Source organism: Roseateles depolymerans (assembly GCF_003387155.1).
GTDB lineage: Bacteria > Pseudomonadota > Gammaproteobacteria > Burkholderiales > Burkholderiaceae_C > Roseateles > Roseateles depolymerans.
Genome location: NZ_QUMT01000001.1, coordinates 1,105,786 through 1,162,285, shown reverse-complemented (window position 1 = coordinate 1,162,285; position 56,500 = coordinate 1,105,786). Strand labels below are relative to the sequence as shown.

Annotated in this window: 52 protein-coding genes and 4 tRNA genes (2 of these 56 running past the window's edge); 13 read left to right on the top strand and 43 right to left on the bottom strand. The window is 66.9% G+C overall.

Going from position 1 to position 56,500, the window contains the following annotated elements:
• The 12 genes from paaZ to DES44_RS05060 form a co-directional block, all read right to left on the bottom strand.
• A protein-coding gene (gene paaZ, locus DES44_RS05115; RefSeq protein WP_058935931.1) for a phenylacetic acid degradation bifunctional protein PaaZ crosses the window boundary here: on the bottom strand, positions 1–1,872 show its 5' portion. Its footprint begins 186 nt before the window's first position; 1,872 of the gene's 2,058 nt are visible here — the first part of the coding sequence; its start codon is at positions 1,870–1,872; its stop codon lies beyond the left edge, outside the window.
• Positions 1,869–3,026, bottom strand: coding sequence for an ABC transporter substrate-binding protein (locus DES44_RS05110; protein WP_058935932.1), 1,158 nt, complete (start codon positions 3,024–3,026; stop codon positions 1,869–1,871). The genes paaZ and DES44_RS05110 overlap by 4 nt, the downstream gene beginning before the upstream one ends.
• Positions 3,027–3,080: 54 nt before the next feature.
• Entirely contained in the window at positions 3,081–3,716 is a 636-nt protein-coding gene (locus DES44_RS05105) for a TetR/AcrR family transcriptional regulator (RefSeq protein WP_058935933.1), read from the bottom strand.
• A 55-nt stretch (positions 3,717–3,771) separates the two neighbouring features.
• Positions 3,772–4,851: a 1,2-phenylacetyl-CoA epoxidase subunit PaaE gene (paaE, locus tag DES44_RS05100; RefSeq protein ID WP_058935934.1), complete on the bottom strand. Its 1,080-nt coding sequence runs from the start codon at positions 4,849–4,851 to the stop codon at positions 3,772–3,774.
• An 11-nt stretch (positions 4,852–4,862) separates the two neighbouring features.
• Positions 4,863–5,411, bottom strand: a complete 549-nt coding sequence (paaD, locus tag DES44_RS05095; RefSeq protein WP_058937508.1) for a 1,2-phenylacetyl-CoA epoxidase subunit PaaD — start codon at positions 5,409–5,411, stop codon at positions 4,863–4,865.
• 5 nt (positions 5,412–5,416) lie between these two features.
• Positions 5,417–6,214 (bottom strand): 1,2-phenylacetyl-CoA epoxidase subunit PaaC, encoded by a 798-nt coding sequence (paaC, locus tag DES44_RS05090; protein ID WP_116001409.1) that lies wholly within the window; start codon positions 6,212–6,214, stop codon positions 5,417–5,419.
• Between the two features lie 51 nt (positions 6,215–6,265).
• Positions 6,266–6,571 (bottom strand): 1,2-phenylacetyl-CoA epoxidase subunit PaaB, encoded by a 306-nt coding sequence (gene paaB / locus DES44_RS05085; RefSeq protein WP_058935936.1) that lies wholly within the window; start codon positions 6,569–6,571, stop codon positions 6,266–6,268.
• A 40-nt stretch (positions 6,572–6,611) separates the two neighbouring features.
• Positions 6,612–7,613, bottom strand: a complete 1,002-nt coding sequence (gene paaA / locus DES44_RS05080; RefSeq protein ID WP_058935937.1) for a 1,2-phenylacetyl-CoA epoxidase subunit PaaA — start codon at positions 7,611–7,613, stop codon at positions 6,612–6,614.
• A gap of 28 nt (positions 7,614–7,641) precedes the next feature.
• Complete coding sequence (gene paaK / locus DES44_RS05075) at positions 7,642–8,952, bottom strand: phenylacetate--CoA ligase PaaK (protein ID WP_058935938.1); 1,311 nt, start codon at positions 8,950–8,952, stop codon at positions 7,642–7,644.
• Complete coding sequence (paaI, locus tag DES44_RS05070) at positions 8,943–9,443, bottom strand: hydroxyphenylacetyl-CoA thioesterase PaaI (RefSeq protein WP_058935939.1); 501 nt, start codon at positions 9,441–9,443, stop codon at positions 8,943–8,945. Before paaI ends, paaK begins: the two co-directional genes overlap by 10 nt.
• Positions 9,443–10,375, bottom strand: a complete 933-nt coding sequence (locus DES44_RS05065) for an enoyl-CoA hydratase-related protein (protein ID WP_083525732.1) — start codon at positions 10,373–10,375, stop codon at positions 9,443–9,445. The genes paaI and DES44_RS05065 overlap by 1 nt, the downstream gene beginning before the upstream one ends.
• A gap of 161 nt (positions 10,376–10,536) precedes the next feature.
• Positions 10,537–11,508, bottom strand: coding sequence for a PfkB family carbohydrate kinase (locus tag DES44_RS05060; RefSeq protein WP_058935940.1), 972 nt, complete (start codon positions 11,506–11,508; stop codon positions 10,537–10,539).
• A 126-nt stretch (positions 11,509–11,634) separates the two neighbouring features.
• On the opposite strand from DES44_RS05060, the gene moaA reads away from it, so the two are divergent.
• The 3 genes from moaA (at position 11,635) to DES44_RS05045 (ending at position 14,130) form a co-directional block, all read left to right on the top strand.
• On the top strand, positions 11,635–12,774 hold the full coding sequence (gene moaA, locus DES44_RS05055; protein WP_058935941.1) for a GTP 3',8-cyclase MoaA: 1,140 nt from the start codon (positions 11,635–11,637) through the stop codon (positions 12,772–12,774).
• Between the two features lie 92 nt (positions 12,775–12,866).
• The gene (mobA, locus tag DES44_RS05050) at positions 12,867–13,595 is read left to right on the top strand and encodes a molybdenum cofactor guanylyltransferase (protein ID WP_058935942.1); all 729 of its coding nucleotides are present in this window, start codon (positions 12,867–12,869) and stop codon (positions 13,593–13,595) included.
• A complete protein-coding gene (locus DES44_RS05045) occupies positions 13,570–14,130 on the top strand; it encodes a GNAT family N-acetyltransferase (RefSeq protein ID WP_058935943.1) in 561 nt (186 codons plus the stop codon). The genes mobA and DES44_RS05045 overlap by 26 nt, the downstream gene beginning before the upstream one ends.
• 496 nt (positions 14,131–14,626) lie before the next feature.
• Here the strand turns inward: DES44_RS05045 and DES44_RS25245 are convergent, their stop codons facing one another.
• A complete protein-coding gene (locus tag DES44_RS25245; protein ID WP_147306957.1) occupies positions 14,627–15,118 on the bottom strand; it encodes a YceI family protein in 492 nt (163 codons plus the stop codon).
• Between the two features lie 546 nt (positions 15,119–15,664).
• Here DES44_RS25245 and DES44_RS05030 point away from each other — a divergent pair.
• Positions 15,665–16,195, top strand: a complete 531-nt coding sequence (locus DES44_RS05030) for an Mpo1 family 2-hydroxy fatty acid dioxygenase (protein WP_058935946.1) — start codon at positions 15,665–15,667, stop codon at positions 16,193–16,195.
• Positions 16,196–16,603: 408 nt separating this feature from the next.
• The gene (locus DES44_RS05025) at positions 16,604–17,032 is read left to right on the top strand and encodes a CBS domain-containing protein (RefSeq protein ID WP_058935947.1); all 429 of its coding nucleotides are present in this window, start codon (positions 16,604–16,606) and stop codon (positions 17,030–17,032) included.
• An 83-nt stretch (positions 17,033–17,115) separates the two neighbouring features.
• Here the strand turns inward: DES44_RS05025 and DES44_RS05020 are convergent, their stop codons facing one another.
• Entirely contained in the window at positions 17,116–17,649 is a 534-nt protein-coding gene (locus DES44_RS05020; protein ID WP_058935948.1) for a DUF2695 domain-containing protein, read from the bottom strand.
• 43 nt (positions 17,650–17,692) lie between these two features.
• Positions 17,693–18,082 (bottom strand): hypothetical protein, encoded by a 390-nt coding sequence (locus DES44_RS05015; protein WP_147306956.1) that lies wholly within the window; start codon positions 18,080–18,082, stop codon positions 17,693–17,695.
• Between the two features lie 626 nt (positions 18,083–18,708).
• Between DES44_RS05015 and DES44_RS05010 the strand changes: the two genes are divergently transcribed.
• Together DES44_RS05010 and DES44_RS05005 are read left to right on the top strand one after the other, a co-directional pair.
• Complete coding sequence (locus tag DES44_RS05010; RefSeq protein WP_157592975.1) at positions 18,709–19,137, top strand: DUF6624 domain-containing protein; 429 nt, start codon at positions 18,709–18,711, stop codon at positions 19,135–19,137.
• 133 nt (positions 19,138–19,270) lie between these two features.
• Positions 19,271–19,945, top strand: coding sequence for a type 1 glutamine amidotransferase domain-containing protein (locus tag DES44_RS05005; protein WP_058935951.1), 675 nt, complete (start codon positions 19,271–19,273; stop codon positions 19,943–19,945).
• Between the two features lie 133 nt (positions 19,946–20,078).
• Here DES44_RS05005 and DES44_RS05000 read toward each other — a convergent pair whose 3' ends face one another.
• The 19 genes from DES44_RS05000 to tolB form a co-directional block, all read right to left on the bottom strand.
• Complete coding sequence (locus DES44_RS05000) at positions 20,079–20,669, bottom strand: nitroreductase family protein (protein WP_058937510.1); 591 nt, start codon at positions 20,667–20,669, stop codon at positions 20,079–20,081.
• 47 nt (positions 20,670–20,716) lie between these two features.
• The gene (phnE, locus tag DES44_RS04995; RefSeq protein WP_058935952.1) at positions 20,717–22,357 is read right to left on the bottom strand and encodes a phosphonate ABC transporter, permease protein PhnE; all 1,641 of its coding nucleotides are present in this window, start codon (positions 22,355–22,357) and stop codon (positions 20,717–20,719) included.
• On the bottom strand, positions 22,354–23,295 hold the full coding sequence (locus tag DES44_RS04990) for a phosphonate ABC transporter ATP-binding protein (protein ID WP_083525734.1): 942 nt from the start codon (positions 23,293–23,295) through the stop codon (positions 22,354–22,356). The genes phnE and DES44_RS04990 overlap by 4 nt, the downstream gene beginning before the upstream one ends.
• A 5-nt stretch (positions 23,296–23,300) precedes the next feature.
• On the bottom strand, positions 23,301–24,158 hold the full coding sequence (locus DES44_RS04985) for a putative selenate ABC transporter substrate-binding protein (RefSeq protein ID WP_058935953.1): 858 nt from the start codon (positions 24,156–24,158) through the stop codon (positions 23,301–23,303).
• Between the two features lie 351 nt (positions 24,159–24,509).
• Positions 24,510–24,602: transfer RNA gene (locus DES44_RS24965), tRNA-Sec, on the bottom strand.
• 22 nt (positions 24,603–24,624) lie between these two features.
• Positions 24,625–26,664 carry a selenocysteine-specific translation elongation factor gene (gene selB / locus DES44_RS04980; protein ID WP_083525735.1) on the bottom strand — a complete coding sequence of 680 codons (2,040 nt, stop codon included), beginning with the start codon at positions 26,662–26,664 and terminating at the stop codon, positions 24,625–24,627.
• Positions 26,661–28,148, bottom strand: a complete 1,488-nt coding sequence (gene selA / locus DES44_RS04975) for an L-seryl-tRNA(Sec) selenium transferase (protein WP_083525736.1) — start codon at positions 28,146–28,148, stop codon at positions 26,661–26,663. Before selA ends, selB begins: the two co-directional genes overlap by 4 nt.
• Positions 28,149–28,150: 2 nt before the next feature.
• A complete protein-coding gene (fdhE, locus tag DES44_RS04970) occupies positions 28,151–29,272 on the bottom strand; it encodes a formate dehydrogenase accessory protein FdhE (protein WP_058935954.1) in 1,122 nt (373 codons plus the stop codon).
• Positions 29,269–29,883 carry a formate dehydrogenase subunit gamma gene (locus DES44_RS04965; protein ID WP_058935955.1) on the bottom strand — a complete coding sequence of 205 codons (615 nt, stop codon included), beginning with the start codon at positions 29,881–29,883 and terminating at the stop codon, positions 29,269–29,271. The genes fdhE and DES44_RS04965 overlap by 4 nt, the downstream gene beginning before the upstream one ends.
• Before the next feature lie 14 nt (positions 29,884–29,897).
• The gene (fdxH, locus tag DES44_RS04960; protein WP_058935956.1) at positions 29,898–30,860 is read right to left on the bottom strand and encodes a formate dehydrogenase subunit beta; all 963 of its coding nucleotides are present in this window, start codon (positions 30,858–30,860) and stop codon (positions 29,898–29,900) included.
• A gap of 2 nt (positions 30,861–30,862) precedes the next feature.
• A complete protein-coding gene (gene fdnG, locus DES44_RS04955; RefSeq protein WP_147307018.1) occupies positions 30,863–33,934 on the bottom strand; it encodes a formate dehydrogenase-N subunit alpha in 3,072 nt (1,023 codons plus the stop codon).
• A 422-nt stretch (positions 33,935–34,356) separates the two neighbouring features.
• Positions 34,357–35,451 (bottom strand): iron-sulfur cluster carrier protein ApbC, encoded by a 1,095-nt coding sequence (gene apbC / locus DES44_RS04945; protein ID WP_058935958.1) that lies wholly within the window; start codon positions 35,449–35,451, stop codon positions 34,357–34,359.
• Positions 35,452–35,617: 166 nt separating this feature from the next.
• Positions 35,618–35,693: transfer RNA gene (locus DES44_RS04940), tRNA-Lys, on the bottom strand.
• A 54-nt stretch (positions 35,694–35,747) separates the two neighbouring features.
• Positions 35,748–35,823 (bottom strand) — tRNA-Lys (locus tag DES44_RS04935).
• A 189-nt stretch (positions 35,824–36,012) separates the two neighbouring features.
• A tRNA-Lys gene (locus DES44_RS04930) sits at positions 36,013–36,088 on the bottom strand.
• 64 nt (positions 36,089–36,152) lie between these two features.
• On the bottom strand, positions 36,153–37,034 hold the full coding sequence (locus tag DES44_RS04925) for a tRNA threonylcarbamoyladenosine dehydratase (protein ID WP_083526085.1): 882 nt from the start codon (positions 37,032–37,034) through the stop codon (positions 36,153–36,155).
• Positions 37,035–37,117: 83 nt separating this feature from the next.
• Positions 37,118–37,894: a tol-pal system protein YbgF gene (gene ybgF / locus DES44_RS04920; RefSeq protein ID WP_058935959.1), complete on the bottom strand. Its 777-nt coding sequence runs from the start codon at positions 37,892–37,894 to the stop codon at positions 37,118–37,120.
• Positions 37,895–37,912: 18 nt separating this feature from the next.
• A complete protein-coding gene (gene pal, locus DES44_RS04915) occupies positions 37,913–38,440 on the bottom strand; it encodes a peptidoglycan-associated lipoprotein Pal (protein ID WP_058935960.1) in 528 nt (175 codons plus the stop codon).
• A gap of 274 nt (positions 38,441–38,714) precedes the next feature.
• On the bottom strand, positions 38,715–40,031 hold the full coding sequence (gene tolB, locus DES44_RS04910) for a Tol-Pal system beta propeller repeat protein TolB (RefSeq protein ID WP_058935961.1): 1,317 nt from the start codon (positions 40,029–40,031) through the stop codon (positions 38,715–38,717).
• A gap of 832 nt (positions 40,032–40,863) precedes the next feature.
• On the opposite strand from tolB, the gene DES44_RS04900 reads away from it, so the two are divergent.
• A complete protein-coding gene (locus DES44_RS04900; RefSeq protein WP_058935962.1) occupies positions 40,864–41,535 on the top strand; it encodes a type 2 periplasmic-binding domain-containing protein in 672 nt (223 codons plus the stop codon).
• Positions 41,536–41,606: 71 nt separating this feature from the next.
• Here the strand turns inward: DES44_RS04900 and rng are convergent, their stop codons facing one another.
• From rng to DES44_RS04855, 9 genes are all read right to left on the bottom strand, one after another.
• Positions 41,607–43,091 (bottom strand): ribonuclease G, encoded by a 1,485-nt coding sequence (rng, locus tag DES44_RS04895; protein WP_058935963.1) that lies wholly within the window; start codon positions 43,089–43,091, stop codon positions 41,607–41,609.
• A gap of 129 nt (positions 43,092–43,220) precedes the next feature.
• A complete protein-coding gene (locus DES44_RS04890; RefSeq protein WP_058937514.1) occupies positions 43,221–43,826 on the bottom strand; it encodes a Maf family protein in 606 nt (201 codons plus the stop codon).
• Between the two features lie 19 nt (positions 43,827–43,845).
• Positions 43,846–44,316, bottom strand: a complete 471-nt coding sequence (gene rlmH, locus DES44_RS04885) for a 23S rRNA (pseudouridine(1915)-N(3))-methyltransferase RlmH (protein ID WP_058935964.1) — start codon at positions 44,314–44,316, stop codon at positions 43,846–43,848.
• A gap of 4 nt (positions 44,317–44,320) precedes the next feature.
• Positions 44,321–45,244: a ribosome silencing factor gene (rsfS, locus tag DES44_RS04880; protein WP_058935965.1), complete on the bottom strand. Its 924-nt coding sequence runs from the start codon at positions 45,242–45,244 to the stop codon at positions 44,321–44,323.
• Complete coding sequence (gene nadD, locus DES44_RS04875) at positions 45,245–45,916, bottom strand: nicotinate (nicotinamide) nucleotide adenylyltransferase (RefSeq protein WP_232309810.1); 672 nt, start codon at positions 45,914–45,916, stop codon at positions 45,245–45,247. It abuts the gene before it with no gap.
• Positions 45,907–46,842: an oxygen-dependent coproporphyrinogen oxidase gene (gene hemF, locus DES44_RS04870; protein ID WP_058935966.1), complete on the bottom strand. Its 936-nt coding sequence runs from the start codon at positions 46,840–46,842 to the stop codon at positions 45,907–45,909. The genes nadD and hemF overlap by 10 nt, the downstream gene beginning before the upstream one ends.
• A 121-nt stretch (positions 46,843–46,963) precedes the next feature.
• Positions 46,964–47,551, bottom strand: a complete 588-nt coding sequence (locus DES44_RS04865) for a 1-acyl-sn-glycerol-3-phosphate acyltransferase (protein ID WP_058935967.1) — start codon at positions 47,549–47,551, stop codon at positions 46,964–46,966.
• A gap of 259 nt (positions 47,552–47,810) precedes the next feature.
• Entirely contained in the window at positions 47,811–49,094 is a 1,284-nt protein-coding gene (gene purD, locus DES44_RS04860; RefSeq protein ID WP_058935968.1) for a phosphoribosylamine--glycine ligase, read from the bottom strand.
• Between the two features lie 24 nt (positions 49,095–49,118).
• Complete coding sequence (locus DES44_RS04855; RefSeq protein WP_058935969.1) at positions 49,119–49,844, bottom strand: YebC/PmpR family DNA-binding transcriptional regulator; 726 nt, start codon at positions 49,842–49,844, stop codon at positions 49,119–49,121.
• A gap of 140 nt (positions 49,845–49,984) precedes the next feature.
• Here DES44_RS04855 and DES44_RS04850 point away from each other — a divergent pair, with 140 nt between their 5' ends.
• The 5 genes from DES44_RS04850 to DES44_RS04825 form a co-directional block, all read left to right on the top strand.
• Positions 49,985–51,637: a helicase HerA-like domain-containing protein gene (locus DES44_RS04850; RefSeq protein WP_058935970.1), complete on the top strand. Its 1,653-nt coding sequence runs from the start codon at positions 49,985–49,987 to the stop codon at positions 51,635–51,637.
• Between the two features lie 227 nt (positions 51,638–51,864).
• Complete coding sequence (locus DES44_RS04845; RefSeq protein ID WP_058935971.1) at positions 51,865–52,413, top strand: DUF6622 family protein; 549 nt, start codon at positions 51,865–51,867, stop codon at positions 52,411–52,413.
• 256 nt (positions 52,414–52,669) lie between these two features.
• Positions 52,670–53,884: a sensor histidine kinase gene (locus DES44_RS04840; RefSeq protein ID WP_232309811.1), complete on the top strand. Its 1,215-nt coding sequence runs from the start codon at positions 52,670–52,672 to the stop codon at positions 53,882–53,884.
• A 233-nt stretch (positions 53,885–54,117) separates the two neighbouring features.
• Positions 54,118–55,071, top strand: a complete 954-nt coding sequence (locus tag DES44_RS04830) for a LytR/AlgR family response regulator transcription factor (protein ID WP_058935973.1) — start codon at positions 54,118–54,120, stop codon at positions 55,069–55,071.
• 76 nt (positions 55,072–55,147) lie between these two features.
• On the top strand, positions 55,148–56,500 hold the 5' portion of the coding sequence (locus DES44_RS04825; RefSeq protein ID WP_058935974.1) for a glutamine--tRNA ligase/YqeY domain fusion protein. It continues 483 nt past the right edge of the window; only the first 1,353 of its 1,836 coding nucleotides appear in the window; the start codon lies at positions 55,148–55,150; the stop codon falls past the right edge of the window.

The following is a 56,500-nucleotide window of genomic DNA, read 5'->3' as shown; positions in this document are numbered from 1 at the left end:
ATTGACGAAGCGCAGCGTGTCCAGCCCGTAGTTGGCCAGCACCGGCCCCGGCGCGGGCGACACGAACAAACCGGCCGCCGCCGACAGCACGAAGTAGCCATGCGCGATGCGCTTGCCGAATTGCGTGTCCTTGGCGGCCACCTCGTCGAAGTGCATGTAGAAGTAGTCGCCGGAGATGCCGCCGAAATTCACGATGTCCGCCTCGGACACGGTGCGTCGGTGGGTCAGCAGGGAGTCGCCGACCTGGATCTCCTCGAAATACTTGCGGAACGGATGCACCGCCTCCTCGCGCACCGCGCCGCCCCGCACGTATTCACCGGTGATGGCGGTGAGCATGGTGGGCGAGCCTTGCACCGCGCAGCGCTGCAGGTAGTGCTTCACCGCACGGATGCCCCCCAGTTCTTCGCCGCCACCGGCGCGGCCCGGGCCGCCGTGCTTGAGCATCGGCAGCGGGGAGCCGTGACCGGTGGATTCGGGCGCGGCTTCGCGGTCCAGCACCAGCAGGCGACCGTGGAAGGCGGCCGCATGCAGCACGGCCTGGGCCGCCAGCGCCGGCGTGTGGGTGACGACCGAGCCGACCAGGGAGCCGCGCCCCTTGGCCGCCAGGGCCAGCGCTTCGTCGAAATCGGTGTAGGTCATCAGCGTGGACACCGGCCCGAAGGCCTCGACGCTGTGCACCGCCTCGTTGTGCAGGGCATCGCGGCACAGCAGCAGGGTCGGCGCGAAGAAGGCCCCGTCGCCGACGCCTTCGCCCACCGGCGCAAAACCGTCGCGCTCACCGAAGAGGATCTCGTTCCCACGCGCCAGCTGCGCCAGCCGTTCGGCCACATCGGCCTGCTGCGCCTTGGAAGCCAGGGCGCCCATGCGCACGCCCTCGATGGCGGGGTCGCCCACCTTGGTTTTGGCCAGCCGCTCGCGCAGGGCCGAGGCCACCGCATCCACCAGAGACGCCGGCACGATGGCGCGCCGGATGGCGGTGCACTTCTGGCCGGCCTTGGCGCTCATCTCGCGGTGGACCTCCTTCACGAAGAGGTCGAACTCGGGGTCGCCGGGCTGCACGTCAGGCGCCAGGATGGCGCAGTTCAGGCTGTCCGCTTCCGCATTGAAGGGCACGCTGCGACGCACCAGGTTGGCATTGACCCGCAGTTGCGCGGCCGTGTCCGCCGACCCGGTGAAGGTCACCACGTCGGTCTCCAGCAAACGGTCCAGCAGGTCCCCCGAGGCGCCGATCACCAGCTGCAAGGCGCCGGCCGGCAGCAGGCCGGACTCTTCGATCAAACGCACGCACGCCTCGGCCACATAGCTGGTGGCCGTGGCCGGCTTGACGATGCAGGGCATGCCCGCCACGAAGCTGGGGGCGAACTTCTCCAGCATCCCCCACATCGGGAAATTGAAGGCATTGATGTGGACCGCTACACCTCGGCGCGGCACCAGCACATGGGTGCCCATGAACTGGCCCTGCTTGCCCAGCGGCGTGGCCGGGCCTTCATGCACCACATTGCTGGAGGGCAGTTCGCGCCGCCCCATCGAGGCGTAGGCGAACAAGGTGCCGATGCCGCCTTCGATGTCGATCCAGGAATCGGCCCGCGTGGCGCCGGTGTGCGCGGAGATGGCGTAGAGGGCCTCCTTGCGCTCCATCAGGTAGGTGGCCAGCGCCTTGAGCAAGGCGGCCCGCTGTTGATAGTCCAGCGCCAGCAGCGACGGCAGCGCCTGGCGCCGCGCGAAGTCCAGGCTTTCGCCGAAGTCGATCTCTTCCGCATGGGTCTGGGCCACCAGCCGGCCGTTGACCGCGCTGTGCAGGCCGCGTGCAGCGGTGCTGCCGACCCAGCGGCCGGCGATGAGACTTTGCAGGACGGGAGAAGAGATGCTCATGGCTGATACTTCCAGGTGCCGTTGTCGATCTTGACCATCACGCGGGCGCGCTGGTCCAGGCCCAGATGGTCGTTGGGCGACATGGTGAACACACCGTGCGCGCCCGGCAGTTCCTTGACGCCCTCCAGCGCGTCCCGCAAGGCGGCGCGGAACTGGGGCGTGCCCGGCTGCGCCTTCTTCAGGGCCACCGGAATGGCCGCCTGCAGCAGCAGGCCCGCATCCCAGGCATGACCGCCGAAGGTGGACACGCTGCCTTTGCCGAAGGCGGCTTCATATTTGGTCACGTACTCCTTGGCGCTCTTGCGGGCCGGATGGTCCGCCGGCAGCTGGTCCACCACCAGCACCGGGCCGGCCGGCAGGAAGGTGCCTTCCACGTCCTTGCCGCCGATACGCAGGAAGTCGTTGTTGGCCACGCCATGGGTCTGATAGAACTTGCCGGCGTAGCCGCGTTCCTTCAGCGTCTTTTGTGGCAGCGCCGCCGGCGTGCCACTGCCGCCCACCAGCACCGCATCCGGGCGGGCCGCCATGATCTTGAGCACCTGCCCGGTCACTGACGTGTCGGTGCGGTTGTAGCGCTCATTGGCCACCACGCTCAGGCCCTTGCTGGCGGCCACCTTGTTGAATTCCCCATACCAGCCTTCGCCATACGCATCCGCAAAGCCGATGTAGGCGACCGTCTTCACCCCTTGCGCCTGCATGTGGCTGGCAATGGCCAGGGCCATCATGATGTCGTTCTGCGGCGTCTTGAAGACCCACTTGCGCTTGGCATCCATCGGCTCGACGATGCGGGCCGACGCGGCCATCGAGATCATCGGCACCTGGGCTTCGGACACTGCATCGATCATCGCCAGCGAATTGGGCGTGACGGTGGAGCCGACCACCACATCCACCTTGTGCTCGGTGATGAGCTTGCGGGTGTTGGCCACCGCCGTGGTGGTGTCGGACGCGTCGTCCAGGATGATGTAGTTGACCTTCTGCCCGCCGATGCTGGTGGGCATCAGGCTGAAGGTGTTCTTCTCCGGAATGCCGAGCGAGGCGGCCGGGCCCGTGGCCGACACGCTCACCCCGACATTGATGTCGGCCTGCGCCGTGCCGCCCCACCCGAGCAGGGCAGCGCCGGCCAGCGCCAGCAGGGTCTTCTCGATGCGTTTCATGTTGTCTCCTTGGAATGGGTTTTGGGAACGCAAGGGAAAAAAGATCAGGGTCCGTCAGGAAAGGGGGACCGCGGCCTGGCCCTGGGCCGCTTCCTCGGCCTTCACCGCGCCCAGGCCGCCGAAGAACAGGTCGGCCACCATCGGCGCCATGGCCTCATAAGTCAGCGCACCGTCGGGCCGCAGCCAGGTGAAGGTCCAGTTGATCATGCCGAACAGCAGCATGGTCAAGGGTTTGTGCAGATGGACGTCCCGCAACTCCGGCCGCAGGGTCGCCACCGCTTCGGCAAACCGCGACACCACCTGCCGTTCCACCTCGATCAGGGGCGCGCGGTGAGCCTCGTCCAGGAACTTCATGTCCTCGGTCAGCACCCGGTGCTGGAACTGGGCCTCGCCGTAGGCCCGCACGAAGCTCAGGATCAGCGCCCGCAGATGCTCCTGCGGCGACAACTGCCGGGACGAGACCTCCTCCACCAGATCCGCCAGATGCTGCAGGTGGGTCTGGCAGATCAGGGCCAGCAGCTCATGCTTGTCCCGCACGTAGTGGTAGAGCGTGGGCTTGGAGACCGCACAGGCCTCGGCCACCTGGTTCATCGAGGTGGCGGCAAAGCCGTGGGTGGCAAACAGCCGTGCAGCCTGGGCGAGGATCTCCTCGCGGCTGGCATCAAATCCGGGGGCGCGTCCGCGGGCCATCGTGGTGCTTTGAGTTCAGAAAGTCCGCAAGCCTAGCAGCGCGCGCGGCGCCGGTTCAGCGCTCATCAAAGGAGATCACCACCCGCGGCGTCAGCGCATGGGCCTGGCAGCTGAGGATGAAACCGGCGGCCACCTCGTGCTTCTCCAGGGCGAAGTTCTTGACCATGCGCACTTCGCCTTCCAGCAGCTTGCAGCGGCAGGTGGAGCAGACGCCGGACTTGCAGGAATACGGCACGTCCATGCCAGCGCGGGCGGCGGCATCCAGCAGGCTGGGGTCGCTGCGGCGGAAGTCGATCTCGCGGGAGACACCGTCGCGGATGACCACCACCCGGGCCGCTTCCGCATCCTGCTCCAGCACCGCGTGGGGCGCGGGCCGGCCCTGCTGCATCTCGGGGGTGCCGAAGCGTTCAATGTGGATGCGCGCTTCCGGCACACCCGCCTCGCGCAGCGCGGCCTCCGCCTGCTCGTTCATCTCGAACGGGCCGCAGATGAAGACCTGGTCAATGCCGGCAGCCGGCACCGGGCCGCGCAGGAAGTCGGCCAGCTTGGCCTGGTCCAGCCGGCCCTGCATCAGCGGCGAATCCACATGCTCGCGGGAGAACACATGGTGCAGCGACACGCGGGTCAGGTAGCGGTTCTTCAGGTCTTCCAGTTCTTCCTTGAACATGGCGCTGGCCGGGCGGCGGTTGCCATAGATCAGGGTGAAGCGGCTGTGCGGCTCCTGGGCCAGCACCGTTTTCATGATGGACAGGATGGGCGTGATGCCGGAGCCCGCCGCAATGCCCAGGTAGTGACGCTGCAGCGACGGGTCCACCGGCACGAAGAAACGGCCCTGCGGCGGGAACACCTGCACGGTGTCGCCGGGCTGCAGCCGGTCATGCACCCAGCTGGAGAAAGCCCCGCCGGCGACATGCCGCACGCCCACCCGCAGCTCCCCATCGTCCACACCGGCGCAGATGGAGTAGGAGCGGCGCAGGTCCTGCCCGTCCACCTCACTGCGCAGGGTCAGGTACTGGCCCTGGGTGAAGCGGAAGGTGTCGCGCAGGGACTCGGGCACCTCGAAGGACAGCACCACCGCATCGTCGGTGTCCTGGTGCTTGGCGCGCAGGCGCAGGGGGTGGAAGTGCAGGCTCATGATGGACAGGGCTACAGCGGCTTGAAGAATTCGAAGGGCTCGCGGCAGGCGAGACAGCGGTAGAGGGACTTGCAGGCGGTGCTGCCAAAGGCGGAGAGGCGCTCGGTGTGGGCACTGCCGCAGCGCGGGCAGGCGACCGGGTCGGCCACCGCCGCGCTCGGGCGACGCACCAGGCGGATGGGGACGGCCTGGACCCCATCCCCGGCTTCCCCGCCTTCGCGGTGCACACGTCCGGGCGGTGCGATGCCGTACGCCCGCAGCTTCTCGCGGCCTTCCGGGGTGATCCAGTCCGTGGTCCAGGCAGGTGCGCGGCGCAGGGTCACCGTCACCGTGCCAAAGCGCGACAGCGACTCGCGCACCTGCTGCTCGATGGCTTCAGTGGCCGGGCAGCCGGAGTAGGTCGGCGTCAGCACCACCTCCACACCATCGGCAGTCTCGAGCAGATCACGCACGATGCCCAGCTCCACCAGCGAGATGGCGGGCACTTCCGGGTCCGGCACCTGGGCCAGCACCTCCCACGCCGCGGAGAGGCGGCCACAGCCCTGGTCGTGCGCCTGCATCGCGTTCACCACACGCCGCCGGGATAAGTGCGCTGCAGATGCTGCATGGTGGCCAGCATGTGGCCCATGTGCTCGCTGTGCACGCCCTGACGACCGGCGTAGACATGGGGCGTGTCCTGCGGGCGCGGCAGTCCGGCGTCGGCCAGCACGGCGGCCATGGCGGCGTCCCAGTCGTCCCGCAGCTCGGACCAGGCGGGGCCCAAGCCCGACGCCACCGCAGCGGCATCCACCGCATCCGAGGCGAACAGCTCGCCGACATACGGCCACAGCTGGGTCAGCGCCGCCTGCATCCGGCGGGTCGATTCCTCGGTGCCGTCGCCCAGTCGCACCACCCAGTCGGCTGCATGCTGCTGGTGGTATTGCACTTCCTTGACCGCCTTGGCGGCGATGGCGGCGACTTCCGCATCGCTGGAGTCGCGCAGCCGGTCCCACAGCGACAGCAGCCAGCAGGCGGCCATCAGGTTGCGCAGCTGGGTGAAGGCAAAGTCGCCGCGCGGCAGCTCCATCAGCACCGGGTTGAGGAAGTGGCGCTCTTCCCGCAGGTAGGCCAGTTGGTCTTCATCCGCCGCCTGGCGGTGCCCTGGGGCCTGCGCTTCAGACGCGGCCTGCAACTGCCCCGCCCGGGTCAGCAGCGCACGGGCCTGGCCCAGCAGGTCCAGCGCGATGTTGCCCAGCGCCAGGTCCTCTTCCAGCATCGGCGCGTGGCCACACCATTCCGACAGCCGGTGCGACAGCACCAGACAGGCGTCCCCGATGCGCAGCACATACTGCGCACCGGCATCCGTCACCACGGGAGCAAGCATCTTCACCTCGGCATTCATGACTTCTGGCGTTCTGGGTGCGGCCTCAGGCCGTCACATGTGGTCGAGTTCCTTGGGCAACTCGTAGAAGGTGGGATGGCGGTAGACCTTGTCCTCCATCGGATCGAAGTACATCGACTTCTCCCCGGGGTCGGACGCCACGATGGCGGACGACGGCACCACCCAGATGCTCACGCCTTCCTGGCGGCGGGTGTAGACATCGCGCGCCATCTGCAGCGCCATGGCCGAATCGGGCGCATGCAGGCTGCCGCAGTGCTTGTGGTCCAGGCCCGCCTTGCTGCGGACAAACACTTCCCACAGCGGCCATTCCTGGGCGCCGGTCTGTTGGTTGAGGCTCATGATGAGGTTCCGGAGGTGAAGAGGGAGGCCGCGTTCGTCGTCAGGCCGCGGCTGCCTGCGTGGCGCGCTTGCGGGCATGGGCCAGGGCGGCTTCGCGCACCCAGGCGCCCTCGTCCCAGGCCTTGACCCGGGCATTCAGACGCTCACGGTTGCAGGGGCCGTCGCCGCCGACCACGCGCCAGAATTCGGTCCAGTCGATGGGGCCGAAGTCGTAGTGCTCGCGCTCGGCATTCCAGGCCAGTTGCGGATCGGGCAGCGTCACGCCGAGGATGTCGGCCTGCGGCACGGTGGCGTCGACGAACTTCTGGCGCAGCTCGTCATTGCTCAGCCGCTTGATGCCCCAGCGCATCGATTGCTCGGAGTTGGGCGAGTCCTTGTCCGCCGGCCCGAACATCATCAGCGACGGCCACCACCAGCGGTTGACCGCGTCCTGCACCATGGCCTTCTGGGCGTCGGTGCCGTCGCGCATCATGGTCAGCAGGCTCTCGTAGCCCTGGCGCTGGTGGAAGCTTTCCTCGCGGCAGATGCGGATCATGGCGCGGGCATAGGGCCCATAGGAGCAGCGGCACAGCGGCACCTGGTTCATGATGGCCGCGCCGTCCACCAGCCAGCCGATGACGCCGATGTCGGCCCAGGTGAGCGTGGGGTAGTTGAAGATGGAGCTGTACTTGGCCTTGCCGGTGTGCAGCGCGTCCAGCATCTGGTCGCGGCTGGTGCCCAGCGTTTCGGCGGCGGAGTAGAGATACAGCCCGTGGCCGCCTTCGTCCTGCACCTTGGCCAGCAGGATGGCCTTGCGCTTGAGCGTCGGCGCACGGGTGATCCAGTTGCCCTCGGGCAGCATGCCGACGATTTCGGAATGCGCATGCTGGCTGATCTGACGCACCAGCGTCTTGCGGTAGTGGTCCGGCATCCAGTCCTTGGCTTCGATGAAGTCGCCGTCATCGATGCGCTGCTCGAAGGCGGCATTGCGCGCCTGGTCCTCCGCAGTCTGCAGCCGGCGGGCTTCATCCTGCGGTCCGATGCTCATGGCCTGGGTATACATCGCTCTCTCCTCAACCTGTGTCGCGCCGTCAGCCGCGCGGACGCTTGTCCACCACACGGCGGGCCTTGCCCACCAGGGTGCGTTCGATCGAATCCGGCGCGCCCACCGTCACACGGGTGGACACGCCGACCAAGGTCTTGATGCGGTGCTGCAGCGCCCGCGACACCGCCTGCGGGTCGATGCCCGCCGCAGTGGTGGAGAGCTCGCAGCGCACTTCCACTTCGTCCAGCGAGCCTTCCCGCGACACCACCAGCTGGTACTGACCCGACAGTCCTTCCTGGGCCAGCACCAGTTCCTCGATCTGCGTTGGAAACAGGTTCACGCCGCGGATGATCAGCATGTCGTCGCTGCGGCCCACGATCTTGCCCATGCGGCGCATGCTGCGCGAGGTGGGCGGCAGCAGCCGGGTGAGGTCGCGGGTGCGGTAGCGGATGACCGGCAGCGCTTCCTTGGTCAGCGAGGTGAACACCAGTTCCCCTTCCGAGCCTTCGGGCAGCACCTCGCCGGTGTCCGGGTCGATGATCTCGGGATAGAAATGGTCTTCCCAGATCACCGGGCCGTCCTTGCTTTCGATGCATTCGCTGGCCACGCCCGGGCCCATCACCTCGGAGAGGCCGTAGATGTCCACCGCATCCAGGCCGCCGCGCGTCTCGATCTCGCGGCGCATCGCTTCGGTCCAGGGCTCGGCGCCGAAGATGCCAACCTGGATCGAGCTGTCCCGCGCATCCAGGCCCTGGCGGGCGAATTCCTCGATGATCACCTGCATGTAGCTGGGCGTGACCATGATGACGTCGGGCTGGAAATCGCGGATCAGCTGCACCTGCTTTTCGGTCTGGCCGCCGGACATCGGAATGACCGTGCAGCCCAGCCGCTCGGCGCCGTAGTGCGCGCCCAGGCCGCCGGTGAACAGGCCATAGCCGTAGGCCACATGCACGATGTCTCCGGCGCGGGTGCCGGCGGCGCGCAGCGAGCGGGCGACCAGGTCGGCCCAGGTGTCGATGTCGCGACGGGTGTAGCCCACGACCGTCGGCTTGCCGGTCGTGCCGGAGGACGCATGGATGCGCACCACCTCCTGCCGCGGCACGGCAAAGAGGCCAAACGGGTAATGGTCCCGCAGGTCCTGCTTGGTGGTGAACGGGAAATGCCGCAGGTCGGACAGGTCCTTCAGGTCGTTCGGGTGAATGCCTTTGGCGTCAAAAGCTTGCCGGTAATGCGGCACATGCTCGTAGGCGCGGGTCAGGGTCTCGCGCAGGCGCCGCAGTTGCAGCGCACGCAGTTCATCCTGGCTGGCCCGCTCGATCGGCTCCAGGTCGTCTGGGGTGGGGTGCTTCACCGGCATGGGGCTTCGTCTCCGGACGCTTCCGCCACCAGTCCCGGCACCACGGGCTTGCCCTTGATGCGATAGGAGCGGCCACGGAAGACGGCGATCAATTCGTCGCGCTGGTTGGTGATGGTGATGTCGTAGACCCCGGTCCGGCCCGCCAGCGAGGTTTCGGCGGCGACCGCGGTCAGTACATCGCCCAACCGGGACGGCGCGACGATGTCGATCGCGAAGCCCGAGGCCACCGTCATCTCGTTGTGCGAGTTGCAGGCGAAGGCGAAGGTGGAATCCGCCAGGGTGGTCACAAAACCGCCGTGGCAGATGTCGAATCCGTTGAGCATGTCGGCACGCACCGTCATGCGAAGCGTGGCCGTTCCAGGGGCGATGGCCACGATCTCGATGCCCAGGCCCCGCGAGGCGCGGTCGTTGGCGAACATCGTGTCGCGCACGGCTTCGGCCAATGTCTGGCGGGACACCTGGCGTGCCGCTTCCTGAGGGAGCTGAGCCATCAGCGGTCCTTGAAGTGCGGGGCGCGCTTGTCGAGGAAGGCGGCGGCGCCTTCCAGGTAGTCGTGCGCGTAGCCGAGCTGGCTCTGCAGCCGCGCTTCCATGCGCAGTGCGTCTTCCAGGCCAAGGTCCATGGCGTCGTCCAGGGCGGCGCGGGTCTGCATCAGGGCCTTGGTCGGCATGCCGGCCAGTTGCTGGGCGGTGGCCATGGCGACGCTGGCCAGTTCCTCGTCCGCCACGCATTTGGCAATCAGGCCCCATTGCTGGGCCTGCTCGGCCGGCAGCTTCTCGCCCAGCAGCGTGAGTTGCAGCGCCCGGGCACGGCCCACCAGGCGGGTCAGCAGCCAGGTGCCACCGCAGTCCGGCACGAGGCCGATGCGGGAGAAGGCCTGGATGAAGGAGGCTGAACGACCGGCGATGACCAGGTCACAGCCCAGCGCGAAATTCGCGCCCGCACCGGCCGCCACGCCATTGACGGCGCACAAGGTGGGCACCGGCATGGTTCGAAGGCGCAGGACCAAGGGGATGTAGTAATGGTCCAGCAGGTGGCCAATGTCCTTGGGCTTGGGGCGGCGGTGGGCCTGCCCGCCCGCGGCTTCTGCAGTGCTCGCAGCATGGGCGGCGGCATCGGACGCCTCGGGTTCGGCGAATTCGGGCTTGATGGAGGGGTCGTTCAGATCCTGGCCGGCGCAGAAGGCACGGCCGGCACCGGTGATCAGCACCGCCCGCACGGCAGGGTCCTGCGCGGCGTCTTCCAGCGCATGGCGCAACTGGCCGAGCATCGCGGTGGTGAAGGCATTGAGCGCTTGCGGACGGTTGAGCGTCAGCACCCGCACCGCGCCTTCGGTGGACACCAGCAGGACCGGATCGGCGCCATGCGTGGAAGCTGGCGCGTCTCCGGTCCCTTGGCTTGCAGAACGCGTGTCGGTTGTCATATCGGGTTTGTCTCCTCGGCTGCCTCGTGATGAATCCAGCCAGGGGCTTGATTCACCGGGTTCAGTTGATTGACCGACCGGTCGGTAGAGCATAGGACGGACGGTCCCGCTCTGCAAGCCGAAAAACTCAGGGTATCTACGGAGATGACCGGGGGCGCCGGTCAGGCCAGTTCTGCGGGGGCAACCTGAATCTGCAGCGCCAGCGCCTCCACGCGTCGGTGGGTCAGGCCGTGCACGCCATGCTCGTCCGCCGCGGCGGCGCCGGCTGCCACCGCCCAGCGCAGGTGGTCGTCCGGGCTGCCGTCGGGCGAGCGGATCAGGCTGAATAGCAGGCCGGCCGTGGTCGCATCGGCCACATCCAGGCGGTGGAAGGGGTCGGTGACCGCTTCCAGCGTGGAGCCGCAGACACTGACGTCGCCTTTGGGGTGGAAGAGCTGCGCGCCGCGGTCCCGCAAGGTCAGCAGCACGATGGCCTTGGGATTCCACGCGGCCAGCTGGCCCAGGCCGAGGTGATAGTCCCGGCAGCGGAACAGGCCGCACAGATCATCTTCCGACACCCGGATGACGTCAGCGATGCGGCACATCCGCTCCAGCGTGCGGTCGTAGCGGGAGTCCATGCTGAGCCGGTAGTGGGGGTCGTAGCTGATCCGCGCGCCTTCGTCCTTGAGCGATTCGGCCAGCGCCACCAGGCGGGCGGCCAGCGGCTCGCGCGTCAAACTGATGGAGCCGAAATGCGCCCAGCGCAGCGCATGTCGCCATCCCGCTGGCAAGGCATGGGGCCGGAAATGCAGGTCGGCGCTGTCGTCCCCCACATACAGGAAGGACGGCGGCACCGGCTCGTGCAGGAAGGACAGTAGCGGGGAGCGGGCAAACTGCTGGATGAAACGCAGGTCCAGCGAGGCGTCCACGCTGCGCTGCCACAGCTCCTGGCCGAAGGCGTCCTTGCTGATGCCGCCGGCAAAGGCGCTGAGCTGGCCCAGGCGGGACGCGGCGATCGCCACCTTCCACGGCGACCCACCGCAATGGCTGCGCCACTCGGTAGGGCCGACCCGGCGCATGTCCGTCAGCGCTTCACCGAACGAGACAAAGCTGGCGAGGTCGGCATGCAGGACAGGCGTGGAAGCGAACGTCATGGTCGGCATTCAATCGACCTTCTGCGCGTCGCGCAAGTGACAAGTCCTACAGGGTGACGAGAGTCATGGGATTGTCGGGCAGCCCCCGGCGCCATGAGGTTGCTCCAGGAACGGCACAATCCGGCCATGACCGACGCCGTCATTCCATTGCTGGATCTGAGACAGGCGGGACGCATTCCCGCCATTCCGTCCCCCCTTCCCGCCCCTTCCCCTGCCGGCCAGAGCCCGCTGGACGCGCGCGGCCGGCCGCTGCGTGATCTGCGCATCTCGGTCACGGACCGCTGCAACTTCCGCTGCAGCTACTGCATGCCCAAGGAGGTCTTCGACAAGCACTACCAGTTTCTCCCTCACCGAGAGTTGCTGAGCTTCGAGGAGATCACCCGGTTGGCCGGGGTGTTTGCCGGGCTGGGGGTACAGAAGCTGCGCATCACCGGCGGCGAGCCGCTGCTGCGGCGCAACATCGAGGCGTTGATCGGCCAGTTGGCCCAATTGCGCACGCCGCAAGGCCAGCCGCTGGACCTCACGCTGACCACCAATGGATCGCTGCTCGCCCGCAAGGCGCAGGCCCTGAAGGATGCCGGGCTGCAGCGGGTGACCGTGAGCCTGGATGCGCTGGACGACGCGATCTTCCGGCGGATGAACGATGTGGACTTCCCGGTGGCCGATGTGCTGCATGGCATCGACACGGCCCTGGCGGTGGGGCTGGCGCCGGTGAAGGTGAACATGGTGGTCAAGCGCGGCACGAATGACGACCAGATCCTGCCGATGGCGCGGCACTTCCGGGGTACCGGGGTGACGCTGCGCTTCATCGAGTTCATGGACGTGGGCATGAGCAACGGCTGGAACATGGACGAGGTGCTGCCGTCTTCCGAGGTGCTGGCGCGCTTGCGGTCCGAGGTGGATCTGGTGCCGCTGGCCCCGACGGCGGAAGGCGAGACGGCCACGCGCTGGGGTTATGCCGACGGCAGTGGCGAGATCGGGCTGATCTCCAGCGTGACCCAGGCGTTCTGCGGAGACTGCAACCGGGCGCGGCTGTCGACCGAGGGGCAGCTCTACACCTGTCTGTTTGCCTCGCAGGGGCACGATCTGCGGGCGCTGCTGCGGGGTCAGGGCGAGTTGCCGGCGCGCAGTGATGCGGAAATCAGCGCGGCGGTGGGGGCCTTGTGGGGGCGTCGGTCGGACCGGTATTCGGAGCTGCGGGCGTCGCTGCCGCCGGGTGAGTCGGGCGGGGCGCGGCGGGTGGAAATGCATTACATCGGCGGGTGATGGCGGCGATGGGGCCGGGGACACCGGGTGGGTCGGGGGACGCAGACAGCAAGAGCGTGTCGAGCGGTGCTGGCCCTGGTGGGGTCCGGGCGATGCGGGTCACCGCGCTGGTGCTGTGCGGCGGACGCGGCAGCCGGATGGGCGGGGTGGACAAGCCGCTGGAGCTCTTCCAGGGGCGGCCGCTGGTGCACCATGTGCTGGAGCGCATTGCGCCGCAGGTGCAGGGTCGGGTGGTGATCAGCGCGAATCGGCATCAGGCGGTGTATGAGCGCTTGGGGTATCCGGTGCTGGCGGACAGCCTCTCTGACTTTCAGGGACCGCTGGCGGGGCTGCTGGCGGGGATGACGTTTCTGCGGACTTCACAGGCGCACGCCGGTGGCACGGCGGCTGTGGGGGGCGATGAGTGGGTGCTGTGCGTGAGTGGCGACAGTCCCTGGCTTCCGGTGGATCTGTTGCAGCGGCTGGCTGCGGCGCTGGGGGTCGGCAGCAGCGCGATGCTGGGGAGTGGCGCTTGGGGCGGCCACGCTTTGAGTGGAAGCCCTGCTTCGGGCGGAGCGCGAGACACTTCCTCGGACAGCGCCATGGCCTGGGGGCGCGAAGCGCCTGGGGCGCCGCTGCGGAGTCAGCCGCTGGCCAGCTTGATCCATACTCGGCATCTGCCGGCGTTGTCGGACGCTCTGGCACGCGGCGAGCGACGGGTCGAAGCTTGGCTGCGCACGCTGCCATTGGCCGAGGTCCCGTTCGACCGGCCGCAGGACGACCACGCCTTTGCCAACATCAATGACCGGAGTCAGCTTGAGCGCCCTCACCCCGCCCCGTGATGCGTCCCCCGTCAGTCTGACCCTGCGGTTGCTGACCGAGTCTGATTTAACGGCCTACAAGTCGCTGCGGGACGCGATGTTGTCCGCCCATGAAGCGGCCTTCACCTCGGATGCCGCGTCGGAGCTTCCCCGTGAAGCATCCAGCTACCGACATCGGCTGCATCCCCAGGCCGGCGGGCGGGCGCTGTTCACGCTGGGGGCGTGGATCGGTGACGAACTGGTCGGCGTCCTCACCTGCGAGCATGAAGGCCGGCTGAAGGTGCGGCATGTGGCGCATCTGGTGGGGATGATGGTGGCCGACGCCCATCAGGGACGCGGGGTGGGGAGAGCGCTCATGGGGCACGCACTGACGCTGCTGCGTCGGGAGCCGCTGCTCGAAATCGTGACGCTGAGCGTGAGCGCGGGGAATGCGCCAGCCATGGCCCTCTATCGGAGCTTCGGCTTCACCCGGTATGGGCATCTGCCCAGGGCGCTGCGGCTCAGTGACGGACGGTATGTGGCGAAGGATTTGATGAGCCTGGAATTGCAGCGCTGAGCGGGGACGCATTCGGGGTCGGGGTCAGGGTCGCAGCGGTGAGGCCTCTGCATTCGAGTACTGCCACGGAATGGGCAGGGCCGGGCACCTTTTGCTCCATGTCCCCCGTCGCCTTCGGCTCCTCCTCCTTGACTTCCGCAAAAGGCACCCGGCCCTGCCCATTCCGCCACCGAGGACTTCAACCAGGCGCGCTAAACCCACATTGAGCCCGATCAAACTGCTGCATCACGCCACCGATGTCAGCCTGGGGCGCAGCACCCACATCGAGCGCCATCATCCCCATCAAGACCAAAAGGCCTCGCGAAGTGACGCTGCGGTTGATCACGAAGCAAGCCCAGCGCCCATGCCAGACAGCCACCTTAGCCATGCGCACAGGCCGTCAACACGACAGGCCCCCATCAAGACCAAGCAACCTCGGAAGTACTCAGCACCCCTCCAATGCTCGGCCCTGGCAGGCAACAAGATCGACGGCTTCGATCGCCCACCCGTTCCCGCGTCAAGCAGACGGCATCGGCTGACAGCTCGCAGCGGGACGAGCCGTTAAATCGAGTTCCACCACCAGGGGATCCTGAATGGCTAAAAGTCCGCCCAGCACCGTGAATGGCTGGATTCCAAAGTCCGTCTGTCGCAGCACCAGACGGCCCCGTGCCCTCAACGGTTGATCCCCCTCCGGTCTGGAGGATTCGACGGGAAGGTCCAAAGTGCGCGTCTGTCCGTGCAGGGTGATGTCCAGCTTCAAGACCGGTCGCGGCCAGCCGCCTTCCACCGTACGCGTCACCGCCGTGACCACCGGAAACTGCGCCGCGTCCAATGCCTTGAGCATGTTGGCGCGGGTGCCGGCAATGTCCGCTTCCGACAATATCTTGGCAAAGTCGCCCCCCATCGCCGTGCGCCACGCCGGCGCATCCAGCACCAATTGATCCAGACGGAAGCCCAGCTCCGCGCCCGCATTGGCCAAGCCGTCCTTGGGCAGATAGATCTGGCCCACGGCATGCTGCTCTGCAGCAATCACGTGGTTGTGCCCCAGCGACGCCAGGCGACCGCCTCGGTAAACCAGGATGCGCAGCGTCGTCTGCGCCCCATCCAGTCCGTAGAGTCGGCCCTCCCCCGCTTGTTGCAGGCGCAGCCACTGTCCGCAGGCCGCCGAGGCGGCCGCTTTCGCCGTTGTGGCGGCGGGCGAAGGGGCTGCGGGTGCCGGTGGCAATGCCGGCCCGGCCGATACGGGCGCCGCTGGCGCAGCGGAGACGGCCGGGGCCACTTGCGCGGATGGGGCCCTGGGAGGTGCGGGTGGCGTCAGTGGGGCGGGCGAGGTGGGTGGAGCGGGCGGCGTGGGCGGGGGCGTCGAGCAGGCAGCCAGACCCGCCAGAAGTCCGATAAAAACGGCCGCGGCGGCCGATCGATGGCCCGGACGGGGACTTCTGTCACGCAAGTGGCACGGCATAGGGAAAACCGAGAGTTCGAATTTCTGCATTTTGATGGCCATTCCGGGCGGAGTCGCACTAGCATTGTTCAAACGCAAATCTGGAGACATGCCATGGCTCGTCAAGCCACTGACCTGATGGCCCAGTACGCGGCCTATCACCGCGACCGCCGCAACATCGCCACCCACTTCGTCGGCATCCCGCTGATCGTGTTTGCGGTGGGCGTGCTGCTGGCACGCGGTGAATTCCACGTCGGCGATTACACGGTGACGCTGGGCTGGCTGGCCTGGGTCGCCGCCACGCTCTGGTACCTGACCCGCGGCAATCTGGTGCTGGGCCTGGCCACCGCCCTTGTCAACGCCATCCTGATGGCGCTGGCCCATCCGCTGGCCGCAGGCACCACGGCCAGTTGGCTGGCCTGGGGGCTGGGCAGTTTCGTCGTGGGCTGGATCATCCAGTTCGTCGGTCACTACTACGAAGGTCGCAAGCCGGCATTCGTCGATGACCTCATCGGCCTGCTGGTCGGACCGATGTTCGTGGTGGGCGAAGCACTGTTTGCGCTGGGATGGGGTCGGGAGTTGCTGGCTGAAATCGAACGCCGCGCCGGCCCGACGCATCTGCGCGATCTGACGCATCCGGCCTGAGTTCAGCCCCGAGTTCGCCCTGAGTGTCCGACCTGGAAGCAACGCGGGCAAGAGGCGGCAGCGCGTGCTTGGCGTCCGTCATTGTGGGGACGGGTCTTGCGAATGCGGAGGCCACTGAGTCGCTGAGCCGCTGAGCTGCTGAGCTGCTGAGCTGCTGAGCCGCGAATGGTGGGTCAAGAGATGATGCGGTGGCGCTGACGAAGCCTGTGAAACCTTGCGCGGGGTCTTGCGCTCCTTGAGCACTGCGCTTATGTTGGCAACCAGTGCGGAACGCTCGTCATTGTGAGGGCGCTGACGTGGTGCTGATGCGGCGCCATTGTGAATGGACCTGAGGCCAGGCCTCGGGTGCACGGGTCCCGACGACCAACGCCGGGGCGGCATTGCTTGGTCGACAGGTCAGGAGGATCCATGAAACCGGTGTCCGAACTGCTGAAGAACCGCGGCCCCAGCGTCTGGCGCATCTCGCCAGAAGCAACGGTGTTTGATGCGCTGCACCTGCTGGCCGAGCATGATGTCGGTGCGCTGCTGGTGATGGAAAACGACCGGCTGCTGGGCATCTTTTCCGAACGCGACTACACCCGCAAGATCGCCCTGCAGGGCCGGGATTCGCGCCATACGCTGGTGAGCGAGGTGATGACGCCCAATGTACTGGTCGTCAAACCCACCACCGAGATGCGGGACTGCATGAGCCTGATGAGCCAGCGCAAGATCCGCCACCTGCCCGTGATGGAAGGCGATCAGGTCATCGGCATGCTGTCCATCCGCGACTTGATGAACGACATCATCGCGGACGATGAGATGACGATTGCGCAGTTGCAAAGCTACATCTACGGCTGAAGACGCCGCGCGCCACTCAGCGACAATGCACCTCTTCCATCTGGAACTGCGTGTCCTTAAGCCGATGCTGTCAATGGACCGGCTCACGCAGTGCCCTGCACCGCATTGCCGAGCACCTCGCAGTCGCAGTACCCACCCCAATGGCGGAGCGCTTTCAGCTTTTGATCCTGCTTTCCCGGTGAGAACTCTGCCAGCCACGCCTTGGTGAGCCGGGCTGTGTGGTCGCATGCCTGTGTCGCCAGCACATCGCTGAGATGGCGCCCCAGGCGCTGCAGTTCGTCCGGCGTGAGCGGAAGGTCCTTCCACTTGCTTTCATACTCGCGCAAGAGCACCAGATGCTTCAGATCCTTCGGACTGCGCTGCGGGGACAGCGAGAGTGCCTTCTCAAAGCTCTCTCGCGCAGTTGCATAGCCCAACAGGCATTCCTGCGCCTGGCTGAGCAGACGCCAGGCCTCCGCGCTGTCGCCGTGCTCTGCAATGAAGCGACTGATCTCCGCCTTGGCGGCCAGTAGCGGAGGAATCGCTTTGGAGGCCGGCGCTCGACGGTCAAAGGAGGACTGCCCCGTCAGCTTCTGGGCGGCAATCAGCGCGGCGCGTAGATCTGCAATCGTCTTCATGGATTGAATGGGCCTTCATTCGGAGGGAACGGTGCAACGTGCATCAACGCGCCTGCTTGTAGAGATCGTAAGCCCCGTTGTCGATATCCTCGATTCGGATCAGGGAGGTGTTTGAATGGCTATCGGTCGTGTCGGATCCGAACTGGATGAGATCGCGGGAAAACGCCGGCAATCGGACCCCTTCCGGACGCTGGCAAGCGGCCTTCATCGCAAGAAGCTCCCGACGAAACACGGCCAATCCCGCAGGATAGGGACAGTCCCCACCCACGCACTCGGTCATCACATACCGATAGTCCGACCGGTCGAACCAGACCTGACTCACCCAGGCCCGCGGCGCCGCCGGCGCAACGGAAGCGCCAAAGGTGTGTCCATTGCTCGCCGTGGCGACGTACTCGTTTTCCACCTTCTGGGCGGTGCCATACCGATAGGTCAAGGCGCTTGGCGCCATCGCTGTTGGCGCGGCGCACAACGACACCGTCTTTTTCCTGTGAAGCAGTTGAACACCACAGCCTCGTCGGGCTTGCACAGCGTGTCCGATTCGGCCTTGGCGATTGACAGGGTTAGCAACAGCCCGATGGCCATGAAAGATCCAACGCGGGTCAATGTGCGCATGTGCAGTTTTACGGTGATGTCAGTGCGGCCGGCTCGGCTCGGCTCAGCTTGGCTATTGTCACTCCTTGCGTCGCCCTCACCTTGGCCTGAATGCTGCATCGATTGCGTCAAAGCGCGACTGCCGGAAATAAATCGATCGCAGCCACCATCAGTGGATGTGCGCGGACATCGGTCCCCAACTCGATAATGACCCGATGACACGGGTGTGGCGAGATGAGCATGTGGTCGTCGCTGTCATGACGCGCAGCCGATGCTTCGCTCTGACATGAAGGTCTTCGACGGAGGTGACGGATGAGATGGGCCTGGGTCGCGGTTTGTTGGATGGCGTCTTCCCACTGCTTCGCCATCTGCAGCGACAGTGACAGAAGCACCGTGCGTCTGATCCGGGCGCATGACCAGGCCATCCGGGGAGACGGCGTGCTCCCGTCTCTGGGAGAGCGGCGCTGGATGAACGCACTCGAAGCCCTGTCGATGCGTCACCAACAATTGCTGCGTCCCATCCTGTCCCGCTGTAGCTGGACGTTCGGACACGACGCCTGGGGAGATGAGGCCGAGGCCGCGTGGTATGTGGTGCAGCACGCTGATGACCTGTCCTTCCAGCGCGCTCAGTTGGAGGACCTGCAGCGCTTGAGCGCCACCTTCCCGGGCGTCCCTCGCAAACAGCTGGCCTACCTGGAGGACCGCGTGCTGCTAGGGGAAGGCAAGGCCCAGCGCTATGGCTCGCAACTGGAAGTGGTGGATGGCCAGTTGGTGCCCTTGCCCATTGATCGCCCCGCTGAACTGAATGAGCGGCGTGCGTCGATGGGGCTGCCGTCCATGGAAGCGTACCTCGCAGAAGCGAGCGCCAAATGGAAGGCGATGTCTCACCAACGGTGAGAACGGTGACAACGGCGACTCGGCCGGAGGAGCGTCGCAGGCTGCGGCCTCATCCGCGAACGGGCGCGCGCCCGTGCGGGCATCCAGCTTGCCACACGGCATCCACCCCTCTTCCACCTCCAGGAGCCTCCCCATGCGCGCCCTCATTGTCGCCACCAGCTGCAACCAACTTCCTTCCGGCCACCCAACTGGTCTATGGGCCGAGGAATTCGCCGTGCCCTACATGGCATTGACCAAAGCCGGCGTCCAGGTGACCGTAGCGTCGCCAGCCGGCGGTGCCGTGCCCATCGACGAGAAATCCCAACCCAGCGAGAAGGAAGCCCAGGAGTGGGCCTCTGCACTGTCTGCGCTGCACACCACGCGCACCCTGGCATCGGTCAAGGACGAGGCATTTGACCTCATCTTCCTGCCGGGCGGCCACGGCCCGATGGTCGACCTCGCGACGGACAACACGCTGCAGGAAATGCTGTCCCGGCAAGATGCTGAAGGCAAGCTCATCGCCGCGGTGTGCCACGGCCCAGCCGGACTGCTGCACGTCCGCCGACGCGACGGCTCACCGCTGCTGAAGGGGCGCCGCGTGACCGGCTTCACCAACATGGAGGAACGCCTGGCCGGCCTGCACGACAAGGTGCCCTTCCTGCTCGAGGACGAGATGAAGGCCCAGGGTGGCGACTACCACTCGGCCCTGCTGCCGATGCTGTCGCATGTGGAGCGCGACGGCCACTTGATCACGGGCCAGAACCCGCGGTCCAGCGAGGCCATCGGCGAAGCCATGGTCGAAGCCCTGAACCCTGCGCACGCGCACTGACGGCTTCAAGATTCGGTCCGCCGCACTAATCATGCGGCGGCCCTGTCTACACTTCCACTGTGCTCTGCGACTCAGAACGACAGCTCACCCTCCTCGCGCACCGACAGGACGCAAGCCGACGACTGGCCTGCCTTTAGCGTGCGGCAGGGCTGTCCGCCTCCGGCGGCTGCCACGCCGTCAGCGCCAGTGCCGCCCCGCTCCTGGCAGGTCGCGGCTTGCCCGCCCGCGCCGGCGTGCCGAGGGCAATCCATCCGACCAGGGTCTCGCCGGGTTCGCAGAACGCGGCCACCAGCCCCGGATCACGCACCTTCGCGCCGGACAGCATCTTGCCGCCGAAGCCCAGCGCATGGGCCGCATTGAGGAAGTTGGTCAGCGCCCCGCCCACGGCCACCCACTGCTCATGGGCCGGCACCTGCGGATGCCCAAGGTCCAGGCGGGCTACCACCGCCACCGTCACCGGCGGCAGCAGCGCGCGTTCTTCGTCCAGGGCCACACCCGCTGCGTCCTTGCCCGCGCGCCGGGCCGCTTCGCCGAACAGCCGTGACATGGCCCTGCGCGATTCGCCACTCACCACCTTGAAGCGATAGGGCACCAGCTCTCCGTGGTCCGGCGCGTGCAGGGCGGCTTCCAGCATCTGCCGAAGTTGGGACTCATCGGGTCCCGGCTCCACCAGATGCTTGGGACCCACTGATGCGCGGCTGAGCAAGAGGGTCATCGCGTCCATGGTCATGGTTCTCCTTGGTTGGCGGTGCGAAGCGGTCACCGCGCACTTCAGCGGTTCAACTGCCGCCGCGCCGCATACGAGCAGGCATCCACCACCATCACCAGCAGCAGCATCGCCAGCACCACCGTGCCGGTCTCGCGCATCTGGAAAAGACCCAGATGCACGGTCAGCATCTGCCCCAGCCCACCGGCCCCGACCACGCCCAGCACCGTCGCAGCGCGGATGTTGTTTTCCCAGCGGTAGAGCGTGTAGCTGAGCAACTGCGGCGCGGCCTGCGGCAGCGTCGCATACAGGAACACCTGCCAGCGCGACGCACCGGCCCAGCGCAACGCCAGGGCATTGGCCGGCGGTGCGTTCTCAAGGGCCTCCGCCATCAGCCGGCCCAACACGCCCGTGGTGTGAAGGGCCAGCGCCAGCGTGCCGGGCATCGGGCCCAGCCCGGCAGAGATCAGCAGCAGCGACGCCCACACCAGTTCCGGCACGCTGCGCAGCGCGTTGAGCCCCATGCGGGCGCCGATGCGCAGCAAGCCCGAGGGCCGGCTGGCCACCAGCGCCAGCGCCAACCCGGCCACCGCCGCCAGCAGGCTGCCCAGGGCGGACATGGCCAGCGTCTCCAGGGCGCCCTGCCCCACTCGCTGCAGGAAGTCTGGCGCCCATTGCGGTGGGAAGAATTCCGCCAGGAAGGTGCCCATCTGCTGGAACGCCTGCCAGCTCAGCCATTCGCCCCAATGCATCGGCAGCGTGGCGAAGCTGGCGACGAACATCGCCGTCAGCGCCAGCAGCAGGACCCACAGGCCCAAGCGGGGCGCGGGCCGCTTACGGCCGCCCTCGCCCTCTTCCTGCCCGCGACGGCTGGGCCGCAGCCAGGCGCTGACCCGGTCCGCTGCGGCCACCAGGGCCACGAACACGAGCAGCAGCGTGATGACCTCGTTGCCGGCCAGCATCTTGTTGGCATTGTCGAGCTGCTGGCCCAGGCCGCCCGCGCCAACAAAGCCCAGCACCACCGACGTCCGAATGGCGCATTCCCAGCGGTAGACGGTGTAGCTGACCAGCTCGTCCGCGCAGCCCGGCAGCGTGCCGAAGAAGAAGGCCTGAAGCCGGCCCGCACCATTGCGCAGCAAGGCGCGCGTGGGCGCACCGTCGGCGCTTTCCAGAATCTCGGCGTAGACCTTGCCCAACATGCCGCCGTAAGTCAGCGCAATGGCCAGCACGCCGGCGCCGGGGCCCAGGCCGATCACCCGCACCAGCATCAGCGCCCACACCAGCTCCGGCACCGAGCGCAGGATGACGAGCACGGCCCGCACCACAAAGCGCAGCGCCGCCGGCCAGGTGCCCATACGACCAGTCAGCGCCGACACCGACAGCCGCGCCGTGCCCAGCAGGGCCATGGGAATCGCGATGATCCAGGCGAGCGCCAATCCGGCAGAAGCCATGGCCACGGTCCGCCAGGTGTCCCCGGCCACCATGACCAGGAACTCCGCATCCAGCCGCGGCGTGAGGAACTGCACCAGGAAACGGCCGGTCGCGCGCAGGCTGCGCGGCTCCAGCAATTCCCAGGGGCGGAACTCGCAGAGCACCAGCAGCGGCCACAGCAGCACCAGCAGCGTGACGGTGAGCGTCAGGCGCCGCAGTGCCAGCGGATCGCGCTGCCAGGGCGGCGGCGCGGACATGGTGGCCGAGGTGCTCATCGGCAGATCAGATGGGGCGCTGAGGGAGCGGCCGGGCGGTCTGCATCGGGAGCGCCGTCGATCTCATGCGGGCCCGGATTCGCGTGAGCGTCGTGAGTCGGGCTTGACGGGTCTTCGCACGGGTCGCGCCCAGGTTCGCGACCTGCGTCGTCGCCCTGCTTGATGGGCGTCGAGCTGGATGCCAGGTGGGTGTCATCCCCGGCATAGAGGGCCGCCACGGTGGCGTCGTCCAGGCCTTCGGGGGGGCCGTCGTAGAAGAGGCGACCTTCGCGCAGCGCGATGATGCGGGGGAACAGCGTGCGCGCCAGTTCCACCTGATGGAGGCTGCACACGAGGGTGCGCTGCGATTGCTGGGCGGCCTGCTGCAGCACGCCGAGGCTGCGCTGCGCGCGTTGGGGGTCCAGGGCTGACAGCGGTTCATCGACCAGCCACAGCGGCGCCTGCGACACCAGCAGCCGGGCCAGTGCCACGCGTTGCCGTTCGCCGCCGGAGAGCTGATCCACGCGGGACCAGAGCCGGTCGCCCAGTTCCAGCGCCGCCAGTGCGTCGTGGGCCTGGCGGGCCTGTTCGGCGGAGGGGCTGAACAGCATGCGCAGGCTGCGGCTGAGGCTGGCGCCGGGCAACTGGCCGGCGAGCACAGCGACGGCCACGCGCTGGCGCGGTGGCAGGGGTGGATGCTGGGGGGCCAGCATCAGCTGGCGGCGCAGGCGATGGCGGGCGCTGTGGGAGAGGCCCCAGGCGTCCTGCTGGTTCAGGAGCAGACGGCCGCTGCTGGGGCGCAGGGCCAGGGCCAGGGCGTGCAGCAGGGAGGTCTTGCCGGCGCCGGACGGGCCGATCAGGGCGATCTGCTCGCCGGCGTTGATCTGCAGGGACAGCGGCTGGATGAGGCAGCGGGTGCCGGCATCCAGCCGCAGGCTTTCCAGGGCCAGCAGGGACATGGGGCTTACTTCAGCAGGCCGGCGTTCTCGGCGGCGGCCTTGATGCCGACGTAGTTGTCCGGCTTGGTAGGCACGAAGCGGGTGGCGCGTTGCAGGGCGAGGATTTCCTTGCCTTCGGGCGTGCTGTCGTTGAGTTTCAGGAAGGCTTGCTTGAGTTTTTCCTGCATGGCGGCGGGCATATCGGCATGCACGCTCCAGTTGTAGTCGTAGTAGGCGGGGGTGGTGTAGAAGACGCGGATTTCCTTCGGGTCCACCTTCTTCTCACTGACCAGTTTTTCCCAGACGGAGATGTTCAGGGCACCGGCGTCGACCTTGCCGCCTGCGACGGCGGCGACGGTGGCGTCATGGGCGCCGGAGAAGCTGATGCGTTTGAGGTCGGTTTCCGGATTGATCTTGGCGGCGAGCAGGAAGCTGCGGGGCATCAGATGGCCGGAGGTGCTGGAGGCGGAGCCGAAGCTGAGGGTGTGGCCCTTGAGGTCTTCGAGCTTGTTGATTTTGGAGCCGGCTTCGGTGATGAACACCGAGCGGAACTTTTCGTCTTCTTCGCGCTGCACCAGCGGCACGATTTTTCCACCCGAGCGGACATTGGCCTGCACGAAGGTGAAGCCCCCAAACCAGGCCAGATCAATCTTCTTGTTGACGACGGCTTCGACGGCGGCGGCGTAATCGGTCACGGGTGTCCATTCCACCTTCACGCCGAGTTCTTTTTCGAGGTATTTCCCGAGGGGTGCGAACTTACGAGCGAGTTCGGTGGGGGATTCATCCGGGATGGCGGTGACGCGCAAAACGGTCTGAGCGTGGGCGCCGGCCATGGACAGGGCTGCGACCCCTGCCACTGCAAGGCTCTTGGCCAGACGAGCCATTTGTTGAAGCAAACCAGCCATCACGATCTCCAAAGTGGAAAAAAGAGTTGAACCGAAGCGAGCACAAGCCGCTCCTCAGCGAATGAAAAGGCGCCCCCGCCCCAAATGATTGGGCCGCAACCAGCCGCATCCGCTGCACCAGTTGCACCCGCTGCACCAGCCGCAAGTGTGCGAGCGAAGCGATGCACACGCGACGCGCGCAGCGCCGTCGCGCGACGCAGGTGGTCCCGAAGCATTGGATTGGCGTAGCGAGCGGGGCGAGGTTGCGTTGAGGAGCGGAGCCGTACTTTCGTACGGCGAGCACCGCAGACGCAAGATCGCCCCGCGCAGTAGCCAAGCCAATGCTTCGGGCGGAGGGGGGCGGGGGTCGAACCCACCTGGCAACGCATGGCGCCACCCACCAGGTTTGAAGCCTGGCCGATCCACCGGGATCGTTCCCCCTCCGGGGGGTGAAGATTTGTGGGGGTCAAGGGGCCCCCGGGGAAGGATTGTGGATGGGGGGTGGGCGGCTTGGGGTGGGGGGTTCCGACGCCAAGGGCTCATCCTCATCCAAAAACAGTTTGCAGTCAGGGCGGAGTTTATGAGCATCGCCGACGCGGCGCAGGAGGCCGACGCGATCGAAGAACTCGAGCACCTGGATGGCGCGTTTCCTTCCGAGCCCGGTGAGGTCGCGGAAGGTGGCGGCGGTCACTTCGCCGTGATCGGCGACGGCGCCGCGCGCCAGCCGAGCCAGGGACTCCACATGGGCGGGCGCATAGTACAGGTCCTTGACGATCTGGAACAGCTCTGCGCGCTGGGCCAGCCGTGCGAGTGTCGTTCGCACCAATGCTTCGGCCTCTCCGGACTCCTTGGCCAGATCCCTTGCCCACGCCCCTTCAAACCCCGCATCCAGCAGCTTCGGCAGCACCCGCTGCGCCAGCCGCTGATCCAGTGCCGACAACTGCACCCCATGCGCCGGCAGATGCGCAGCCGCGCCGGTGATGACCACCTCGCCACGCGCCACCATCTGATGCACCAGCGCGCGCCACAGCGGCTCGGCCAGCCGCGGCAGACTCAAGCGCCGCCAGCGGGCCAGATCCGGCCCCAGTTCATCCGGCTGCTGCTGGTGATACAGCGCCAGCCGCTCCAGGGCGGCCAGCCGCCCCTGCGCCGTCTGCACCGGTCCCAGGGCCCACAGCGGCCCTTCCAACCCGGGCACGGTGCACACCGAATCATCCGACGGCAGCGCCTGCGCCAGCCACGCCGCCCGCACCGACCGCGCCACGCCTTGCGCCGCCGCAAACCGCTGCACATCCACGCCCAAGGGCGCCTGGGCCAGCAGCCCCTCCAGCCGCTGCGCGGCCGTTGGCAACAGCAGCGCCTTCAATTCCGCCAGCCGCTGCACCGTGCGCCTGTAGCGCACCGGCGCGAACGGATCCAGCACTGTCCCCCCTGCCAGGGCGCGGGTGGCGGACGCATCGCGCAGCACCACCCGGTCACCGGCCCAGCCGCACAGCGGCTGATGCAGCACCAGTTGCACCAGCGCCTCATTGCCGGGCTGAATGGCGTCCAGCGGCTCTCCGTCCAGCGTGCCGAGCACGGCCACCGAGCCGGTGGTCTGCGACGCCCCCAGGTGCACATGCACAGGCGTGCCGCTGCGCAGCGGGCGTGCCTCGTCGAACCACAGGCGCAGCCGCACATCGATGCGGTCGGTCCATAGCGCCACTTCGGGCGCCACCCACCACTGGCCGCGCGTGACCTGGTCCTTGTCCACGCCGGCCAGGCCGATGGCGACCCGTTGTCCGGCCCTCGCCTGCGAGGCCGTGGCGTTTTGCGCATGCAGGCTGCGCACGCGCGCCGTGCGCGGCGCCTGTCCCGCAGCGGGCGGCACCAGCTGCAATTCTTCGCCGAGCGACACCTCGCCCGCATAGGCCGTGCCGGTGCAGACCGTGCCCACGCCCGACAGGCTGAACACCCGGTCCACCGCCAGGCGGAAGCCCTGCCCCGACGGATCGCGCCGACCGAATCCGCGTGCCTGGGCCAGCAGATGCTCCCGCAGGATGTCCACGCCCTGCCCCGTCGCGGCGGACACTTCAAACACCGGCGACGCACACAGGCCGGTATGGGCCAGCAGCTCCGCCACTTCGGCGCGGCGCTGCGCCCGCAGGGCCTCGTCGGCCCGGTCGATCTTGGTGAGGACCACCGTGCCGTGGTCGATGCCCAGCAGGGACAGCAGCGCCAGATGCTCGCGGGTCTGCGGCATGACGCCGTCGTCGGCAGCGATCAGCAGCAGCGCGTGATCGATGCCGGTCGCCCCGGACAGCATGGTGTGCACCAGCCGCTCATGGCCCGGTACGTCCACGAACCCGAGCCGCTGCCCGTCGGGCGTCTCGAGGTAGGCGTAGCCCAGCGCGATGCTGATGCCACGCTGCTTCTCTTCCGGCAGGCGGTCGGTATCCACCCCGGTGAGGGCTTTCACCAGCGTGGTCTTGCCGTGGTCGATGTGGCCGGCGGTGCCGATGATCATCGCAGCGCCTCCGCCAGGCTGGGCAGTTGCGCCAGGAATTCCGCCTCGCGCGGACCTTCGTCCAGGCAGCGCAGGTCCATCCACAGCTCATCCGCCTGCACCCGCGCCACGATGGGCAACGGCAGCGAGCGCAGCGCCGCCTGCAGGTCGTCCAGCGCGCGCCCCATGCCGCGCTTGCCCGGCAGCACCGGGGCCAGCGCCAGCCCGGCCGACGGCAAGGTCTCCACCGGCAGCGAGCCCGAGCCGATCTGGCCACGCATCGACGCGGCCCGCACCTCGAAGCGCGGCGCCACGGCCTGCCGCAGCGGTCCGAGCAGCCGTGCGGCCTGGGCTTCGATATGGGCCACTGGACGGGTGAGATGACGCAGCGTCGGCAGGTCCTGCGTCAGCCGATCCGGCTTGAGGTACAGACGCAGCGTTGCCTCCAGCGCCGCCAGCGGCAGCTTGGACAAACGCAAGGCGCGTTTCATCGGGAACTTGCGGATGCGCTGGATGTGCTCGCGCGTGCCGACGATCAGGCCCGCCTGCGGACCGCCCAGCAGCTTGTCGCCGCTGAAGGTCACGACATCGCAGCCGTCCTTGAGCATCTGCTGCGGCAAGGGTTCGGCGGGCAGGCCCCATTGCGCCAGGTCCACCAGCGAGCCGCTGCCCAGGTCCGTCATCAGCGGCAGGCCGTGGGCCTTGGCGATCGGCGCCAGCGTGGCCTCATCCACCGAGGAGGTGAACCCCTGGATGGCGTAGTTGCTGGTGTGCACCTTTACCAGCAGCGCGGTGGCGGGGCCGATGGCCGCTTCGTAGTCCTTGGGGTGGGTGCGGTTGGTGGTGCCCACCTCGACCAGCTTCGCGCCCGCCGCCGCCATCACGTCCGGCATGCGGAAGGCGCCGCCGATCTCCACGAGTTCCCCGCGGGACACGATCACCTCGCGGCCACCGCCGGCCAGCGCAGCGATGCCCAGCAGCACGGCCGCCGCGTTGTTGTTGACTACCGTGGCCGCCTCGGCGCCGGTGATCTCGCACAGCAGGTCTTCCACCAGGCTGTCCCGGTCGCCACGCGCGCCCTGGGCCAGGTCGAATTCGAGGTTGTTGGGCGAGCCCATGCAGGCCAGCACCTGCTGCAGCGCTGCATCGGCCAGCAGCGCGCGGCCGAGATTGGTGTGCAGCACCGTGCCGGTGAGGTTGATCACCCGGCGCATGCGCGGGGTCAGGCGGGCGTCGCAGCGCTCGCGCAGGGCCTGGGCGATGCCGTCCAGCCGCTCCTTGGGCAGTTGGCCTTGCAGGGCCTCCGCCCGCCAGGCGTCGAGCAGCTCGCGCGCCTGCGCCGCCACCAGCGCATGACCATGCGCAGCGACCAGCAAGGCCACAGCCGGGTCCCGCAGCAGGCGGTCGACGGAAGGGAGGTCTTTGGGGGCAGCCGGCGTCAGCGCAGGGCGGGTGGCCGGGAGACTCGCCTTCGGACCATGGACCATGGATGCCTCGGGCTTCATGCTCAGTGCCCTCCGGGATCCGGTGGCGCCGCGCCGCTGTGGGCCGGGCCGGGTGCCTGGGTGTCGTCGCCGGGAGGACGATCGTCACCGGCGTCCGGTTCGCCCAGGATCAGCAGCGGGTTGAATCCGTGCCGCACCAGGCCCAGGTCGCCCACCAGCAGGTCCAGCGTCAGGGAGGCCAGGTCGTCGGCCAGGGGCTCGACCTGCAGGTCCTTTTCCATATGGACCTGCTTGAGGTAATGACCGCAGGTCTCACAGCATTCGGCCTGCACCGCCTCATTGGGCAGCTTGCCGTCGTCATCCACGAGCTGGCGGAAGCTGATGCCCTTGGTGCTCTGGCAGTGGGTGCACTTGATGCGCACGTAATGCCATTGCGTCGCGCACAGCGAGCAGGCCAGGAAACGCTGCCCGGACATCTCCGCCGCGATGCGGGTGATGGAAGCCACCGGGCGCGAGCCGCAGCAGGGGCAGACGGTCGGATCGTCGATCAGGCCAAAGGGGGCCAGATGTTCGGTCTTGCCGGCGCGCTGGTAGCGGTCCTGCAGCTGCTGGACCAGGCGCACCCAGTGCAGTTGCAAGGCGGCAGCCAGCAGCGGCGCGGCGGCCGGGTCGAGCCCGGGCCCGCCGCCGGACAGCAGGGCATGTGCCTGGCGCTCCAGCGTGGCTTCGTCCCACTGCATCAGGTCCTTGGCCAGGGCCTGCACCGGGGCCGGCACAGCGGCGGTGACCAGCGCCTGCAGCAGGTTCTTCAGTTCGTCCCGCCAGGCGCTCTGGCGGGCGAAGGTGCGGCTGTCCAGCGGAGGCTGGCCCGCAGCCATGGCTTCGGCCAGGTCGGATTCATTGGGAAGCGTCAGCGGACGGGCCTGCTTGAGCTGCTCGTGCTGGCGCTGGGCCACCTCGGCTGCAAACAGCAGGTAGTCCCGCATCGGATGGTCCTGCGCCAGCTGTCGCAGACGCAGGGCGCGCTCGGCGAAGACACCGGCTTCCGGCAATCGCAGTGGCGCGGGGCGAGCGCCCGCGTTCACCGCGATTTCCTCCGGTGTCATCAGGCGGATCTGGCTGCTGACCGTCTTGCCAGTCTCGCCAGTGCCGCCTGCGTTGCCCGTATTGCTCGTGGCCGTCATGCGCGCGGACGCTCCTTGACTTCCTTGTACCACAGGGGGTGGTTGTGCTTGGCCCAGGTTTCCGTCACCGTACCACGAGTCATGGCGCGGATGGTGCCCTTGACCCAGATGGCGGCATAAATATGCACGATGACGCCCAGGATCAGCCCGGTGGCCGCTGCCGCATGCAGCAGCACGGCAATGCGGCGCATCAGGATGTTGCCCTCCGGGAACCAGGCATGCCAGAACATGAACCCGGTCACCAGCAGCACGGTCAGGCACACCACCATCACCCAGAAGACGCCCTTCTGGCCGGCGTTGTACTTGCCAGCCGGCGGCATGTTGGATTTGTCGCCGGCCAGCATGTCCTTGCTGTGGCGCACCCATTCCGTGTCGGTGCGGGTCCAGCGGTTCTCCTTCCAGAGCTGCAGGGCCAGCACGGCAAAGGCCAGCACCATCAGCAGCCCCATGTAGGGGTGCAGGATGCGGGCCCAGGGACCGCCGCCGAACAGGTTGCTCAGGAAGAACAGGCTGGGATGGAAGAAGGCGAGCCCGGACAGGCCGGCGCCGAAGAACAGCAAGGCGATGAGCCAGTGGTTCATCCGCTGTGCGTCAGGATAGCGTTGCAGCATGGTTCGCTCCTTCCTCAGCCGCGCGGGCCATTGAGGTCGCTACGGGTGTCCGAGCCGTCGGCATGGGCCCGGCTGCGCGCCTGCTCATCCGCGAACTCTTCGCCCTCATCCGGGTTGTCATGGCCCGACTCGATCGGTCCCACCTTCATGTAGTGGAAGAAACCGGCCACGGCAGCGCCGATCATGGCGGCCACCGCCAGCGGCTTGGCCGCGCCCTTCCACAAGGAGACCAGCGGACTGATCTTCGGGTCCTTGGGCAGGCCGTGGTAGAGCTCGGGCTGGTCCGCATGCTGCAGCACATACATGACGTGGGTGCCGCCGACGCCTTGCGGGTCGTAGACACCGGCCTTGTCGTAGCCGCGTTCCTTCAGGTCGACGATGCGTTCCTCGGCATACTCATGCATGTCTTCCTTGGAACCGAAGTGGATGGCGCCGGTCGGGCAGGCCTTCACGCAGGCCGGCTCCAGGCCCACCCCCACCCGGTCGGAGCAGAGGCTGCACTTGTAGGCCTTGTTGTCGGCCTTGGAGATGCGCGGCACGTCGAACGGGCAGCCGGTGACGCAGTTGCCGCAGCCCACGCAGTGCTCCGAGATGAAATCGACAATGCCGTTCTGGTATTTGACGATCGCACCTGGCGACGGACAGCTCTTGAGGCAGCCCGGGTCTTCGCAGTGCATGCAGCCGTCCTTGCGGATCAGCCATTCGAGGCGGTCCTGCTGGACCTCCACCTCGGAAAAGCGCATCACCGTCCAGGACTGCGGCGACAGGTCCGCGGGGTTGTCATAGACACCGACGTTGTGACCGACCTCGTCGCGCAGGTCGTTCCACTGCATGCAGGCCACCTGGCAGGCCTTGCAGCCGATGCAGGAGGACACGTCGATGAGCTTGGCCACCTCGATGACCTGGCGGCGGGCGTCAGGGCTGGGCGTGGTCGTGGCCGAGCGCTTCGCGATGTCGAGCGATTGAAGCGAGGACATGATCAGGCTTTCTCAATGTTGACGGTGAAGCTCTTCACTTCCGGCGTCTGGGAATTCGCATCACCCACGAACGGGGTGAGCGTATTGACCAGGTAGCCGGGGCGAGCCAGCCCCACGAAGCCCCAGTGATTGGGCAGGCCGACGGTATGCACCCGCTTGCCGCCCACGTCCAGCGATGCCACCCGCTTGGTCACCAGCGCGACCGCCTTGATGGCGCCGCGGTTGGAGCTGACCTTGACGGTGTCGCCGTTGGCGATGCCCTTCTCCTTGGCGAGTTCCTCGCCGATCTCGACAAACTGCTGCGGCTGGATCACCGCATTGGACCGCGCATGCTTGGTCCAGTAGTGGAAGTGCTCGGTCAGGCGATAGCTCGTGGCGACATACGGGAACTTGTCGGGCTTGCCGAACTGTTCGAAGTCGCTCTTGAACACACGCGCGGCCGGATTGCTCTTGGCCTTCGGATTGTTCGGATGCAGCGGGTTGACTTCCAGCGGCGTCTCGAACGGCTCGTAGTGCTCCGGCAGCGGACCGTCGGCCATGCCGGTGGGCGCGAACAAACGGGCCACGCCTTCCGCCGTCATGATGAACGGGCGCACGGCATCCGGGTCGTTCGGATTCGCATCCGGACGGATGTCGGGCACGTCCGAGCCAGTCCACTTGTCACCGGTCCAGCTGATCAGGCGGCGCTTGCCGTTCCACGGCTTGCCGCTCGGATCACACGAGGCCGCGTTGTAGAGCACGCGACGGTTCGCCGGCCAGGCCCAGGCCCAGTTCAGCGTCTGGCCAATGCCCCACGGGTCGGAGTTGTCCCGGCGGGCCATCTGGTTGCCGGCCTGCGTCCAGGCGCCGGCATAAATCCAGCAGCCACTGGAGGTGGAGCCGTCGTCGCGCAGCAGACCGAAACCGGCGAGCTGCTCACCAGCCTTGGCCAGCACCTTGGTCGGGTCCTTCGGATCCAGCACGTCGGCCAGCGCCTTGCCGTTGAATTCCATCGCCAGCTCCTCGGCCGAGGGGCTGTTGGGAATCTTGTAGGGCCAGGCCAGGTTGACGATCGGGTCCGGGAAAGCGCCACCGTCCTTCTGGTAGAGCGAGCGCATGCGCAGGAACAGCTCGGCGATGATCTCCGCGTCCTGCTTGGCTTCGCCCGGAGGCTCGGCGCCGCGCCAGTGCCACTGCAGCCAGCGACCGGAGTTGGTCAGCGAGCCGTCCTCTTCCGCGAAGCAGGTGCTCGGGAAGCGGAAGACGGTCGTCTGGATCTCTTCGGTCTTGACGTCGTGGTACTCGCCGTAGTTCTTCCAGAAGTTGGCGGTCTCGGTCTCGAGCGGGTCGATGATGACCAGGAACTTCAGCTTGGACAGGCTTTCGACCACCTTGGTCTTGTTGGCCAGCGACGCCACCGGGTTGAAGCCCTGGCAGATGTAGCCGTTGATCTTCCCCTGATGCATCAGGTCGAAGGTCTGCAGCATGTCGTAGCCCTTGTCCCACTTCGGCAGGTAGTGGTAGGCCCAGTCGTTGTCCTTGGTCGCGGCCTTGCCCCACCAGGCTTTTTGCTGGCTGACGAAGAACTTGGGATAGTTCTGCCAGAAGCTCATCTGGTTGGGACGCAGCGGCTTGAGGGCACGCGTCTTGTAGTACGTGTCCAGGTCCTGCTCGGACTCCTTGGGCAGGCTCATGTAGCCGGTCAGGGCGGTCGAGAGCAGGCCCAAGTCGGTCAGACCCTGGATGTTGCTGTGACCGCGCAGCGCATTCATGCCGCCACCGGGCAGGCCGATGTTGCCCAGCAGCAGCTGCACCAGCGCACCCGTGCGGATGATCTGGGAGCCCTGGCTGTGCTGTGTCCAGCCCAGCGCGTACATGATGGTCATGACCTTGCCCGGCGCCGACGTCTCCGCGATGGATTCGCAGATCTTGAGGAACTTGTCCTTCGGCGTGCCGGAGATGGTGCTGACCATTTCAGGCGTGTAGCGCGCATAGTGCTGCTTCATCAGCTGCAGCACGCAGCGGGGGTGTTGCAGGGTCGGGTCGACCTTGGCGAACCCCTTCTCGTCCATTTCATAGGCCCAGGACGAGTTGTTGTAGCTACGCTTGGCCGCGTCATAGCCCGAGAACAGACCGTCCTCGAACTTGTAGGCCTCGCCCACGATGAAGCTGGCGTTGGTGTAGTGCTTGACGTACTCGTGCTGGATCTTGTCGTTGGACAAGAGATAGTTGATCACGCCCCCCAGGAAGGCGATGTCCGACCCCGCGCGGATCGGCGCGTAGTAGTCGCTCATCGCGGCCGAGCGGGTGAAGCGCGGGTCCACGACGATGAGTTTCGCCTTGTTGTGGTGCTTGGCCTCGATCACCCACTTGAAACCGCAGGGATGGGCCTCGGCGGCATTGCCGCCCATGATCAGGATCAGGTCTGCGTTCTTGATGTCCACCCAATGGTTGGTCATCGCACCGCGTCCGAACGTCGGGGCCAGACTGGCCACCGTCGGTCCGTGTCAAACGCGCGCTTGATTGTCGAACGCGAGCAACCCCATCGAGCGCATCGCCTTGTGGGTGATGTAGCCCGATTCATTCGATGACGCCGACGCACACAGCATGCCGGTGGTCAACCAGCGGTTGACGGTCTGGCCCTGCGCATTGGTGGCGACGAAGTTGGCATCCCGGTCGGCCTTCATGAGCTTGGCGACGCGGTCCAGCGCCTCGTCCCAGCTCACGCGCTTCCATTCCTTGCTGCCGGCTTCGCGGATCTCCGGATACTTCAGGCGGTTGGGGCTGTGGACGAAGTCCAGCAGGCCCGCGCCCTTGGGGCACAGCGTGCCGCGGTTCACCGGATGGTCCGGATCCCCTTCAATGTGGACGATCTCGCTCTTGACGTTCTTCGCCTTGTCACCGAGCGAGTACATGATGAGACCGCAACCCACCGAGCAGTACGGGCAGGTGTTGCGTGTCTCGGTCGCCCGGGAGAGCTTGAACTGGCGGGTCTCCGCCAATGCCGCAGTGGGGGAGAACCCCAGCGCAACGAGGCTGGAGCCCATGACGGCCGCCCCGCTCACCCGGAAGAAGTGCCTCCGGTTCATGTCCATGTTGTCGATGCCTCCGGGTGGCGCCGTCGCCACCTTGGAAAAAATCACGGCCGGCACGCGGCCCGCATTCAATATTTCCACACAAAGCGAAAGCTTTGTCCAATGTCAGAGCGCGAGGAAGTGTGCAGTGGCACACGCCACCCGCACAGTCATCCGGCGAAATAGGTGCTCAGATATCTCCGGATGCCCGGGAAGCCCGTGTTCATCGGGGTTGTACGGTGTCAAGAAAAAAGCGCTCCCCCTTTCGGGAGAGCGCCTGGCGTGCGCGCTGTGGGTTGGTCACGACGTTGGCACGGTATTGCACCGCACAAAAACCAAGCCCCCTGCTCTGGCAAATGAACGGGGTTTGCAGCACTGCTGAAAACCCAAAAATTGCAGTTTCAAGCAGAGTTTTTGCTGGACCCCGGACAAGGGCCCAAAGATCAGGTCGTTTTGGAAATCGTGATGGTCGGGAACTTGGAGGAGTAGTCCTTGGCCTGGCCAGCCAGCTTGACCGCCACCTTGCGGGCGATCGCCTTGTAGGCGGCGGCATGGGCACCGTCGGGCTCGGCCACGACGGTCGGCTTGCCGCTGTCGGCCTGCTCGCGGATGGACAGGGCCAGCGGCAGGGAGCCCAGCAGCTCCATGCCGTACTGCGCTGCCATGCGCTCTCCGCCGCCGCTGCCGAAGATGTGCTCGGCATGGCCGCAGTTGCTGCACACATGCACCGCCATGTTCTCGACGATGCCGAGGATGGGCACGCCCACCTTCTCGAACATCTTCAAACCCTTCTTGGCATCGATCAGTGCGATGTCCTGCGGGGTGGTGACGATGACGGAGCCGCTCACCGGCACGCGCTGCGACAGGGTCAGCTGGATGTCGCCCGTGCCCGGGGGCATGTCGATGACGAGGTAGTCCAGGTCGCGCCAGCGGGTCTGGCGCAGCAGTTGCTCCAGCGCCTGGGTGGCCATCGGGCCGCGCCAGACCATGGCCTGGTCTTCTTCCACCAGGAAGCCGATGGACATCAGCTGCAGACCGTGGGAGACCAGCGGCTCCATCGTCTGGCCATCGGTGCTTTCAGGACGCCCCTGGATGCCCAGCATCAGCGGCAGGCTTGGGCCGTAGATGTCGGCATCCAGCAGGCCGACGTTGGCGCCTTCAGCGGCCAGCGCCAGGGCGAGGTTGGCCGCGGTGGTGCTCTTGCCCACGCCGCCCTTGCCCGAGGCCACGGCCACGATGTTCTTCACGCCGGGCAGTAGCTGCACGCCGCGCTGCACCGCATGGGCGATGATCTTGCTGGTGAGGCTGACGCTCACATTGCCAACGCCGGGGACGGTGCGCGCTGCTGCCACCAGCAGGCCGCGAAGGCTGTCGATCTGGCTGGCTGCGGGATAGCCCAGTTCCACGTCAAAGCTGACCGAGTCGCCTTGGACCCGCAGGTTCTTGAGCTGCCGTGTCGAGACGAAATCCCGACCGGTATTGGGATCAATCACCTGTTGAAGGGCTGCCAGCAGGGTGGCTTCTTGAATCTGGGACATGTGAACCTCAATGTAGGCCGTCAGTCTATCCGAGGGGACTTGGCCTCAAGAAGGCCGGGGGAAAGGCTGAAGGGAAGATTGCCGGCCCCAAAGCAAAAAAGGGCACAGCAAGCTGTGCCCTTTCGGGGGATTCGATGCGGCATGGATGGATGCGCATGGAAAGAGTTGGTGGGCCCTGAAGGATTCGAACCTTCGACCAACGGATTAAGAGTCCGCTGCTCTACCAACTGAGCTAAGAGCCCGATATTCGGTGGTGCGGTTTTACCGGCTACCGGCAAAACTCTAAACGTCTGTAGTGGTGGGCCCTGAAGGATTCGAACCTTCGACCAACGGATTAAGAGTCCGCTGCTCTACCAACTGAGCTAAGAGCCCCCGGATCCACTGCAAGTCATATTATGAATCATATTATGACTTGTCGACGTCATCTTTCGTAAATATTCCGCAGAATTTGCTCAGTACTCGAAGACAAGACTGGGCCAAACTACGAAACACCTACGCAAACACTAGCGCTCACATTCACGCAATCACTTGCGTCAACATTCCCGCGAGGTTTCAAGAACATGGTGGGTCGTGCAGGATTCGAACCTGCGACCAACGGATTAAAAGTCCGCTGCTCTACCGACTGAGCTAACGACCCGCGTGTGCTTTTCAGCACTTAGTTCTTACTCTTCGAGGTGTTTGCCCCTCAGCAGAGCCGCAGATTATAGAGCGCTTTTTTCGCGCCGCGCAAGTGCCTTCAAATACTGGGCCACAAGGTCCGCGGCCGCGACCATGCCGAAGCCTGCCGTGACCGCCACGCTGGAGCCGTAGCCATGGCAGTTGAGGCTGCCATCCACCTCGCAGGACTCGTCCGGCCGCCGCACCGGCTCGCGCGAGAACACACAGCGCACCCCCATGCTGCCCTGCCGAGGCAGGTCGTGCTGCTTGCGCAGGCGCTGACGCAGACTGGCCAGCAGCGGGTCGTGCGTCGTCTCGGACAAGTCCAGCACTTCGACATCCTGCGGACGATGCTTGCCGCCCGCCGCGCCGACACACAGATGCGCCAGCTTCAGTCGCCGCGCCCACGCGGCGATCTGCGCTTTGGCACGGACTTGGTCACAGGCATCCACGATGCCATCGATGGCGACATCGCCCAGCAACAGGGGCCAGTTCTCGTCATCCACGAACTCCTCGATGGTGATGACTTCGCAGCCCGGATGGATGTCGGCCACGCGCTGACGCAGGGCCTCGGCCTTGGCCATGCCCAGCGTGCTGCCCAGCGCCTGCACCTGCCGGTTGATGTTGGACTCGGCGACATGGTCCAGGTCGATGAGCACCAGGCGCGCCACACCCATGCGAGCCAACGCCTCGACCACCCAGGACCCCACCCCGCCCAGGCCCACCACGGCGAAGCGGGCCGCCCGCAGGTGCCGGTAGTCGCGCTCACCATGCAGGCGCTGGAGTCCGCCGAAACGACGCTCGCTGTCGGCGTCCAGGTCTGCGCCGTGCGCGGTCGCGGGCGCGGTCGCTGGAATGGTCGCGGGCGCGGCCGCCAAGGCGGCGTCGGCAGCGGGAACCAGGGAGGTAGAGGGCGTCGCGGTCATGCCGGTCATCGTCTCAGAAACAACAAAGCCCCGCGGATCGTCCGACGGGGCCTGGATCAAGGCCGGAGGCGCTCCGGCCCGGTTCAGCGTAGCGACGCCATCCGCTCCTTCGCGGCACGGGCAGCTTCACTGTTGGGATAGGCCTTGGTCAGATCATCCAGCGTCTTGCGGGCGCTCTTGGTGTCCTTGAGCTCGATCTGGCAGTTGGCGATGGCCAACAGGCTTTCCGCAGCGCGCGGGTGGTCCGGATTGGCCGCCACGAAGGACTTGAAGGTGGCAATGGCGCCCTTGTAGTCGCGCTTGCCATACTGGGCATTGCCCAGCCAGAAGCGCACGGTGTCGGTATAGCCGCTGGCGGGATACCGCTGCAGGAAGGACGAATACGCCGACACGGCTTCATTGAAGTCGCCGTTGCGGACCAGGCCCATGGCGGCGTCGAACTGCCGCTTTTCTTCCGGGTCCGCCTGGAATTCCTTGCCGTCCATGGAAACCTTCTGAGGTTCCAGCGGACGCAGGCGGTTGTCGATGGTCGCGGACTGGTCGGACACCTTGCGCTGGGTCTCGGACAGGTCACGCGCCAGCTGTTCATTCTGGCCTCTCAGCTTGGCGATCTCGGCGCGCAGGCCATCGATCTGGCTGGAGAGATCCAGCAGGCCCCGCTGCGCGGTGGCCAGCTGGTTCTGGAGCTGCTCAAGGCGGGCACGCTGCGCGTCCTCGTTCTGCGTCTGCTTGGCGCGGAGGTCCAGGATGGCCTTGCGGGCCTCGTCATCCTCAAACAGCGCGGCCTGCGCCGGACCGCTGACGGTCCAGGCCAGGACAACGCCCAGCATCAACGGGGAGAAACGGGGAAAACGCAGCATGCTCATCTCTCGCTTAGCTTACTTGTCGCGCAGTTCGACGCGACGGTTCTTGGCCCAAGCCTCTTCGGTGTGGCCATTATCCGCCGGACGCTCCTTGCCGAAGCTCACCGGTTCCACCTGGCTCGAGGCCACGCCCAGCAGCGTCAGCGACTTGGCCACGGCTTCGGCACGCTTCTGACCCAGGGCCAGGTTGTACTCGCGGCCGCCGCGCTCGTCGGTGTGGCCTTCCAGGCTCAGCGTCAGCGACTTCTTGTTGTTCAGGCGCTTGGCGTGGGTTTCGATCAGGTTGCGGTACTCGTCCTTGACGACATAGCTGTCGAAGTCGAAATACACGGTGCGCTGGTTGGCGACTGCAGCGTCCAGCTGGGCGCCCAGGTCCACCGTGGTCACTTGACGCTCCGGCGTTGCAGGCGTCTGCGGCGGGGTCTGCTGTTGGGTGACCGGCTGGGCGGTTTCGACCGGCGGCTTTTCGTCCAGCTTGGTCGAGCTGCAGGCGGCCAGGGCGGCGGCGGCCACCAGGCCCAGCATCAGTTTTTCGATTTTCATGAGTAAGCGCTCCTATGGATCAAGGGCAGGCGAGTGTCGGCAGGACGCCGGAAATACCGGCAACAGCCGGAAAAACACGAATTGTGAAGCAATCGTCGGTCACGCTGTAAGCCCCGCAGGTGTCACCAGCACCCTTCCCGCTGGTGTCAGATTCGCGACTCGCACATTTGTGAACCGGCGCGAAGGGGACTTGGGCAAACGGTATGCCTGACATGGACGGTAAGCGGATGACGTTGAGCGAGCGGGATGCAGCGACCGGATTCTGGGTTTCCGATTAGTTGCCGAAAGGCCCCCAGGCGGGTTCGCGGATATCGGCCACCGTCGGCGTCGCCAGCTTGGCCTTGACCTTGCCGTCGAGCGTGGTGGTCATCAGCACGTCCCGGCCACCGGCGCGGGTGGCGTAGACGATCAGCTTGCCATTGGGCGCAAAGCTCGGGCTTTCGTCGTCGGTCGTGTCGGTGATCTGCTGCACCTGGCCGCTGGCCAGGTCCATGACGCACAGCTTGAAGCTGCCGCCGCCCACCCGGGTGATGAAGGTCAGCGTGCGGCCATCGGGGCTGATGGCGGGGCTGATGTTGTAGTTGCCGTTGAAGGTGACGCGCTCGGCGCTGCCGCCGGCCGCTGGCATGCGGTAGATCTGCGGGGCGCCGCCACGGTCACTGACGAAATAGATCTGAGCGCCATCCGGGGAGAACACCGGTTCGGTGTCGATGGACGGGCTTTGCGTCAGGCGTCGCACGCCCTCCCCGTTGCGTCCGATCAGGTACAGCTGGGAGCCCCCGTCGCGTGACAGCGTCAGCGCCAGTTGCTGGCCGTTCGGCGAGAAGGCGGGGGCACTGTTGCTGCCGCGGAAGTCCGCGATCTTGCGGCGGCGGCCGGTGCGCAGGTCCTGGATCCAGACCACTGCCTTGCGGGTCTCGAACGAGACATACGCCAGTTCGCTGCCGTCGGGCGACCAGGCCGGGGAGATGATCGGCTCCGGGCTGGCCAGCACGGTCTGCTCGCCCTCACCGTCCGCATCGGCCACTCGCAGGGTGTAGCGCGGGCCGGCCTTGTTCACATAGACGAGGCGGGTGGCGAAGACGCCGCGGTCGCCGGTGAGCTTTTGGTAGATCGCATCGGCAATCTTGTGGGCGGCCAGGCGCAGGTCGGCGGCGACCACGGGCAGGCTTTCGCTGGCCAGGTCCTGGCCCTTGACCACGTCCCACAGGCGGTAGCGCACGTCGAAACGGCCGTCGGCCAGACGGGTCGCGGAACCGGCCACCAGGGCGTCAGCGGCGCGGGACCGCCAGTCGCTGTACTGGGGCACGCTGGTTTCCGTCATGCCGGGCTGGCCCGGCACCATGCTGAACTGACCGCTGCGTTCCAGGTCGGCGCGGATGATGGCGCCGAGCGTCTGGCCGGTGGCGGCTTCGTCCTTGAAATCGTTGATCGCGATCGGCAGCCGTGTGGCGCCGACACCGGCAATCTCCACGCGGAACTGGGCCCAGGCGGGTGACCAGGCAGGGGCAGCGAGCCCGGCGGCGGCGCTGCCCAGCAGGGCGCGGCGCGTCAATGTCATCGAAGGCTTGGCAGTGGTCTTGTTGATCATGGCTTGCGCGATGAATGGAGTCCGAATTGTGCACGAGCCGCACGCGCCCGTTGGGCGGCGGGCTTCGCAAGAGGCTACGAATTGTCCCGGTGGAATCTCAAGGATGGGCGGGGGCGCTGGTCAGTTCTTGGCAGTCCCTGCAAACCCTGATGGGTGGCAACACTGGCATCTGCCCAAGAGAGTCATGGCTCGCCCCATGGGGTGCTGCCCAGAATCTCTGCAACCGTTTCTGACGCTGCGTCATCCGCCTGTCTCCTTTGTTGTGCCCATCATGTTGAACCTGGCCTTGCGACCGCTGCACCTGCTCCTGAACCTGCTTCAGTGGCTGCCGCCCCTGCTTCACACCCGACCCCGCGGCGCTCTGACCGGCGCAGCCGGGACCCAGCAGGCGCTGTGGCGTCCCACCGGTGAGGCGCACCTCGCCGCAAGTTCAACGGCTCAGGGGCCCAGCAGGACCACACCGGCCGCTCCGCAGGCACCGCTGTCCGCACAGCCAGGGGACGCATGCAGCGATTGGCCGGGAGGCCAGGTCCGACAGTCCCTGGTCCAAAGCCCCGATCGCAGGGCAAACGCCCTGCCCGCTTGCCACCGCCGTTCCACCTCGGCTGGGGGGATGAGAGGGTGGGCCATGCTGATGGTCGCTTCGTTGGGAATGGTGGGTGGGGCGGCAGTTGCCGAAGTGGGTGCAGGCGGCGGAGGCGGCGGAGGTGCCGGAGGTGCCGGAGGCGTCGCAGGTAACGGAGGCTCCGCAGGTGCCGTAAGCGTCGCAGGTGGCGGAGGTGGTCGAGTTGGGCGAGGTGAAGCCTTCCCAGAAGCGGCCACAGACTCCATCGTGCTGGTGACTCCCTTTGTGGCCGGCAGCGGACCCGACCATGTGGCACGCACCTTGGCCCGCGCCTGGTCTGCACGCACCGGTGAATCGGTGACGGTGCTCAATCTCCCTGAAGACCAAGGCCGCACGGCGGCCCGCTGGGTGGCGGAGCGTGGAACCGACGGCCGCTTGGTCCTGCTGACCAGCGCCCGCATGCTCGACGCAGGTCCGGTGATGCCCCGAACTCAGCGCCAGCGTCCGGAAGCGACGCCGCCGATTGCGTTGGCCCGGTTCCGCATGCTGGCGCCCGTGGGACAACAGCCCTTCATGTCCGTCTTTCCGGCGGATTTGCTGCCCGGTCCGATGCGGCGGCAGCCATCCCCGCTCAACGGGATCCCGCCCAACCCTCGCATCCTGACTGCACTGGCGCGTAACGATGAGCTCACCGCAGGCTTCAACGCGGGCATCCTCCCGCCGCTGCTCAGCCGCCCGGACGACTTCCCTCGCACGGACTGGAATGGCCTGCTGGTCTCGGCCGCCATGCCCAAGGTCCGCGCCGAAGCCCTGCAACAGCTGCTCAGCGCCTTGCTGGCGCTGCCTGAAGTCCGCTGGGCCGTGGGGCAGGCGGGCAGCGACCTTTGGGAAGATGTGCCCCAGCCCCCCGCTGTGGAGGTGGCTCCGCTGCGGCGCTGACGTTTGGCCGCGCGCCCTGATGCAAAAAAGGCGACAAATGTCGCCTTTTTTGCATCGATTTTCCCCACGACTCACATCAGCACGATGTCGTAATGCTCCGTCTGATTCGTCGGCTCGGCCGTCAAGGAAATCGGCTTGCCGATGAAGTCCGACAGCCCGGCCAGATGCTGGCTTTCCTCATCCAGCAGCATCTCCACCACATTGGCCGCCGCCACGACCCGGAATTCCTTCGGATTGAACTGCCGCGACTCACGCAGGATCTCCCGCATGATCTCGTAGCAGATGCTGCGGGCTGTCTTGACCTGGCCCCGCGCCTCGCAAGTCGGGCACGGCTCGCACAGCATGCGGGACAGACTCTCCCGCGTGCGCTTGCGCGTCAGTTCCACCAGCCCGAGTTGCGTGAAGCCGCCCACCGTCACCTTGGTGCGGTCGCGACTGAGCTGCTTGCGGAACTCATGCAGCACGGCGGTTTTGTGCTCTTCCCGCGTCATGTCGATGAAGTCAACAATGATGATGCCGCCCAGGTTGCGCAGCCGCAGCTGCCGCGCAATCGCCCCGGCAGCTTCCAGATTGGTCTTGAAAATCGTGTCGTCGAAATTGCGCGCACCCACGAATCCGCCGGTGTTCACATCGATCGTGGTCATCGCCTCGGTCTGGTCGATGATCAGGTAACCGCCCGACTTCAAGTCCACCCGCCGCGCCAGCGCCCGCGCCACCTCGGCATCGATGTTGTGCAGATCAAAGATCGGCCGCTCGCCCCGGTACAGGTCCAGCTTGGCCGTGGCCGCCGGCATGTAGGTCTCGCCAAAGCCGCGCAGCACGTCGTATTGCAGCTTGGAGTCGATGCGGATCGACTGGGTCCGCTCGCTGGCCAGGTCCCGCAGCACCCGCTCCACCAGGCTCAGGTCCTGGAACAGCAAGGTGCCCGGCGGCTCGCGCAGGCTCTTTTCCCGGATCGAGCCCCAGGTCTTGCGCAAGTAGGCGATGTCGGCCGCGAGTTCCTCGTCGCTGGCTTCCTCGGCATTGGTGCGCAAAATGAAGCCGCCCGTGTTGCCGTCCTGCACGCCCACTGACGCCAGGGTCTGCATGCGGCTGCGCAGCGCATCGCGCGCTTCCGGAGAACCGATCTTCTGCGAAATGCCGATGTGGTTGTCCTGCGGCAGATGCACCAGCAAGCGGCCCGCGATCGAGATCTGCGTGGACAGCCGCGCCCCCTTGGTGCCGATCGGGTCCTTGATGACCTGCACCGTCAAGGCCTGGCCTTCATACACCTGCCGCTCGATGGGCACCGGATGCGATCCGTCCCCATGATGATGACGCGGCGTGGCGCCGTTCAGATGCAGGTCGGCCACATGCAGGAAGGCGGCCCGCTCCAGCCCGATGTCGATGAAGGCGGACTGCATGCCCGGCAGCACCCGGGCCACCTTGCCCAGGTACACATTGCCCACCAGGCCTCGCTCGAGCGTTCGCTCGATGTGCAGCTCCTGCACCGCCCCGTTTTCGACCACCGCCACCCGCGTCTCCTGCGGGGACCAGTTGATCAGGATATCTTCCATATTGTTGTGCTCCAGCGCTCCCGTCAGCTTCGGAGCTGACGGCAATGCTCGTGGCAACGATCGACCCGCAATACCGGTGATACCGGTGATACCGGTGATACCGCTGGTACGCCTGGTACCGCTACACCGCTACAGCGCCCAGCCGGCCCCATTCAACAATCGGGCGGTTTCATGCAGCGGCAGCCCCATGATGCCCGAATAACTGCCACTGATGTGGCTGATCCATGCCGCCGCCTGACTTTGTATCGCATAGCTGCCGGCCTTGCCCATCGGCTCGCCAGAGGCCACATACGCTTGCAGCCGGTCCAGCGGGACCTGCTCGAAGCGCACGGTGGAGACGCTCAGCGCGGCCGAGGTGCGACCGTCCGGCGTGCCCAGCGCCACTGCCGTCAGCACCCGGTGCTCGCGGCCGCTGAGGCGGCGCAGCATGGCCAGGGCGTCGTCGGCATCCTGCGGTTTGCCCAGGATGTCCCCGTCCAGCGCCACGGTGGTGTCGGCGCACAGCACCGCACCGGCGGGCCACTGGCGGCGTGCGCGACGCTCCAGCGCCGCCTGCAGCTTGGCCAGCGTCACCCGCTGCACGTAGTCATCCGGCGATTCACCCGCCCGCACCGCTTCCAGCGCTTCGGCGTCCTCGTCGTCACCCGGCAGCAGCAGCTCATGCGCCACGCCGATCTGATCCAGCAGCTGGCGGCGCCGAGGGCTTTGGGAGGCAAGGTAGAGAAGAGGCATCAGCGGACCGCCAACGGTGGCGTCATTCACGGTGGTAGGGATGGCCTTCCATGACCGACCAGGCCCGGTACAGGCCCTCGGCCAGCAGCACCCGCACGAAGGCATGGGGCAGCGTGAGGTCGGACAGGCGCAGCATCTCGTCGGCAGTGGCCTTGAGCGCCGGGTCCAGGCCGTCCGGGCCGCCGATGAAGATGGCGACGTCGCGACCGTCGCCGCGCCACGTCTCCAGGCGCTGCGCCAGTTGCTTTGACGTGACCCGATCGCCCCGCTCGTCCAGGATGACGCGGCGCGCACCTTTCGGGCACGCCGCTTCAAGACGCTGGGCTTCGGCAGCCATCAGCTGCTCGGTGCTCTTGCCTGTGGTCCGGGGCTCGGCCTTGACGGCCTTGAGCGCCAGACGCATCTCGGGCGGGAAGCGCTTGGCAAAGTCCTCGTACGCTTCATCCGCCCAGGCCGGCATCTTCTGGCCGACCGCACACAACACCAGCCGCACGGACTCAAGCCTTGGTCTTCGGCTTGGACTTGGTGCCCGTGGTCACCGTGGTCTTGCGGGCGGCGGGCTTCTTCGCTGCGGGCTTGGCGGCCGCCTTGGTTGCGGGCTTGGTTGCGGGCTTGGCCGCTGATTTGGCAGCAGGCTTGGCCGCCACGGCCTTCTTTGCCGCAGGCTTCTTCGCACCGACCTTGATGGTCTGGGCGATCACTTCCTTCGGTGCCGAGCGTCCAGCCGTCTTGCGAGCAGCGGGCTTGGCGGCGGCGGTCTTCGACGCTGCGGTGCCGGCGGCCTTGGTGCCGGTCTTGGCCGTCACCTTGGAGGCAGTCTTGGAGGGAGTCTTGGCAGCGACCTTGCCCGCCGGCTTGGCCGCGGACTTGGCAGCCGCCTTGCCGGTGGACTTGCCCGCCGACGCTTTGCCGTCCGCCTTTGCAGCCGCCGACTTGGTGCCCGCCGTGCGGCTCGGCGCCTTCTTGGCCGGTGCCGCAGCCTTGGCCTTGGACTTGCCGGCCGGCTTCTTCACCGCCACGCCGTCCTCGTCCTCTTCATCCATCGGCTCGGAGGCCTTGACCAGGCGCGTGCCGCTGTCACCCAGCTTCAGCTTGACCGGTTTGCCGCCCCAGATTTCTTCCAGGTGGTAGTACTGGCGGATGGCCGGCTGCATCACATGCACCACGGCAGCGCCGCAGTCCACGATGATCCATTCGCCGTTGTCCTCGCCCTCGGTCCGCATGACCTGCATGCCGCGCTTCTTCACCGTCTCCCGCACGCTGGACGCCAGGGCCTTGGTCTGACGGTTGCTCGTGCCCGAGGCGATGATCACGCGCTCGAACAAGGGCGACAGCCGTTCGGTGTCGAACACCAGGATGTCCTGGGCCTTCACATCTTCCAGACCATCGACGATGGCACGTTGCAGTTTCTTGATGTCCATTCAGTGCTCACTGTAGAGACGGTGCAGGTCAATATAACCTGCAACCTTTTCGCCCACCACGGGCCTCACGTCCCCGCCCGAAGCCGCGCGTCGGCGCACTTCGGTGGATGACCATTCAAGCGCCGGCATCTGCAGCCGGACCAGCCGATGGGGCCGGTCCAGCAGCGCCGCCGGCGCCTTGACCTCGTCGGACCCGCGGGCGGCCACGGCCAGTCCCACACGTCCGATCAGGTCGTCCCACCCTCGCCAGGTGGGCAGACCTGCCAATTGATCCTGTCCGAGGATCAGCCAGAGCTGATCCGCCGGATGCTGCGCCTGCCACGCCGACACCGACTCCAGCGTGTAGCTGGGGCCGGTACGCCGCAGCTCGCTGTCGTCCAGCACGAACCGGGGTTGATCCTCGATCATCAGCCGGACCATGGCCGCCCGATGCTCCGGTGCGGCCAATTCGCGGCCGGCCTTCTGCCAGGGCTGCCCGGCCACCACCCATCGCACTTCGTCCAGTGCAAGCTGGTCGAGTGCCGCCTGGGCGAGCGTCCGATGGGCCAGATGGACCGGGTCGAACGACCCACCAAACCAGCCCACCTGCCGCCCGGGCTGCGGCCCCTTCTCCCGCTCGACCGCGCCGCCTGGCAGCGGCCCGGTCGGCGCATCCGTCCCGGTCAGAACCACAGATGCGTCGCTTCCTCGTCCGCCCAGTCACGCGGACGCAGGAAGTCGCTGTAGAGCCGCGCCTCCGGACTGCCGGGTTCCGGATGCCAGTCATACCGCCACTGGGCCATCGGCGGCATGGACATCAGGATGGATTCCGTCCGTCCCCCCGACTGCAGCCCAAACAGCGTGCCGCGGTCAAAGACCAGGTTGAACTCCACATAGCGCCCACGGCGATAGGCCTGGAAGTCCCGCTCCCGCTCGCCGTACGCCGCCCCGTGGCGACGCTCGACGATCGGCCGGTAGGCCGGCACAAAGGCATCCCCCACCGACTGCATCATGCCGAAGGCCGCATCAAAGCCGCCTTCCGCATAGTCGTCGAAGAAAACGCCGCCGATGCCCCGCGGCTCATTGCGGTGCTTCAGATAGAAATACTCGTCGCACCACGTCTTGAAGCGCGGATACAGCTCGGGGCCGTGAGGCTCCAGCGCCGCCCGGCAGGTGCGGTGGAAGTGCTGGGCATCACGCTCGAAGCCGTAATACGGCGTGAGATCCATGCCGCCCCCAAACCACACCACCGGCGGCGCCTCGGCCGGCAGGGCCGCGAACATCCGCACATTCATGTGGACGGTGGGGACATACGGGTTGTGCGGGTGCAGCACCAGCGACACGCCCATGGCCTCAAACGGTGCGCCTGCCAGCTCCGGCCGGTGCGCCGTGGCCGACGGCGGCAGCACCCGCCCCAGCACATGCGAGAAATTCACCCCGCCGCGCTCGAAAAGCCCGCCATTCTCGATCAAACGCACGCGCCCGTCACCTTCCAGGCGGCCGCCGGGCTCCCGCTGCCAGACATCTTCAATAAAGGACTGTCCGTCCAGCTCCTCCATGGAGGAGACGATGCGCTGCTGCAGGCCCAGCAGGTAGTCGCGCACCAACTGAGTGTTCATCGATTCACCTTTCTTCAGGACGCTCCGCCCGCTCCGGTCCCGCCGGCCAAGGTTGGCGATTGTCGGTCCTAAATGGGGTGACGTTGCGAGTGGCGCTCGAAGGTGTTGCGAGAAGCCCGTTCTAGCGGCGCAGACGGATGGGGCTGGCCTGGTCCGGATGCTTGCCCTGGCGGCCCTGCAGCACCTGGGCGAAGAGAGCGAAATCCCGGTCCGGGTCGCCGCTGAGCTCGACGAATTCGGTGAAGACCACCGTGCGGGTGGCGTAGTCGAAGGCGGTGACCGCCACCGGTACTTGGGCCTGCACGGCCACCCAGTAGGCGCCGGATTTCCAGCTGTCGGTGTAGGAACGGGTGCCCTCGGGCGCCACGATCAGCCAGAACTGCTCACCGCGCTCGCGGGCCTTTTGCATCTGGGCGACCGTGTCGCCGACCAGCCCGTTGGCGGCCCGGCGATTGACCGGGACGCCGCCCACCGCCTTCATCCAGTGACCAAACAGGGGCAGCTTGAACAGGCTGTCCTTGGCCCAGAACTTCAGCTGGAAACCCATGCTCCATTTGGACAGCAGCCCGATGGGGAAGTCCCAGTTGGAGGTATGCGGGTAGACCATCACCACGCCCTGCCGCGCCGGCAATGAACGGCCCTGGATCTTCCAGCCGAAGAGGCCCAGCACCCAGGTGGCCAGACGGCTGCCGGGGGGCAGTGGGGTCATGGGGCCGGTCCAGCGGCGAGGAAGGGCGGACGCAGCAGCGGGGGCTGCGGCCGATGCACCCGCAGATATACCTGCAGATACACCTGCAGATGCTGGGGCAGAGCCGGTCACAGACGCTGACGGGGCGTCCTGGAAACGCTCGGGGGTCAAGATGTCGCTCAGAGTTTCAACAGACCGATATGTTCAAAGACCCGCCCCGCCAAGGCAACGGGCATTGAACAAATCCAGCTTCAAAACCTGGAATGCGGCACGAATCCCCTCAGCGCTTGACCGCCCGGTGCCCGATGTCCTGCCGGTACTGCTTGCCCTCGAACTGGATGGACGTCAGCGCCTGATAAGCCCTCTGCTGGGCATGGCGCACCGCCTCGCCCAGCGCCGTCACGCACAGCACGCGGCCGCCGCTGGTCACCAGCGTGCCGTCCGGCTGCTGGGCGGTGCCGGCGTGGAACACCATGGCGTCCTCGGCATCGTCCGGCAGGCCGGAGATGACGTCACCCTTGCGCGGCGACAGCGGGTAGCCGCCAGCGGCCATCACCACGCCCAGCGCGGCGCGACGGTCCCACTGCAGCTCGACCTGGTCCAGCGTGCCGTCGGTGGCGTGCATCAGCGCCTCGAAGAGGTCGCTCTTGAGGCGCATCATGATCGGCTGCGTCTCAGGGTCGCCCATGCGGGTGTTGAATTCCACCGTGCGCGGCTGGCCCTGTGCGTCGATCATCAGGCCGGCATAAAGGAAGCCGGTGAACGGCATGCCGTCCCGGGCCATGCCCTGGATGGTGGGCGTGATGATCTCGTGCATGACCTTGGCATGCACATTGGGCGTGACCACCGGCGCCGGTGAATAGGCGCCCATGCCCCCGGTGTTGGGCCCCTGGTCGCCGTCCAGCAGGCGCTTATGGTCCTGGCTGGTGGCCAGCGGCAGCACGTTCTTGCCATCGCACAGCACGATGAAGCTGGCTTCTTCGCCTTCCAGGAACTGCTCGATGACCACGCGGGCGCCGCCCTCGTTGTGCACCACGCCGAGCTTGTTGTCTGCCAGGATCCAGTCGATGGCCTGATGGGCCTCGTCCAGCGTCATGGCCACAACCACGCCCTTGCCCGCCGCCAGGCCATCGGCCTTGATGACGATGGGCGCCCCCTGGGCCTCGACATAGGCATGCGCGTGGGCCGGGTCGGAGAAGGTGTCATAGGCGGCGGTGGGAATGCCATGCCGCTTCATGAAGTCCTTGGCGAAGGCCTTGGAAGATTCCAGCTGCGCAGCCGCCCGCGTCGGGCCGAAGATGCGCAGGCCGCGGGCGCGGAATTCATCCACCACGCCAGCCGCCAGGAAGGCTTCCGGGCCCACGACCGTCAGCGCGATCTTCTGTTCCTGGGCGAAGTCCGCCAGGGCCTTGATGTCGGTGATCGGGACATTCTTCAGGCGGGAATCCCGCGCGGTGCCGCCATTGCCAGGCGCCACGAACACCTGGCTGACGCGCTCCCCCTGCGCCAGCCGCCAGGCGAGCGCATGTTCGCGCCCGCCGTTCCCCAGAACCAGGACCTTCATCGCAATTCCTTTACGCCGGAGCGCTTATTGATCCAGGTTGGCGTTGTGATAGACCTCCTGGACGTCGTCCAGGTCTTCGATCACGTCCAGCAGCTTCTGCATCCGGGCGGCGTCGTCGCCGGCCAGGTCGATGGTGTTTTCCGCGCGCATGGTGACTTCGGCCACTTCGGGCTTGAGGCCCGCGGCTTCCAGCGCGGCCCGCACGGCTTCGAAGTCGCCCGGGGCGGTCAGCACCTCGATGGAGCCGTCGTCGCCGGACACCACGTCTTCAGCGCCCGCTTCCAGGCCCACTTCCATGACCTTGTCTTCGGAGGTGCCCGGCGCAAAGATCATCTGGCCGACATGCTTGAACTGGAAGGCCACCGAGCCTTCGGTGCCCAGGTTGCCGCCGTACTTGGAGAAGGCATGACGCACTTCGGCCACCGTGCGGACGCGGTTGTCCGTCATGCAGTCCACGATGATGGCCGCGCCGCCGATGCCGTAGCCCTCATAGCGGATTTCTTCGTAGGTCACACCGTCCAGGTTGCCGGTGGCCTTGTCGACGTTGCGCTTGATGTTGTCGGCCGGCATGTTGGCCGCCTTGGCCTTCTCGATGGCCAGGCGCAGGCGCGGGTTCATGTTCACATCACCACCGCCGGCACGGGCCGACACGATGATTTCACGCGTGAGACGGGTCCAGACCTTCCCGCGCTTTTCGTCCTGACGGCCCTTGCGGTGCTGGATATTGGCCCATTTCGAATGCCCTGCCATGAGACTGGTTCTCCTGTGTCGCCAGCCCGGGAAAACCGTCGGGCCGACGCTGTTGATGCTTCGTTAGACTGCGATTTTAGCTTTCGGATCCCCCCTCCCCGGCGGGTGACGTTGGCAGTGGATGTTTTTGGAGACCTTTCATGGCTGACCCCATCCTGCTGGCCCGCCACGGCGAGATCGAATGCCTGCTGCTGCCCGCGCTGGCCAACCGCCATGGCCTGATCACCGGGGCCACCGGCACCGGCAAGACGATCAGCCTGCAAAAGCTGGCCGAAGCCCTGTCCCAGATCGGGGTGCCGGTCTTCATGGCGGACGTCAAGGGCGACCTGACCGGCATTTCGCAGCCGGGGCGGCCATCGGCCAAGCTGCTGGCGGTGCTGCAAGAGCGCGGCATCGAGCCGCCACCGGCCGCCGCCTGCCCCACCACGCTGTGGGATGTGTTCGGGGAACAGGGCCACCCGGTGCGGGCCACCGTCTCGGACATGGGGCCGCTGCTGCTGTCGCGCATGCTGGGCCTGAACGAGACCCAGGCCGGCGTGCTGCAGATGGTGTTCAAGATTGCCGACGACCATGGCCTGGCGCTGCTGGACCTGAAGGACCTGCGGGCGATGCTGCAGCATGTGGGAGAAAACGCCAGCGAGTTCACCACGCAATACGGCAATGTGTCGGCCGCCAGCGTCGGCGCCATCCAGCGCGGCCTGCTGCAGATCGAAGCCCAGGGCGGCGACCGCTTCTTCGGCGAGCCGATGCTCAACATCGCCGACTTCATGCAGACGGTGGACGGCCAGGGCGTCATCAACATCCTGGCGGCGGACAAGCTGATGGCTGCGCCGCGCCTGTACGCCACCTTCCTGCTGTGGATGCTGTCGGAGCTGTTCGAAACCCTGCCGGAGGTGGGCGACCTGGACCAGCCCAAGCTGGTGTTCTTCTTTGACGAGGCCCACCTGCTGTTCAAGGACGCCCCGCCGGCGCTGGTCGAGCGGATCGAACTGGTGGTGCGGCTGGTGCGGTCCAAGGGCGTGGGGGTGTATTTCGTGACCCAGAACCCGCTGGACATTCCGGATGCGGTGCTGGGCCAACTGGGCAACCGGGTGCAGCATGCCCTGCGGGCCTTCACGCCGCGCGATCAGAAGGCGGTGAAGGCCGCCGCCGAGACGATGCGCCCCAAGCCCGGCCTGGACATCGCCATGGCCATCACCGAGCTGGGGGTGGGCGAGGCGCTGGTGAGCCTGCTGGACGACAAGGGCCGCCCCTGCATCACCGAGCGGGTGTTCGTGCTGCCGCCCGGCAGCCAGATCGGCCCGATCACGGCGGCGCAGCGCAAGACACTGATGGAACAGTCCCTGGTGGCGGGCGTCTATGAACAGCAGGTGGACCGGGAGTCTGCCTATGAGAAGCTGACCGGCCGGGCCGCGGCGAGCGCCCAGTCGGCGGAGCGGGACGCGGCAGTCACCGCGCCGCGGGACGCGTCCAGCGGCCTGCCCACCGGCAAGCGCACCATGGCGGACGAGGCCGGCGAGGTGTTCCAGCCGGGAGACGCCCGGCAGGCGCCGCCGGCGTCCACGGGCGGTGGCGCGGCCGGCGGCAAGGACGGCGGCGAGGGCGGCATGCTGGACGGCCTCAAGGATGTGCTGTTCGGCAGCACCGGGCCGCGCGGCGGTCGGCGGGAGGGGTTGGCGGAGGCGGCGGCCAAGTCCGCGCTGCGATCCATCGGGTCGTCGGTGGGGCGGGAGCTGGTGCGGGGCGTGCTGGGGAGCTTGCTGGGGGGCAAGTCGGGGCGTTCGCGCCGCTGATGGAGGGGCGCGGCGGGGGGCTGCTCGCTGTTTAAGCGCCGGCGGGTGGGCAATGGCTCCCCGCGCCTGGTGCAGGCGCCCCGCTCCTGTCGCTGGCGGCGCGCTGCTGTCGCTGGCGGCGCCTTGCGGCAGGTCGTCGCATCGCCCTGGCTGGCGGCGCCGCGGGTCTGCACAGTTCGGTCATCGCATCCCCCGGATGCAAAAGCCCGAAACCCCAGGAGATCCTCATGCACACCTCCCCGATCGACGCCCTGACCCAGATCTTCACCCATGTCCCCGTCTGGGTCTGGGTGATCCTGGCCGTTCTGATCGTGCTGGGCACCCGCCAGAGCCGCACCCAGCAGGTCACCCGCAAGCGGCTGTTGGTGCTGCCGCTGGTGTGGCTGGTGTTCGGCGCCTGGGGCGTGCAGCGCGGCTTCGGCCAGTCCGGCACTGCCGGCGTGGCGATCCTAGCGTGGGCGGCAGGCCTGCTGGCGAGCGTCGGCGCGCTGGTGGCGACGGGCTGGCCGGGTCAGGCCCGGTTCGAACCGGCTGACGGCCTGTACCGCGTGCCGGGCAGTTGGTTGCCCCTGGGCGTGATGCTGGCCATCTTCTGCGCCCGTTTTGCGGTCGGCATGGCGCTGGGCGTCCAGCCGGGTTTGGCCCACAACGCGACCTTTGCCGGTGTCGCGAGCCTGAGCTTCGGACTGCTGAGCGGCTTCTTCCTGGGGCGCAGCATCAACATCCTGCGTCGCGGTCCGTGGTCGCAGGAGCCGCGGTCGCCGATGGCAGCATGAAACGCACTTGCGTGGGGAGCGCCAGGGAGCCGCCGCTCCAGTCCAGTCTGACCATCACCTGCGACACTGCTCGCGATACCGGTAGAAACTCCGGTCGAGACACCGGTAGTGACACCGGTCGAGACAGCGGGCGAGCCATTGGTCAAGACAGCGGTCGCGATACTGCTCCGCATTAGATACGCTTCCCCAACGAGCTTCCCAACGAGCTTCCCAACGAGCTTTTCAAACTCACCAGCCCTGCGCCCTGCTGACCGCCATGTCCCCTCCCCTGACTGACACCGCCCGCCCCTCGCCGGGCCCTCTCCCGCAGCGGCGTCTTGTGGACTGGGCCCGCTGCCTGCTGCGACAGCTTCTGCTGCTGTGCACCGTGTCGGTCGGCCTGACCGTGCTGCTGGTGAGCACCTTCGGCAACAGCTGGAAGCCCACACTGATCTACAGCTTCTGCATCAGTCTGGGATGCGGTGGCTTCATCCACGGGCTGCGCCTGCTGGCCGGCTGGGGGCGCATCCGGTTCTACGAGCGCATGGGGTGGTCGCACGACTTCGTGATGTCCTGGCCGGGCTGGCCGCTGATGATGCTGTGCCTGCTGGTCGGGACTTCGCTGGGCTATACCGCGGGCGCCTGGCTGGGAAGCCTGTTCACCGGGCTGCATTTCCGCAACCCGCTGAACGCTCCGTGGCAGGCCATGCTGGGAGCCCTCGGGTTCTCGATGCTGCCTGGCATCGCCCTGACCTTCATTTTCCTGTGGCGGAGCAAGGCGGCGGCGGCGGAAGCCCGCGCTGAAACCCTGCGGCGCCAGGCCGCGGAAACGCAATTGCGGCTGCTGGAGAGCCAGCTGGAGCCGCACATGCTGTTCAACACGCTGGCCAACTTGCGAGTGCTGATTGGCATGGACGCGGCGCGGGCCCAGGCGATGCTGGACCATCTGATCGCGTTTCTGCGCGCCACGCTGGTCGCGTCCCAGGCGGAGCGGCATGCGCTGCGCGACGAATTCGCCCGGCTGGCGGACTATCTGGCCTTGATGCAGGTGCGGATGGGACAGCGCCTGAGCTTCGAGTTCGACCTGCCGCCAGACATCGCAGACCTGCCAGTGCCGCCGCTGCTGTTGCAACCGCTGGTGGAAAACGCCATCAAGCATGGGCTGGAGCCGCATGTGGGCGGCGGCTCCCTGACGGTGCGGGCGCGGCGGATGCCCGACTCGCACGACATGCTCCGGCTGGAAGTGATCGACAACGGCGCGGGTTATGCGCCGCCGGACATCCCGGTGCCAGGGTCAGGCTTTGGCACGCGGCAGATCCGGGAGCGGTTGGCGGTGGTGTACGGCCCAAAAGCCCGCCTGCACGTCCAGGCCCGGCCTGAGGGTGGCACGGTGGCCGTGATCGAGATTCCGATGGCGGTGGCGCCTTCCGCGATGTCCGCGCCGGCTCCGACGGCCCGTGAAGCGGCACCGCGCCCGACGCCTTCATCCTGACGGCGCTCATGCCAGACGCCGACCGGACAACCTGCCCTTTTCAGCGCCCACGCCATCTCAGCCACCTCAGCCTCCGCAGCCCTCTCAGCCCTCTTCTCAGATCTCTCAGACCTCTCAGACCTCTCAGACCTCTCAGACCTCTTAGACCGCTCAGCCGCATGCAGCTCCGTTCAGCCACTCTTAGTTCCGCTCACTCCTCCAAACTCTTTTAAACCCTTCCAACACAGCCCCCCATGCCCACCGCACTAATCGCCGAAGACGAGGACCTGCTGGCCCAACACCTGCGCCAGGAACTGACCACCCTGTGGCCGGAGCTGACCATCGTGGCCATGGCGCCGCACGGCCAGGCTGCTGTGGACCTCGCACTCCAACACCTTCCGCAGGTGTGCTTCTTCGACATCCGCATGCCCGGCATGACAGGGCTGGAGGCCGCGGCACTGCTGGCGGATGAATGGCCCGACGGACCAGGCGCACCGCCCTTCCCGCTGCTGGTCTTCGTGACCGCGTATGACCAATATGCCCTGCAGGCTTTCGACCGGGCGGCGGTGGACTATGTGCTCAAGCCGGTTCAGAGGGAGCGTCTGGCGCAGACCGTCAGCCGCTTGCGCGCGGGCCTGGCGACGCGAGGCATGCCCGTTGGTGCTGGGCAGGGCCAGCTGGGGGCTGATGCCGATGCCCGCCATGCTTTTGGCGGTGTCACCGCGCAGGCCCCCGGCGCGTCCCTCGACGCCCCAGACCCTCGCATTCCCCTCCCCGGCGTGAATGCCAGCGCCCTCGAAGCCACGCTCGATCAGCTCCGCAGCCTGCTGCTGGCCGGCGGCCCGTCGCGGGACTTCTCCACGTCGCCTGGCGGGTCGGCCCCCATGCTTCGTCATCTGCAAGTGGGCGTGGGCCAAAGCATCGTGCTGCTGCCGGTGGATCAGATCGAATTCCTGGAAGCCGCCGACAAATACGTTCGGGTGCTGACCGCCGACCAGGAATATCTGGTCCGGGCCTCGCTGCGCGAGTTGCTGCCGCAACTGGACCCCGAGCGCTTCTGGCAGGTGCACCGGGGCCATGTGGTGCAGGTGGACGCCATTGACCGGGCCCTGCGGGACGAAGCGGGTCGGCTGACGCTCAAGCTGCGTCGCCGTCCGGAGCGGCTGGCCGTCAGCCGCATGTTCGCGCACCGTTTCAAGGCGCTTTGATCGAGAGAGCCCCGCCCTCCAGCCGGTTGCAGCCGGGCGCGTAGAATCATCTGCCTCTTTCGCCAGTGATTCATTCATGTCCGCCAGCACCGACAAGACCCCGAGCGCCGCGCCTGAGCACGACGGCGATGCTGTCAAGCCCAGCAACTTCCTGCGCGCCATCATCGAACGCGATCTGGAACAGGGCTTCCAGCCGGCGCGTCATTTCGCCGGTTCGCCCGGTGATGCGGCTCACCATGCTGCCGGCCCGCTGGATCCGGCCCGCATCCGCACGCGCTTCCCGCCCGAGCCCAACGGTTACCTGCACATCGGCCATGCCAAGAGCATCTGCCTGAACTTCGGGCTGGCGCGTGACTACGGCGGCATCTGCCACCTCCGCTTCGACGACACCAATCCGGAAAAAGAAGAGCAGGAATACGTCGACGCCATCAAGGAGATGGTGGCCTGGCTGGGCTGGTCCTGGAACACCCCGGACGCCGGCACCGGCAGCGACACCGTCAGCCACCTCTTCTACGCCAGCAACTACTTCGATTTCATGTACCGGGCCGCCGAATATCTGGTGACCCAGGACCTGGCCTACGTGGACGAACAGACGGCCGAAGAGATGCGGGTGAACCGCGGCGACTTCCGCACGCCCGGCACCAACAGCCCCTTCCGCAGCCGCAGCCCGCAGGAGAACCTGACCCGGCTGCGCGAAATGCGCGACGGCAAGCACCCGGACGGGTCGATGGTGCTGCGCGCCAAGATCGACATGGCGTCGCCCAACATCAACATGCGGGACCCGACCCTCTACCGCGTGCGCCGGGCCACCCATCACAACACTGGCGACCAGTGGTGCATCTACCCGATGTACACCTTCGCGCATCCGATCGAGGACGCGCTGGAGTGCATCACCCACAGCTTCTGCACGCTGGAATTCGAAGACCAGCGCCCGTTCTACGACTGGCTGGTGGAGCACCTGGCCGCCGGCGGTCTGCTGGCGCGGCCGCTGCCGCACCAGTATGAATTCGGCCGGCTCAACCTGAGCTATGTGGTCACCTCCAAGCGCAAGCTGCGCCAACTGGTGGAAGAGAAGCACGTAAGCGGCTGGGACGACCCCCGCATGCCGACCCTGGTGGGCATGCGCCGTCGCGGCTACACGCCGGAATCGATCCGGGCGATGGTGGAAAGCACCGGCGCCTCCAAGACCAACAGCTGGATCGAGTATTCGGTGCTGGACGGTTATCTGCGCGCCGACCTGGAAGGCAAGGCGGCCCGCGCCATGGCCGTGGTGGACCCGGTCAAGCTCAAGCTGCAGAACTATGCCGAGGTGTTCGGCTCGCTGGAGCATCGCGAGGCCTGCAGCGCGCCGGCCCATCCGCATCTGCCGGAACTGGGTCAACGGGCGTTCAGCCTGGGTCCGGAACTGTGGATCGAGCGCGAAGACTTC

Excerpts from the sequence above, each read along its gene's own strand:
- DES44_RS05110 (WP_058935932.1), bottom strand. The coding sequence starts at position 3,026 with ATGAAACGCATCGAGAAGACCCTGCTGGCGCTGGCCGGCGCTGCCCTG.
- DES44_RS05105 (WP_058935933.1), bottom strand. The coding sequence starts at position 3,716 with ATGGCCCGCGGACGCGCCCCCGGATTTGATGCCAGCCGCGAGGAGATC.
- paaE (WP_058935934.1), bottom strand. The coding sequence starts at position 4,851 with ATGAGCCTGCACTTCCACCCCCTGCGCCTGCGCGCCAAGCACCAGGAC.
- paaD (WP_058937508.1), bottom strand. The coding sequence starts at position 5,411 with ATGCAGGCGCACGACCAGGGCTGTGGCCGCCTCTCCGCGGCGTGGGAG.
- paaC (WP_116001409.1), bottom strand. The coding sequence starts at position 6,214 with ATGCTTGCTCCCGTGGTGACGGATGCCGGTGCGCAGTATGTGCTGCGC.
- paaB (WP_058935936.1), bottom strand. The coding sequence starts at position 6,571 with ATGAGCCTCAACCAACAGACCGGCGCCCAGGAATGGCCGCTGTGGGAA.
- paaA (WP_058935937.1), bottom strand. The coding sequence starts at position 7,613 with ATGTATACCCAGGCCATGAGCATCGGACCGCAGGATGAAGCCCGCCGG.
- paaK (WP_058935938.1), bottom strand. The coding sequence starts at position 8,952 with ATGCCGGTGAAGCACCCCACCCCAGACGACCTGGAGCCGATCGAGCGG.
- paaI (WP_058935939.1), bottom strand. The coding sequence starts at position 9,443 with ATGGCTCAGCTCCCTCAGGAAGCGGCACGCCAGGTGTCCCGCCAGACA.
- DES44_RS05065 (WP_083525732.1), bottom strand. The coding sequence starts at position 10,375 with ATGACAACCGACACGCGTTCTGCAAGCCAAGGGACCGGAGACGCGCCA.
- DES44_RS05060 (WP_058935940.1), bottom strand. The coding sequence starts at position 11,508 with ATGACGTTCGCTTCCACGCCTGTCCTGCATGCCGACCTCGCCAGCTTT.
- moaA (WP_058935941.1), top strand. The coding sequence starts at position 11,635 with ATGACCGACGCCGTCATTCCATTGCTGGATCTGAGACAGGCGGGACGC.
- mobA (WP_058935942.1), top strand. The coding sequence starts at position 12,867 with ATGCGGGTCACCGCGCTGGTGCTGTGCGGCGGACGCGGCAGCCGGATG.
- DES44_RS05030 (WP_058935946.1), top strand. The coding sequence starts at position 15,665 with ATGGCTCGTCAAGCCACTGACCTGATGGCCCAGTACGCGGCCTATCAC.
- DES44_RS05025 (WP_058935947.1), top strand. The coding sequence starts at position 16,604 with ATGAAACCGGTGTCCGAACTGCTGAAGAACCGCGGCCCCAGCGTCTGG.
- DES44_RS05020 (WP_058935948.1), bottom strand. The coding sequence starts at position 17,649 with ATGAAGACGATTGCAGATCTACGCGCCGCGCTGATTGCCGCCCAGAAG.
- DES44_RS05010 (WP_157592975.1), top strand. The coding sequence starts at position 18,709 with ATGAACGCACTCGAAGCCCTGTCGATGCGTCACCAACAATTGCTGCGT.
- DES44_RS05005 (WP_058935951.1), top strand. The coding sequence starts at position 19,271 with ATGCGCGCCCTCATTGTCGCCACCAGCTGCAACCAACTTCCTTCCGGC.
- DES44_RS05000 (WP_058937510.1), bottom strand. The coding sequence starts at position 20,669 with ATGGACGCGATGACCCTCTTGCTCAGCCGCGCATCAGTGGGTCCCAAG.
- phnE (WP_058935952.1), bottom strand. The coding sequence starts at position 22,357 with ATGAGCACCTCGGCCACCATGTCCGCGCCGCCGCCCTGGCAGCGCGAT.
- DES44_RS04990 (WP_083525734.1), bottom strand. The coding sequence starts at position 23,295 with ATGTCCCTGCTGGCCCTGGAAAGCCTGCGGCTGGATGCCGGCACCCGC.
- DES44_RS04985 (WP_058935953.1), bottom strand. The coding sequence starts at position 24,158 with ATGGCTCGTCTGGCCAAGAGCCTTGCAGTGGCAGGGGTCGCAGCCCTG.
- selB (WP_083525735.1), bottom strand. The coding sequence starts at position 26,664 with ATGATCATCGGCACCGCCGGCCACATCGACCACGGCAAGACCACGCTG.
- selA (WP_083525736.1), bottom strand. The coding sequence starts at position 28,148 with ATGAAGCCCGAGGCATCCATGGTCCATGGTCCGAAGGCGAGTCTCCCG.
- fdhE (WP_058935954.1), bottom strand. The coding sequence starts at position 29,272 with ATGACGGCCACGAGCAATACGGGCAACGCAGGCGGCACTGGCGAGACT.
- DES44_RS04965 (WP_058935955.1), bottom strand. The coding sequence starts at position 29,883 with ATGCTGCAACGCTATCCTGACGCACAGCGGATGAACCACTGGCTCATC.
- fdxH (WP_058935956.1), bottom strand. The coding sequence starts at position 30,860 with ATGTCCTCGCTTCAATCGCTCGACATCGCGAAGCGCTCGGCCACGACC.
- apbC (WP_058935958.1), bottom strand. The coding sequence starts at position 35,451 with ATGTCCCAGATTCAAGAAGCCACCCTGCTGGCAGCCCTTCAACAGGTG.
- DES44_RS04925 (WP_083526085.1), bottom strand. The coding sequence starts at position 37,034 with ATGACCGCGACGCCCTCTACCTCCCTGGTTCCCGCTGCCGACGCCGCC.
- ybgF (WP_058935959.1), bottom strand. The coding sequence starts at position 37,894 with ATGCTGCGTTTTCCCCGTTTCTCCCCGTTGATGCTGGGCGTTGTCCTG.
- pal (WP_058935960.1), bottom strand. The coding sequence starts at position 38,440 with ATGAAAATCGAAAAACTGATGCTGGGCCTGGTGGCCGCCGCCGCCCTG.
- tolB (WP_058935961.1), bottom strand. The coding sequence starts at position 40,031 with ATGATCAACAAGACCACTGCCAAGCCTTCGATGACATTGACGCGCCGC.
- rng (WP_058935963.1), bottom strand. The coding sequence starts at position 43,091 with ATGGAAGATATCCTGATCAACTGGTCCCCGCAGGAGACGCGGGTGGCG.
- rsfS (WP_058935965.1), bottom strand. The coding sequence starts at position 45,244 with ATGGACATCAAGAAACTGCAACGTGCCATCGTCGATGGTCTGGAAGAT.
- hemF (WP_058935966.1), bottom strand. The coding sequence starts at position 46,842 with ATGAACACTCAGTTGGTGCGCGACTACCTGCTGGGCCTGCAGCAGCGC.
- DES44_RS04865 (WP_058935967.1), bottom strand. The coding sequence starts at position 47,551 with ATGACCCCACTGCCCCCCGGCAGCCGTCTGGCCACCTGGGTGCTGGGC.
- purD (WP_058935968.1), bottom strand. The coding sequence starts at position 49,094 with ATGAAGGTCCTGGTTCTGGGGAACGGCGGGCGCGAACATGCGCTCGCC.
- DES44_RS04855 (WP_058935969.1), bottom strand. The coding sequence starts at position 49,844 with ATGGCAGGGCATTCGAAATGGGCCAATATCCAGCACCGCAAGGGCCGT.
- DES44_RS04850 (WP_058935970.1), top strand. The coding sequence starts at position 49,985 with ATGGCTGACCCCATCCTGCTGGCCCGCCACGGCGAGATCGAATGCCTG.
- DES44_RS04845 (WP_058935971.1), top strand. The coding sequence starts at position 51,865 with ATGCACACCTCCCCGATCGACGCCCTGACCCAGATCTTCACCCATGTC.
- DES44_RS04840 (WP_232309811.1), top strand. The coding sequence starts at position 52,670 with ATGTCCCCTCCCCTGACTGACACCGCCCGCCCCTCGCCGGGCCCTCTC.
- DES44_RS04830 (WP_058935973.1), top strand. The coding sequence starts at position 54,118 with ATGCCCACCGCACTAATCGCCGAAGACGAGGACCTGCTGGCCCAACAC.